The sequence below is a fragment of the Streptomyces sp. F001 genome (assembly GCF_004187715.1).
Taxonomy (GTDB): Bacteria; Actinomycetota; Actinomycetes; order Streptomycetales; family Streptomycetaceae; genus Streptomyces; species Streptomyces flavusporus.
In genome coordinates, this window is sequence record NZ_QZWF01000001.1 from 225,658 (window position 1) to 283,328 (window position 57,671).

The following is a 57,671-nucleotide window of genomic DNA, read 5'->3' on the forward strand; positions in this document are numbered from 1 at the left end:
CGTCCAGCACCCTGCGCATCCGGTGCGCCGCGAGGCCCGCCTCGTCCGACGCCGGCGTCCACGCGAAGGACCGGCCGACCCGCTCCCGGGTCACCGCGCCCTTGGCCAGCAGCCGGGTCAGGATCGTGATCACCGTCGTATAGGCGAGATCCCCGCCCAGCCGCTCCTGCACCCAGCCGGCCGTCGCCGGCCCGTCCGCCTCCCCCAACGCCGACAGGACCAGCACCTCCAGCTCACCCTGCCCCGACGCCGGGAACGCTGCCGGTGATCCGTCACGTCCTGTCTCCCTTCCGCTGCCGCCCGTTGTCCGACCGGACATCGTATAGACGCCCGACGTCCGCCCGCCGCACCGCGGACCATCATCACGTCATCTACAAAAGTGTAGAAGATAGGCTGCCCGGACATACAGTTCCGCGCCACACCGATGGCAACGACACAAGGAGAGCAGGAGACATGGGCGTCATCGCATGGCTGGTACTGGGCCTTCTCGCCGGAGCGATCGCCAAGGCCATCCTGCCCGGACGCGACCCGGGCGGACTCATCGGCACGACAGCCATCGGCATCGCGGGCGCCTTCATCGGAGGCTGGCTGTCGACGAAGTTCCTCGACCGACCGGTGGAGCGGGAGTTCTTCGACGCCGCCACGTGGGCTCGCCATCGCGGGCGCCCTGGTTCTGCTGATCGGCTACCGCATCCTCTTCGGAAACTCCCGCGACTGACCCGAGCCACCAGGCCATCACTTCTACAGTGTTGTAGATTTTCATCGAGCCCCTCCGGGCCCTGACCTGACGCACGAGAAGGATACGCAGTGGAGTTCCCTGTCCAAAGGCGGCAACGTCTCGCTCAGCAAGGAGGCGCCCGGCCTGACCGCCGTCGTGGTCGGACTGGCTGGGACGTACGCACCACCACCGGCACCGACTACGACCTCGACGCCACGGCCCTGCTGCTCGACGCCTCCGGCAAGGTCCTGTCCGACCAGCACTTCGTCTTCTACAACAACCTCACCAGCCCGGACGGCTCGGTCGAGCACACCGGCGACAACCTCACCGGCGAGGGCGAGGGGACGACGAAGCCATCAAGGTGAACCTCGCGCCGTACCCACCGACGTCGACCGGATCGTGTTCCCGGTCTCCATCCACGATGCCGAGGAACCGCGGCCAGAGCTTCGGCCAGGTCCGCAACGCCTTCATCCGCATCGTCAACCAGGCAGGCGGCGCCGAGCTCGCCCGCTACGACCTGTCCGAGGACGCCTCGACCGAGACGGCCATGGTCTTCGGCGAGCTCTACCGGAACGGCGCCGAGTGGAAGTTCCGCGCGGTCGGCCAGGGCTACGCCTCCGGCCTGGCCGGCATCGCCGCCGACTTCGGCGTAGGCGTCTGAGCAGGCCGCCCACCCCGCCGGGTTCGCCCTCGAAAGGCGGGCCCGGTCGGCCGGTCCCAGACCCGTCCCTGCCGAAGCGCCTCTACCCGTCAGGAGAACACGTGGTCGCCCCGTCCCCCCTCCGCCCCGAGGACCGGCCGGACTTCGAGGCCGTACTGCACCTGGCGCTGAACACCCCGGACATCCGTAACACCCTGCGCTCCGATCCGACCACAACCGGCCCAACCGCCGCACGCCTGCGCACAAGGGCACTCGCGAACGCCGACGAGAGCACGGCCGCAGCACAACGTGAATACCGCACGTATCTCACCCTGCACACGTCTGCGCAGCCGGGCACATCGCGCGGCCATGCCGACGGCAGCCTGTTGCCTGCGGTTGCCGTACTCACGCCTCCAGGGGCCGCATCGTCCGCCGCGATCCTCCTCATGCTCGGTTATGTGTTCCAGCTGGCCGACATCCAAGGCACATTGCCAGGATCGCTGGTCACCGCCGGCTGGGTTCTGGCGCTTGTCGCGGCCACGAGCACGCTCGCAGCTCTCACTGCGCTGCTCACCACGGCGATGCGTGGGCGCGGCGGCTCGGTGCAGCCCGCCCGCCTCGAACAGGCACGGCTGGACTGGCAGCGAGCCCTCCTGACCCACGGCATGCTGCCCTACCTGCGCCGCTGCATAGGCGAGGAGCCATCCGTCGGCCCTGCCGCACCGACGACACAGCCGCCTGCCGACCCACCGCCGAATCCAACGGCAGTCCCGCGCAAGCCGACTAGCAAGCAGCTACGCACCAGCCCGAACCATGAAACCGGCTGATCGGCAGCCCCACACCTTCCCTACGAAGCCGAGAGCGAGAACCCCCTCATGACGATCAACCTGAGCAAAGGCCAGCAGATCAGCCTGAGCAAGGCCGATGGCAACGCCCTCACCTCCGTCCGAATGGGCCTGGGCTGGCAGGCCGCACCACGCAAAGGCTTCCTCGCCAAGCTCACCGGCGGAGGAAACGACATCGACCTGGACGCCTCGGCCGTACTCATCGCCGAGGGCCGGCCGATGGATGTCGTCTTCTTCCAGCACCTGGTCAGTGACGACGGCTCGGTACGGCACACGGGCGACAACCTCACCGGTGGCGCCGGCGCCGGAGGAGACGACGAGGCCATCCTCGTCGACCTGACCCGCGTCCCCGCCCACGTCGACCAGATCGTTTTCAACGTCAACTCGTTCACCGGCCAGACCTTCGCCGAGGTGCAGAACGCCTTCTGCCGCCTGGTCGACGAGACCACGGGTACCGAACTGGCCCGCTACACCCTCACCGGTGGCGGCAACAAACACCGCGCAGATCATGGCGAAGGTTCACCGGAGCGGCGGTGGCTGGCAGATGAAGGCCATCGGCGAACCTGCCACCGGCCGCACTTTCCAGGACCTGCTGCCCTCCATCACGCCGCATCTGTAGGGCGGGGTGCTGCCGCACGCCCAGGGATCGTTTCTCAGCCGTCGGCAGGCAACCGCAGACCGAGACGGCGATATCGCTGTCCCCGCCACACCAGTACGTTCGGCAGCACCCAGCCCGGGTCAAGGAGGAGACATGATCCCCATGTTCGGACTGAGAGAACTCGCGATCATCCTCATCGGCGTCATACTCCTCCTCGGGGCCAAGAGACTTCCCAACCTGGTCCGTTCCGTCACTCGTCCCATCGGCAAACCAGTGCGCCCTCGATGTGCTGCGCCCCCGCCAGGACGAAGCAACGCGGAGTGTCCGGCGCTGCCACTGCGGTACGCCGCTGCCCACGGGAGAATTCTGGGAGAAGATCTTCTCCCAGACCCTCGAAGCCCATCCCACACCAACGAAGACCACTCCCATGACCTGCGCAGATGCCGATCCTGGCAGCTGCAGCGTGGGTGCCCTTCGCTCAGGAGGAAGAGGTCGAGAGTTCAGAACTCGCAGCATCGATTGCAGCCGGGCTCGAAGGGCCTCACGCCGGACCGTCACGCACCCAGTAGTAGTCGGGACCCCCGGGATCCTTCCCGAAAACGCCGGAAGATTCACTGACGGCCGGTCAGACCATCACGTAAGAGCAGGTCAGAGGCATAGCAGACGCGCCCTCGCCAGGCGCCTTCTAAGCGCCCGCTCTATCGCGACAGCTCACCGCGTACGCCATACTGGGGCCCGAACGACATCCTGATCTACCGCAACGCCACCAGAATTTTCCGCCACGCCCCCTGCGCCCTACTTGGACGAAAATCCAAGTGCCCGAATTCCCGGGGATTACAAACGTGGATTGATCACCGAGCAGGACGAACTCACACTCATTCGTGCATCGTGGCAATCAAATCGCTGGCTGCGGTGAATGAATTCATACGGCAAGAGCAGGTCAAAACCGCCGACGGGGCTATGAGCATCAGCCGTCGAAGAGACCCGCCCGCCAGTGAACCTCACGCTCCTGCTGCCTAGTCTCCGTGGCCATGGTCAATTGGTGGGACCTGTTGACGGACCACGAGCGGGAGCAATGTGCAGGTAGTCACCGCCACGACACCCCGGCGGCACCTGTACAAGATCCCGTTGATGATCCTTCGATTGGCTCTCCCAACGCCCGTCTCGCAGACCGGCGTTCGCGAAGGCTCACAACACCGCGGCCACCATCCCGACCAGCCTCATCGCCTGCCGCAGGTAGTCCCGCCCGGCGTCGGGCTCCGGCGGTGGCGGGCGGTGCTCGCGGGCGACCGCGACCGCCTCGAAGACGGTTGCGCCTTCCTCCGGGTCCAACTCGGCTGCGAGGACGGCGTCCGCGCCCGTCTCCCGTCCGCCCGATGCCAGGTGCAGGTAGCGGCACGCCGTTACGGACAGATGCTGTGCCACATAGGCCGTACGCAGCGTGTCCGCGGGCGGGATGGGCGAGCCGGTGAGCCTGTCCCACAGCGTGTCGGCCGCCTGGCGGCACCACGCGCGGCCTTCGGCTGCCAGGGCGGCCTGGGTTGGCCAGGCGATCTCCGGCAGTCGGCCGAGCACTACCCGCGCCTCGGCCGACAGGCGGCACGCCGCCAGCCCGAGGGCGCGTCGACGACGTGTACGCGGAGTGCGGTCAGGTCCCGCCGCAACGCCCGGACCACGTCCGCCCATTCGTCCGGCGCCGCGGGGCTGATGACCGTGACGTCCACCAAACTGAACTGGTCCGCGCTGAGGGCGTGAGGACGCTTCCGGTCAGCGCGACCGCCTCCGGGCGCAGTTCTCGCCCGGTGAACCAGGCGCCAGCCAGGCCGCCACGTCGTCGGCCAGCAGGTCGAGGCCGACCTCGGCTGCGGGGGGTTAGTGGGCTGTCCGTCGGACGCAGGCCAGTGGGCCCTTGTGCTGAACGAACCGCACCTCGTGTCCAGGCCGAGTGCGGCTCGCAACGGGCGCGCGGCCCGCTCCCGGTTCACCGGAGTCAGCGGTGCGTCGGCGCTGTAGTCCATGCGGACGCGGCCCGGTCCTCGGCGCTGAGCGCGAGACGTGTCACCGGCAGTGCGCCAGCGTCTCCAGGAAGCGGCTCAGCTCCACCGGCTGCCCTGACGTGGTGAGCAGATGCCGAGGGGAGCGGGTGCTCGTCAGCTCCAGCCGCGGCCCCGGGTGGAGGCAGCCGCAGTCGGCGGGCAGCCAGCGTGCCCGGTCTCCGGTGCGATACCGCAGCAGCGGCATGGCCTGTTGGCCAACGGCGTCAGGACCAACTCGTCGTCGACGATCTCGCCGTGCACGCTCTCCCGGCTCCAGGTGTAGCCACGTCCGGGCACTCCGATCCGGCGATGCCGACCTCCGCCAGCGTGTACAGGCTGCTCACCGGGCAATGCAGGCCGGCGCCGATGCCCGCGCGTGCCCGCGCGTCCAGCGTCTCGCCGGACACGATCACACCGGCCGGTGCGGCGTCCGCCCGGGCGGCCAGCAGGTCCAGGACGGTGGGCTTGCCGGTCAACACCTTCCGTCCAGCCATCGCACCGCCCCCCGAAACTCCGGGTCGGGGCATTGCCAGACCCGGGCCAGATTCCACTTGGTGAGCGTCCGTCCGTCGCCCCACGGCGCCGCCATCGCCTGCGAGGGGCCGGGGCGTGGAGTGTCAAGTGCACGATCCCGCGCCCTGCGGCAGACCAAGGCGGTCCGCGTGCCGGGTGAGCAGCTTGAACTCCAGCTCCTGCGGTGGGTGGTTGAAGACGACCGTCAGCGGTTCGCCGGTGGTGCCGGAGGTATGGGTCGCGCGCCAACCCTGCGTCGAGCCGTTGCGAGCGTGCAGGCGGTGGCCTGCCCTGCGTACCGTCTCCCTGTCCAACGGTGCGAGAGTTGCGAGCACACGGTACGGGTCGTCGCCGATGGGGATACGACCGGCGTAGAACGGCACGTGCTCGCGGGCGTGCGCGAGCACCGCGGCCAGCCGCTCAGGTGTCGACGAGGGTGATGAGATCAATGTGGATCTGCCTGATGACTTCGTCGAACGCCGCTTGCTCAAGACCGTTGGCGGCCCAGAATCCGGCCAGGCTCTCCTCGGCCTCGTCCATTCCCCGCTTGCTGTACAGCGCCTGGGCGCGTACATCGAGCACTGCCAGGATCGACGCGAGATACCGCGGGTCGAGCTCGTCGTCCGGCCAGACGGCCCGCAGTCGAGCGGCCAGCGATCGATCCGGGCTCGGGACTCCGTGCCCCATCGGAAGTGGAATGCCAGCGCCTTCTCGTATCGCTTCAGCAGCCGCAGGACCGTACTCGGCAGCCCGGGATCGTCCCGATAGTTGACCGGGTTGAAGCCGGGTGTCCAAGTCGGTCCCACCGCTCGCCTCCGCCTGCGCAACAGCATCCTGGGCCTCCCCCATCCGTCAGTTGCCAGCTCTGATGATCCCGCTCGAATCATCCGTCGGTCGCCCGCTCGAACCTCCTGATCATCGATGCCGCCAGTTCGGTGACTTTGTCGTCGTGGCCGGATCCCGCCAGTACCTCTCGGGCCAGCTCCAGCGCGCGGCCGCGGTCGCCGCCGGAGTAGACGATCTCGGCGTAGGCCAGGTTCGCCCGGGGCAGACCTGCGGTGTAGCGCTCAGCGGTCATACCCCGGACCGCCCGCTCTATGCGTTCTCTTGCCGCAGCCGTCCGGCCGCCCGCAGATCCAGCATCGCCAGGTTCACCAGGGAGTCCCAGGAGTACTTGGACCTGGCAGGGCACGGTCGATAGCCGTGTGGAACGCCTCGCTCGCAAGCTCGACCCGGCCCAACGCCTGGTAGGTATGACCGAGTTGTTTGTACACCGTGGCCAGCAGAGCGGGGTCGCCGAGCGCCTCGGCCTGGTCGCGGGCGCGTTCGAAGGCCACCTTCGCCGCCTGTGCGACCGCGGGTCAGCGCGAAGAGGCCATGCTGTGTGGCCAGCCGGATCCGGGCGACGCCCTCGCCCTCGCCCACCTGCGAGACCACCGTCTCCACCAGCGCCGCGGCCTCCTCCTGCTCTCCCAGCTGAGTGAGTTTGCGGCCCAGCCTCAGCCGCAGCTCAAGCGCCAGGTCCTCGTCCGCCCGTCGGCCGCGCGGATGCCGACCCTCAGGAGCGTCAGATACGCAATCAGTGCCCCTGCCGATTCAGCGTGTCAAGGACCGATCGGTCGCACAGCTTCAGAATCTGCGCCCATCCCTCCAACTCACTCAAGTTGTGAGCCACGGCGGCCAGAACTTGGCCCGCTGCGGCCAGGTCGGTGTCTGCTGCCACCTGTGCGCAAACCTGGGCGAGGAGTGTGTCAGTCACCCGCTCATACAGCCCGTCGGCTCCGGTCCGCCGAGGCCGCTGAGCCCGGCGACCACCAGGGCGGGTAGCTCGACTGTGGGCTGCACCTGGTCGATCAGAGCCCGCCGCAGCAGCGCGTCCAGCTCGTCCCGCACCCGGGCGGCCCTCGGAGGAGGCGAGCTCGGTGAGGCCGCAGCCCCGGAACAGGGCGGCCAGCAACAGCGCTTGCCGTGTCGGAACGTCAAGGGCGGTCATCGCGTGCGCGACCACTTGTGCATCGGAGGCGGGTCGGTCGGCAGCAGTTCAATCGGGCGATTCCTGAGGTAGCCGAGGTGATGGCGAGGGAACGGGGGGAGCTGCGGATCTCGTCGGGCAGCCGGTCAAACAGGTCGTCCAGGTCGATTTCGAGGCCCAGTTCGACCGCGAGGGTCCGGGCGAATTCGCGGTATTCGTTCGGAGTCAGCTCTGGCACGTGCACTCCCTCCGCCGGCAGCCGCGCCGTCGGTGCCTCGTCGGAGGCGGCCAGCACGCGGACCCCTTCCACCCCGTCCAGCGCTTCCAGGAGGTCCCGCCGGGTGTCGGGCGCGGCCCGGTGCAGGCCGTCGATCAGCACAAGTACGCCGAGCCCGCGTAGCTCCACGGCAAGCCGACGCAGCAGCGTCGCCCTCGGCGACTGTTCGAGGACCGCCAAGTCCAATTCCCGACCGAACCCGGCCAGGAATCCGTTCAGTTGCAACGCCACAGACCCCGAGTCGTCCTCCGCCCGGTAGCCTTCGAGGGTTAGAGCGACGCCGTATTTGATCTCGCCGATCAGTTCACGAGCCGCCTGCGCGACGATCGTGGTCTTGCCCGCGCCTGGTAAGCCGTAGACGACGGTGGCCCGCGTGCCGGAGCGAACCCGCCACGCCACAGTGGCCACCAGCGTCTCCCGTCGCCACGATCCGGCCCACGGTCGATCAGCAGCACGGCATCCGCGAGACCTCGTCCCCGCGTATCGGTCCGGCGTGCGCGGCTCGGATCGTCAAGATAGGTCAGCTGGACCCAAGCCAGCACGACTGCGAGGAACCCCGTGCCCGCCAGAACCGGCCACGGCCGGGCCGCGATCCAGGCCAGCGGCCCGGGAAGACGGGCGCTCGTGGCGATGTTCAGAACCGTCGGCAGCACGATCAAGGTCACGACCAGCCCGGCGCCGACGACCAGGGCCCGCACAGCCCGATGAGATGTCATGCCCCCTCCTGTACGGCTGCACTCAGGTAAGCACCTGGACGCATGCCGGAACAAGATGGTTGCGGGGCTGCGTGCACCGGACATCCGCAGTGCTCACCCCTCCGACGTCACCACCCGCACCCGCTCCGCCAGCTCCTCGCAGCGCCGTACCGCTCGGCCATGTCCGCGCCCGTGGTGATCAGCTGGCCGATGCGGTCCCAGTTCTCGGTCATCGGGTTGACGCGGTCGCCGGCGCGGACCGGGGGTGGTTCACCGGGCCAGCTACCCGAATCTGAGGCATGATGGTGCTCCCCCAGCACGGTAACGGTTCGGAGGCACGGACAGCACGTCCCAAAACCCCGAGGTGCTCCCGGCCAACGCGGGGGTGGTTCGCTCTTCGTCCTCAACCGGATCGGCGGATTCGTTCGGGCCAGACCGTCGATCCACGGTCACCGGCCCACACCGCACCCGCACGCCTGCATAGAGCCGAAAGAGAGGCTCCTGCCAGTGAGAGTTCTCTGGGACTTTCCTGGCACTTCCGGCTACATCAGCCGGTAAGAGCGCGAAACGGCTGAAAGGGCATTCGTACAGATCAACGACCTGCGACGGCCGGACGCGGCAGGCCACGGCGTCGGCTGGTCTCTTCCGGGACATCTGATCAGCCGGAACCAGCGGCTCTGCGCTCACCGCCTGCCTGGGCGCCCCATCGAAACTCGCCGCCTCGACAGGACCTGACCTGCCTAACAGGGCGCCTGACACGCCATCAGAACGGGCGTCAAATGAGCGTCACGGGCGTCATTTCAGCGTCAAGATATCGCCCGTAACGCCCACACCGCACATAATGCGCACGCACAAAACCGCAGCTCAGGAGCTCTTTGCAGCCGGTTCGAGGATCGCGACGCACTCCACGTGGTGCGTCATCGGAAACAGGTCGACGAGGCAGTCCAGCTCCCCAAGACCATGGGCGGCCTCGATGACACTCGGTCGCCTTGCTACCCCGATGCACTATCCGACCGTCTCGCCGAACGCGCCGCAGCACCCTGGCCCTGTGGCCTCTGGGGCCAAGATCCGGACCAGCAATGGACCAAGTCACCACACAAGAAGTGATCGCGCCAGACTACGCAGGTCAGAAGGGTCTACGTCTGTGTACCACCAGCAGACCAAGAACCTGCTGGGCCGACCGCGCACCGCGCTCACTCCGACGCCCCGTCCCCGAAGAAGCCACGAGCAGGACAGACCGCTTGGCCTTTGGATCGAGTCGCTGTTGCAGCGCAACTCGGGACCGATCCGCCCGTCATGCCCGAGTTCTACAGAGCGTAGTCAGCACCAAGTCAGCACGGGAGAGACGAACGCGGGTGATGACGTGGGACTTTAGTCAGCACCGAACCAGCACGGGAGCCGGCACGCCACCGTCAAATCACCCCCAACTACACTTCCCCGACAGCGCTCATTTCGCTCCTCTCCAAGCCTCTCAGCTGCCGCTGCACGAGCGGACATGGCGGCCCGACGCATAGCCACGCCCCGAACTATGGTGTCCCACCACATGTGCCCCTGACCTGCACGTTTCTACGGTGTGCGAACACGTACCCGTCCCACCGCACACGAGGAAGTGGCGCACATGGCCTCCGCAGCATCCGCTCCCCCAACGCCCGGCAACCTCAAGCGCATCGTCGCCGCCAGCCTCATCGGCACCACCATCGAGTGGTACGACTTCTTCCTGTACGGATCTGCCGCCGCGCTCGTTTTCAACCAGCTGTTCTTCCCCGACTCCGACCCGCTCGTCGGCACACTGCTCTCGTTCCTGACATACGCGGTCGGCTTCGCCGCCAGGCCGCTGGGTGCCCTGGTCTTCGGGCACTACGGCGACCGGCTCGGGCGCAAGAAGCTGCTGGTGCTGAGCCTGCTGCTGATGGGCGGGGCGACCTTCGCGATCGGGCTGCTGCCCACCCACGCGACGATCGGCACGGCGGCGCCGGTGCTGCTCACCGTGCTGCGTCTCGTGCAGGGCTTCGCGCTCGGCGGTGAGTGGGGCGGCGCCGTGCTGCTCGTGTCGGAGCACGGGGATGCGCGACGGCGCGGCTTCTGGGCCTCGTGGCCACAGACCGGCGCGCCGGCCGGACAGCTCCTGGCGACCGGTGTGCTGTCCTGCTGACCGCTCTGCTCTCCGACAGCGCCTTCGTCAGCTGGGGCTGGCGGATTCCGTTCCTGCTCTCCGGTGTGCTGGTGATCGTCGGCCTGTGGATCCGGCTGTCCGTCGACGAGTCGCCCGTGTTCAAGCAGGCTCTGGCGCAGGCCGAGGCGCGCAAGGCGGACAGCACCGCTGCCGCCGAGAAGCTCCCGCTGGTCGCGGTGCTGCGCCACCACTGGCGTGACGTCCTGGTGGCGATGGGTGCACGGATGGCCGAGAACATCAGCTACTACGTCATCACCGCGTTCATCCTCGTCTACGCCACCACCTCCGCCGGGGTCTCCAAGCAGACGGCGCTCAACGCGGTGCTCATCGCGTCCGCCGTGCACTTCGCGGTCATCCCGCTGTGGGCGCGCTGTCGGACCGGATCGGCCGCCGTCCTGTCTATCTGCTGGGTGCGGTCGGCGTCGGCCTGTGGATGTTCCCGTTCTTCTCGCTCATCGACACCGGCGGCTTCGGCAACCTGATCCTCGCCGTCACCGTGGGTCTGGTGATGCACGGTGCGATGTACGCGCCGCAGGCCGCGTTCTTCTCCGAGATGTTCGCGACCCGGATGCGCTACTCCGGTGCCTCCATCGGCGCCCAGTTCGCCTCGGTCGCGGCCGGTGCGCCCGCCCCGCTGATCGCCACCGCGCTGCTGTCCAGCTACGACAGCTCGACGCCCATCTCCCTGTACGTGATCGCCGCGGCGCTCCTGACCGTCGTCGCCGTGGCGGCGGCGAAGGAGACCCGCAACCGGGACCTGGCCGACGTCGAATCCGTTGGCGGACGACGGAGTCCACCGGCCGACCGGACACCGGACGCACACCGGGTCTGATCCAGTCGGCCACTGACCCCCGTACGCCCGTGCGTACGGGGTCAGTGGCTTTCGGGGCGACCGCCAACAGTGCAGCGAGGGCGAGCTGGATCTCCAGGGCACGGGCGGGGCTCTGCCAGTCGTCCCCCAGCAGGTGGCCGACCCGCTCCAGGCGCTGGGCGACGGTGTTGACGTGGACGTGCAGTTCGTCCTTGGTGCGGCGGGGCTCATCCCGCAGGCGAAGTACGCGTCGAGGGTGCGCACCAGCTCGGTGCCGCGGCGTTCGTCGTAGGCGACGACCTGGCCGATGGTGCGGGTCACGAAGCCCGCGATGTCCCGGTCACCGGCCAGCAGCAGTCCCAGGAAGCCGAAGTCCTCGGCGGCGGCACCGTCTCCGGCGCGGCCGAGGAGGTGCAGGGCTTCGAGGCAGCGGCGGCCCTCCTCATAGGCGGCGGGGACGGAGTCCCTGCGGGCGGCGAGGTCCTCGATCGGTGCGGACGCGCCGACCGTGACCGCCTCGTGGACGGCGGTGCCCAGGTGCCGGGCGGTGCGGCGGGCCAGGTCGGTGGCCGTGTCGCCGGGGTCGAGGGGCAGCAGCAGGACGGTGCCGCCGTCGCGTGCGGCGGCCAGTCCGTGCCGGGTGGCGGCGAGATGGGACGCGGCGGACCACAGGCGTCGACGGGCGTCCGCCTCCTGGTCGGCGTCGGCCGCCGGGCCGTCGATGCGTGCCGCGAGCACGACATGGGTGGCGTCGAGGTCGGCATGCAGCCGCGCGGCGCGTTCCCGCAGCAGGCGCGGGTCACGGTCGCGGGCGTCGAGCAGGTCGTCGAGGAGTTCGCCGCGGACACGCTGTTCGGCCTCGGCGGCGGACCGTCGGGCGAGCAGCAGCAGCGAGGTCACCATCGCGGCCCGCTCCAGGGTGCGCAGGTCGACGGGGTCGATCCCGGGCTGTCCGCGCAGCACGAGCGCGCCGAGCAGTTCACCGCCCGCGGCGACCGCGGCGATCCAGTCGTCCTCGTGCCGTACCGCATGTCCTTCCGTACGGAAGGCCTCCAGGGCCTGCGCCGGTGCGGCGGTGGCGTCGGTGAACTCGACCGTCCCGCCGAGTACCTCGGAGACGGCGGCGGCCACGTCGTGGACTCCGCCTCCGCGCAGCACCAGCTCGGCGAGGCGGTCGTGCACGTCGGAGGCGCGTTCGATGACGGCGCTGCGGTCCCGGATGATCTCGTTGGCGTGCTCCAGGCCGGCGAGGGCCGAGCGGGTCTCGGTGAGCAGGTTGGCGGTGTCGATGGCGGCCGCGGCCAGCGCCGCGAAGGAGCCGAGCAGCGCGATCTGCGCCCGCTCGAAGACCCGGCGCGCCGGTCCGCCGCGAAGAGCACCCCGATCACATGGTGCCCGAGCATCAGGGGCACCCCGAGAATGGCCACCAGGCCCTCGTCCCGCACGCCCGCGTCGATGGTGGCGGTGTGCTGGAAGCGGTCGTCCTTGAAGTAGTCGTCGGTGACATACGGGCGGGCCGTCTGGGCGACGAGGCCGCCGAGCCCTTCGCCCATCCCGAGCCGCAGCTGCTGGAAGCGGGCCGCGACCGAGCCCTCGGTCACCCGCATGTAGGTGTCGCCCCGGGGGGTCGTTCAGGCTGAGGTAGGCGACGTCGGTGCCGAGCAGCGACCGGGCACGCTGCACGATCGCCTGGAGCACGGCGTCCAGATCGCGCAGTCCGGCCAGGTCGTGGGCGGTCTCGAAGAGCGCCGACAGCTCGGCCTCCCGGCGGCGGCGCCCCTCCAGCTCCGACCGGACGCGCAGCGCGAGCAACTTGGCGTGTTCGAGCGCCGCGAGCCGGTCGGCCGGCCGGCCCTCGGTGCGGGCGTGCAGCAGCGGCTCCTCGAAGGCGTCGGCGGACGCACCGCGGGCCAGCAGCTCCAGGAACGGCGCCTCGGCGCTGCTCTCGGGCACTGTGGTGGCGCCACTCGCCGAGGCCGCGGAACTGTTCGGTGGCGGGTCGGCGTCGGCACGCTCGGGGAGTGCACGTGATCGCGGGACATGCTCACAGGATTCCTCATTGCCCGGGCGCCCCGTCAGCCCTGTGGAAAACTCCGGGCGCGCGGGCGCCGGATCGCTCAGTGCGCGGTCCAGCCGCCGTCGAGTCAGTGCGCGGTCCAGCCGCCGTCGAGGACGAGCGAGGTCCCGGTCATGAAGGACGCCTGCGGGCTGCACAGGTAGGCGACCGCCTCGGCGACCTCCTCCGGTTCGATGAGCCGTTTGAGTGCGCTGTCCTGCAGCAGCACCTCGGACAGGACCCGGTCCTCGGGCAGGCCGTGCGCCCGGCCCTGGTCCGCGAGTTGTTTCTCGACCAGGGGGTGCGCACATAGGCGGGGTTCACACAGTTGGAGGTGACGCCGTGAGGTGCGCCTTCCAGGGCGCGGTCTTGGACAGCCCCTCCAGGCCGTGCTTGGCGGCCACGTAGGCCGCCTTGTAAGGCGAGGCACGCAGTCCGTGGACGGAGGAGATGTTCACGATGCGGCCCAGCCCTGCCCGTACATATGGGGCAGGGCGCCGCGGATGAGCCGGAACGGCGCCTCGAGCATCACGGTGAGCACGGTGTGGAACACGTCGGCGGGAACTCCTCGATGGGCCGGACCAGTTGCAGCCCGGCGTTGTTGACGAGGACGTCGGTGCCGCGGCCGCCTGTTCGGCGGCGTCCAGGTCGGTGAGGTCGAGGACGTGCGGTTCGACGCTGCCGCAGGCGCCCGCCTGCCTCCCGGACAGCCTCGGCGCCCTAGGCCGCGCGGCGGTGCGGCCGTGACAGAGGCGACTCCAGCCCCGTGTCGTCCCGGTCGACCGCTCTGACCTTGGCCCCGGCGGCCGCGAGCCGCAGCACACAGGCGCGGCGATGCCACCGCGGCTCCGGTGACCAGGGCCGTGCGGCCGCCGAGATCGAGCGAGGGGGCGTGGGGGCCGGGGAGGCTGTTGGGCAGGCTCATGGCTCGACCCTAGCAGTTCGCGCACCCCCGCCATGTGTCAAAGCCCATACTTCATTCGAAACTCGTGGAGTCGAACCATGTGGTTGGTCCGACAGGGCCTGCTTGATCCGCAACTGCCCGAACTCGTTGAGCTGCGGCAGGGCGTCGATGTCGAACCAGCCGACGTCCAGCGACTCGTCGTCGTTGACCCGCGCTTCGCCGCCGACGGCACGGCAGCGGAACGTGATGTCCATGTACTGGCACGTGTCGCCGTTGGTGTAGGTGACGGGCTTCAGCGCCTGCACCAGCACCACCCGCTCGGGCACGCAGTGCACGGCAGTCTCCTCGTGGACCTCCCGCACAGCGCAGGCCGCGGGCTGCTCCCCCGGGTCCGGGATGCCGCCGATCAGCGACCACATGCCGGTGTCGGAGCGGCGGCCCAGCAGCACTCTGCCGTCGTCGTCGAAGACGACGGCGGTGACACCGGGGAGCCACAACAGCTGATGCCCGGCGGAAGCCCGCAGACTGCGAATGAAGTCAGGAGTAGCCATGGGCCGACCCTAACGGGAAGATCCTCCGCTCCTGGGCCGCTTACCGGGGCGTACGGGGGCGTACGGCTACCCGTCACCTCCGCCGCCACGCACACCGGCGGCGACGGCCCAGCCCAGGCCGCCGCCGCGACGAGCACCAGGGCGATCTCCGGCAGGATGCCGAGCCGGGTTGCGGACGTCTGGGAGGAGCGCAGCGGTACCTCCTGGACCAGCGAGTCCGCGACGAACATCCCGCTCTTCTGGGTGATCGTCCCGTCCGGCAGGATGATCGCGCTGACGCCGCTGGTGACCGGCACCGTGACGGTGCGGCTGTGCTCGACGGCGCGATGCGCGACATGGCGAGCTGCTGGTAGGTCATCTCACTGCGGTCGAAGGTGGCGTTGTTGCTCGGCACGGAGATCAACTGCGCGCCGTCGGTGACGGTGTCGCGCACGGCCCAGTCGAAGGCCGCCTCGTAGCAGGTGGCGAGGCGACCCTGACGCCGTCCAGCGTGAAGAGGCCCGGGTCGCTGCCGCGGCTGAAGTCCTGGCGGACCATGCTGGTCCAGTTCTTGTTGATCGCGTCCAGCAGCGAGCGCAGCGGGAGGTACTCCCGAACGGCTGGATCTGCCGTTTGTCGTAGGTGAGCGGCCCCTTGTCCGGGTCCCACAGGATCTGCTCGTTGAGGAGCTTGCCGTCGCGCTCGACGACACCGCCGACCGAGATGGGCGCGCCGATCGCCTTGGCGGCGCTGTCGATGACGGCGTACGCGTCGGGGTTGGCGAAGGGGTCGATGTCGGAGGAGTTCTCCGGCCAGAGCACGAAGTCGGGCCGTGCCACCTTGCCCGCCTCGACCTCGGCGGCCAGGCGTTCGGTCTCGCGGGCGTGATAGTCGAGCACCGCCCGCCGCTGGGAGTTGAAGTCGAGCCCCGCGCGGGGCACGTTGCCCTGGATCACGGCGACGGTCGCGGTGCCGTCCTCGGCCTGGTCGCTGACCAGCGGCCGGGCGGCGAGAGCGCCCACCACCGGCACGGCCACGCCGAGCAGCGCGACGGTCGCGGCTCCCGTCGTACCGCGCCCGTGCGCCGGCCCTCCGCCACCAGGCGGACGACGTCGCACAGACCGAAACCGCACAGGACGACCGCAAAGCCGAGTACCGGTGTGCCGCCGACCGCGGCGAGCGGCAGGAAGACACCGTCCGCCTGCCGAAGGCGATCTTGCCCAGGGAAGCCCTCGAACGGCGCACGCGCGCGTGCCGCCTCACCGGCGATCCACACCGCGGCCGCCCACACCGGCCAACCGGGCAGCCTCGACACCGCTGCGATGCCGACGCCGACCAGGGCGACGAAGACTGCCTCGATCGCGGCCAGGGCGAGCCAGGGGCCCGGGCCGACCTCCACGCCGGTCCATACCAGCAGCGGCAGCAGGAAGCCGAGTCCGAAGAGGTAGCCGAGGCCGAGCGCCGCCTTCCAGCTCCGGCCGCGCAGTACCCAGCCGAAGACGGCGAAGGCCGGCAGGGCCAGCCACCACAGGGTGCGCGGCGGGAAACTGACGTAGAGCAGCACTCCGGAGAGCGCCGCGGCGGCGGCCGGACGAGGCGGCGCAGCAGGCGCGCGCCGCGTGCCTTGGCGCGGTCCGCGGTTGTACGCCGTCCGACTCGTCCACGGAGGTTGCGGTGACGGTCACTCCGGGAGTGTACGGCGGCCGACTTCGAAGCCGAGAACGCGGTGGCCCGGCCTACGACGGCCTCCTCCTGCGCCATTGCCGCATCGTTCCTGCACAACTCGGTACCAGTCATCCACAAACCGCCCATCAGCCGTTACCGTGTGCCCGGGCCCCGGGTCGTGAGACGGGACGGCTGGGGTCCGTCAGGTCGGGGGCGGCCGGGTTCGGGGGACGTGTGGGGTCCACGGGGATGGCGTCTGTGGCCGGTCCGGATGCGGACGGCGGTAGACGGAACGTATCTGACGCGGTGGGCGTGGTCGTGCTGGGGGCCTGCGCCGTCTGGTCGCTGATCACGGCAGCCGTGCACGACGGCCGCCCGGAAGGCCGTGCTCCTCGCCGTACTGGCCGTCGCCGCCGGTTATGCCGCAGGACGCATCTGCGGGGCGCTCGCACCGGTCGCCGCTCCCTGCACCGGGGCACTGGCCGGACTCGGACTGACCTCACCGTTCCGCACCTCGCTCCGGGGCCACAGCCCGGCGCGCCACTCGGCAACGCGGGCGCCACCGCCGCGCTGCTGGCCCTGTCCGCCGGCGCCGCCTGCTGTGCCGCCTGGTCCACCGCCGTACCGGCGATGCGGCTGGCCCTGCGGCTGCTGGCCGCCGGGATCGCGCTGACCGCGGCCGCGCTCGGTTCGGTCATCGGCGTCGTGGCGTGTTCGGCGGTGCTGCTGTGCTCCTTCGCGGCGGGCCGGATGAACCACCGCGGCCTCGGCATCGCCGGCCTGGCCCTGGCGACGGCGCTGGTGACCGCCGGGAGCTGGGCGGTCGCCGCAAACGTGTTCCCCGAAGGACTCGCCGCATCCGTGGAGGGCCCGCTGACCCGGCACCGGGTCGAGCTGTGGCAGGACGCGCTGGCCATGGCCCGTGGGGACGTCCTGGGGGTCGGCCCAGGACGCTTCGGAAACTCAGCCCCACCGTCATCGGGTCGCCGCTGTCCGACGGCAAACCGCATTCCGCGCCCCTTCAGCAGGCCGCCGAACAGGGAGTCGTCGGGGTGGTTCTGCTGGCCGCGGCGTTCTGCTGGGTGCTGTACACCCTGTGGCGCACCGCGCGGCCCACGCCGGTCGCCCTCACCGCCGGCGCGGCGCTGACGGCACTCGCGGCCGTCGCCGCGGTCGGCAACGCGCTGAGCTTCACCGCGGTGTCGGCCGGGGCGGGACTGCTCGCGGGCCTGGCCACAGCACGCCCGCTGGCCGAGGAGTCGCCACGCCGGGAGAGCGTCGCGCGGGGGACCGTCCGGCGCCGTGACTCAGTGGGCCGGGCCGGGTGTGCCGGCCCGCAGGCGCGACTTGATGACCCGTACGGCCGCCTCCGCGTTGTCCACGGTGATCGTGAATGTATGGCCGTCCAGAGCCGCAGCACCACGCCCTCCCCGCACCGTACGACGACCGCCGTACCCTTCTCGGGGCGCCAGCGATAGCCCAGCGCCCCACTGGCGGGGGTGACGTACGGGGCGAACTCGGCGCCGACGACCTGTGACAGGGGGATGCGGCGGCGTGGCACACCGATGTGGCCGCACCGCACTTCGAGGGACTCCTTGTCGACCTTCAGCGCGACGTGCACGAACGCGAGAGTGCCGAACAGCACCAGCAGTCCGGCCGCGATGCAGCCGACGACCGCCATGACGAGCGGGGCGATGCCGTCGGTCCACGTGGAGTCGACGGCGAGCTCGATACCCAGTGCCAGGCAGGCGGCGCCGCCCAGCGCCAGCAGCCACTGGACCCGGTTGGTGGCCCGGCAGGTCCAGACGTCGGGGTGCGAGCCGTGCTCGTGGTCCCTCATACCTACGAGGTTACTCAGGTTTCGCTGCGCGGGAGGGTGTTGCGCAGAGTGACTGGCCGGCGGGCGGCCCGGCGGACCGAGGGATTCCGGTCAGTGACCGTGGGTCACCGGACGGGGCTGACCGCCGACAGGAGCCGGCCTTCCGCGTAGGCCAGGGCGGATGCGGGCAGCGGGCCCTCACGACCGCTCAGCAGCACCGTCACAGTGCCGCCGGACTCGGCCGCGGGCTCCGGCGCGACCCGATCCGGCGCAGTGCCTGAGCGGCCACGGCCCCCGCGGAACCGTGCAGAACGAGGGCCGGGGCGCCGGGGCGCTGCACGGCGGCACGGATGCGCTCGGCGACCAGCTCGTAGTGGGTGCAGCCCAGGACGACGGTGGTGACCTCGGCCGGGGTCAGCTCGGCGGCCGCGGCGACGGCGGCGTCGATGGCGGCCTCGTCCGCGCGCTCGACCGCTTCCGCGAGTCCCCAGCACGGCACTTCGGCGACCTCCACCCCGTCGGCGAAGTCCCGGATGAGTCCGCGCTGGTAGGGGCTGCCGGTGGTGGCGGGCGTGGCCCAGATCGCGACCGGGCCTCCGCCGGCCGCGGCCGGCTTGATCGCCGGGACCGTCCCGATGACCGGCAGCGCCGGTTCGAGGCGGGCGCGCAGGGCGGTCAGGGCGTGCACGGTGGCGGTGTTGCAGCCGACGATGAGGGCGTCGGGCCGGTGCGCGGCGGCCGCCTCGGCGACGGCCAGGGCGCGCGGTGAGATCCTCCGGGGTGCGCGGTCCCCAGGGCATGCCCTCGGGGTCCAGGGAGAGCACGAGATCGGCGTCGGGGCGCAGGCGCCGTACCGCGACGGTGGCCGCCAGCAGGCCGATTCCGGAGTCCATGAGCGCGATCTTCACCCGGCCACGATAGACGATGGGCCCCTCCGGGCCGGTCGGTGGGGCAGACTGCGCGGGTGAGCGCCATCGCGTGGACTGCTGCCGGATCACTCGTCGCCTGGCTGTGGCTGCTGCTCGGTCAGGGCTTCTTCTGGCGTACGGATGTCCGGCTGCCGCCCCGGACCGAACCCGCCGTGTGGCCGGACGTCTGTGTCGTCGTACCGGCGCGCGACGAGGCGGAGGTGCTGCCCGCCAGTCTGCCGTCGCTGCTCGCGCAGGACTATCCGGGCGGGCGGAGGTCGTCCTGGTGGACGACGGCAGCACGGACGGCACCGGTGAGCTGGCCCGCGCACTGGCACAACGGCACGGCGGGCTGCCGCTGACCGTGGGCTCGCCGGGTGAGCCGCCCGCGGGCTGGACCGGCAAGCTGTGGGCGGTGCGGCACGGCATCGGCCTGGCACGCGCGCGTGGCCCCGAGTACCTGCTGCTGACGGACGCCGACATCGCCCACGCGCCGGACAGTCTGCGGGCACTGGTCGCGGCGGCCCGCACCGGAGGCTTCGACGTCGTCTCGCAGATGGCCCGGCTGCGGTGGAGAGCCGGTGGGAACGGCTCGTGGTGCCGGCCTTCGTCTACTTCTTCGCGCAGCTGTACCCTTCCGCCGGATCGGCAGGAAGGGTGCACGGACCTCCGCAGCGGCCGGCGGCTGCGTGTTGCTGCGCACCGAGGCCGCCGAGCGGGCGCGCATTCCGGACGCCATCCGGCACGCCGTCATCGACGACGTGGCGCTTGCGCGGGCCGTCCGGGCATCGGCGGCCACCTGTGGCTGGGGCTCGCCGAACGGGTGGACAGCGTGCGCCCCTATCCGCGCCTGCACGATCTGTGGCGGATGGTCGCGCGCAGTGCCTACGCCCAGCTGAGGCACAGTCCGCTGCTGCTGGCCGGGACCGTGGCGGGACTGGCGGTGATGTATCTGGTGCCGCCCGCTGCGCTGGTCGTCGGTGCGGCCGGCGGGGGTGCGGCCGCGGCGGTGCTGGGCGGCTCGGCCTGGCTGGTGATGACGGGCACGTACGTCCCGATGCTCCGCTATTACCGCCAGCCGCTGTGGCTCGCTCCCCTGTTGCCGTTCACCGCGTTCGTGTACCTCCTCATGACGGTCGACTCCGCGGTGCAGCACTACAGGGGGCGCGGTGCGGCCTGGAAGGGCCGCACCTACGCCCGTCCCGGCGCCGTCCCCGACGAGGGATGAGCGCCGGTGTCCCGCGGGCTCACTTCCGGCCCGGGGTCCAGTTCATGCCCCATCCGTAGGCGTAGTCGACGGTCCGCTGCGGGCTGACGCCGCGCTCCGGCACCAGATAGCGGGCCTCGCGCTGGACGACCAGGTCCTGGCCGGTGTTGGTGATGAGCGCGAGGGCGCACACCGGGGACGGACGGTGCACTCGTCCAGGGAGAAGTCGATCGGGCGCCGTGCTGCGGCTGCAGGGTGACCGTGGCATGCAGGTCGGCGAAGGAGCGGGCGCCTTCGTAGATGGTGACGAAGACGAGGATGCGCCGGAACTTGTGCTTGTGGTCGAGGTTGACGGTGAGGTTCTCACCGCTCGCCACGGCTCCGGTGCGGTCGTCGCCGTCGAGGTGGATGTACGGCGGCTGGTGCAGCGCGCCGAAGGCGTTGCCGAGGGCCTGGACGACGCCCTTGCTGCCGTCGGTGAGTTCGTACAGGGCACACAGGTCGAGGTCCAGGTCGGAGTGCATCGCGACCGCCCGCCCGCGCTTGCTGCCCCACCCCGAGAACTGTTTGCGCACCTGCCAGTTGAGGTTCACGCGCAGGGCACCCGACGTTCCGCCTGCTTGGTCAGCGACACGGACGGGGCTGCCTTGGTGAGCGTGACCTTGGTGAGCTGGACCGGCGGCGCGGCCGGCGCGGTGACGGGCGGCGCGGACGGCGCAGGCGTGGGTGCAGTGACCGGAGGCGCGGTGGGTGCCGTGTGCTGCGGCTCGTCCACCGTGATCCCGAAGTCCGTGGCCAGGCCCTCCAGGCCGCTGCTGTAGCCCTGTCCCACCGCACGGAACTTCCAGGCGCCCTGGCGGCGGTAGAACTCGCCGAGCACGAAGGCCGTCTCGACCGTGGCTCCCTCGCTGTCGAACCGCGCCACCACTGTGCCCCGAGCGGCGTCCTTGACCTCGATGTACAGGCTGGGCACCTGGCCGAACGCGCGCCGTCCGCGGAGGCGGCGACCACCACGGTCTCGATCGCGGGCTCCATGCGCGCGAGGTCGACGAGGAGGGTGTCGGTCACCCCTCCGCCGGCCTCCCGCTTGCCCTCGTGCCGGAGCGCTCCGGAGGTGTGCTGCGGCTGGTTGTAGAACACGAAGTCCGCGTCGGAGCGCACCTTGCCACCGGCCAGCAGCAGGGCCGAGGCGTCGGTGTCGGGCACGCCCGGTCCGGAACGCCACCCGAGTTCCACCCGCAGTGCCGTCGTCGGCACCGGAACATTCGATCCCTTCGGCATTGACATGTCCGCCCCATCACGTGTCACCGCGCCAAGGTTGCACCCCGGCAGCCATCGCTTTTCTCTGTGCGCCACAACCTATTGCCACCGCCGACGAACGCCCATGCGCGCGCACGGAAAGACAAGTGGTCAACCGCCGGTAACCCCTGGGAACTGAGCCTTTACACGATCCGAGCGCTGCTCGGTGCCCCTTTTTCCCAAGTTCGCTCGCATTGGGGATCCCACGTCACCGCGGACACGGAAAACAACCCTCTTATCGGTCTCCCCAACCAGCACATCGTGGGCTTAACTTATGTGCCATGACCTCCCCCCGCTCCACCTATGGCGGCGGCTACTACTCCGCCTCCTTCCCGGACACTCCGATCTACGACTCGCTCGTGGCCGAGCGGGGCACCCGCAGATCGCTCCGATCCGGGTCCCCGCCGCGTACGACACGCCGGGCAGCCACCTGCCCGCCCTGCCGTCGGCGCTGCCCGCCTGCCGGCGGCCCCGTCCCAGCCCGCCTATGGCTACCCGCAGGCGCCGCAGCCCACGCCGCTGCAGCAGGCGCCCACGGCGTACATCCGCAACAGGCCGCTGCGCCGCGCGGGTACCCCGGCCCGCAGCACCAGCAGCCGCGCCCCGCGGCGCCCGGCGGCACGGGTTACGAGGCGATGCGCCCCGCGGCCCCCGGCCCCCCGGCTCAGTACCAGGACCCGTACAACAACCAGCAGTACCGCGGCTACTGAGCCCATCCCCGGGCTGTCGGTGTCGCCTGGCACGATGGCCCCATGGGGAACGTGGTGCTGCAGTCGATTCATGTCCATCCGGTCAAGGCGTTCCGGGGTCTTGCGCCCCGGCAGGCCGTCGTGGAGCCCTGGGGGCTGGCCGGAGACCGACGCTGGGTGCTGATCGACGACGGGGGAAAGGTCGTCACGCAACGCCAGCAACCGCGCCTCGCGCTGGCCGCCGCCGAGCTCGTGCCCGGCGGCATCCGGCTGTCCGCACCCGGACTGGACCCGCTGACCGTGGCCGTCCCGAGCCGGTCGGCACGCTCACGCTGCAGGTCTTCCGCGACAAGGTGGAGGGCGTCCTCGCCGACGCCGCGGCGCACGCCTGGTGCAGTGAGTTCGTCGGTGCCGACGTCCGCCTCGTCCACATGGACGACCCCGCCGTACGCCGGCCCGTCGATCCGGACCACGCGCTGCCCGGCGAGACGGTCACGTTCGCCGACGGCTACCCGCTGCTCCTCACCTCTGCAGCCTCCCTCGACGCCCTCAACTCGCTGATCGCGCAGAACGGACTCGCCGACGAGGGCCCACTGCCGATGAACCGGTTCCGGCCGAACGTGGTCGTCGAGGGCGCCGCGCCCTGGGCGGAGGACGCCTGGCGGCACATCGCCATCGGCGAGGTGACCTTCCGCGTCGCCAAGATGTGCGGGCGGTGCGTCGTCACCACGACCGACCAGTCCACCGCCGAGCGCGGCCGGGAGCCCCTGCACACCCTCGGACGGCACCGCCGCATCGGCGGCAAGCTGGTCTTCGGACAGAACCTCGTACCCCAGTCCGTGGGCACGATCAGGGTCGGGGACCCGGTCCGCATCATCGAATGAGTGACATGCGCCGGGACCCGCTGCCGGGCGGGAACCCCGGGCCGGACCTACGCGTTGAGCCGTCGTGAGAAGTTCATGAGAGGCCCGGGCCCAGGTAATGTCGCTCTCTCTTTGCCCGGGCCCGCGGTGAACGGCTCCATCGGGGGGTTATCACGGAGCGGGAAGGGGTGCGGGACGTGCGAGCTATCGGCGGCCTCTGGCGCTGGCGGCACAATCCGCTGCGCCGCACGACCGATCTGGTCGAGGCCTGGGTGGCCCTGGGCGCCCTGCTGGCCATCCTCCTCGTCGCACCGTGATCGGCTCCCTCGTCGGCTCCGTCGCGCAGGACTCCATGCAGCGGTCCGTCCGGGAGCAGCGCCAGTCCCGTCATCTCGTGACGGCCACCGTCGTCCGCGAGTTGGAGCGCCCCCTGGACCTCGACGCCGAGACCGCCTCGCGGGAGACCCGCACCGCGTGCTCGCGCACTGGACCGCACCGGACGGCACCGACCACCGGGCACCGGTCATGACGCACCTCGGCACCCCCGAGCCCGGTGAACACTTCACGATATGGACCGACGGGCACGGTCGTACCGCGACCCGCCCGCTGGACCCGGCCACGGCGACGACACACGCCGTCCTCGCCGGGTTCGGCGCGCTGTGCTCACTGCGGCCTCGTCGAGGGTGTCAGACGGATGATCGTCTGGCACATGGTCCGTCGCCGGTACGCCCGTTGGACCAGGCCTGGGACCGGCGGCCCGGACTGGGGCAGGACCGGCACCGGCAGCTGACGGCCTTCCGGCTCCGGTCAACCCACCGTCCGTGCGCACGCTACGGTGGACCGGCCGAACTTCGGCATCAACCCGCGTGCGAGCGAGCCGTAGGGGCTGTGACGCCTCGCAGGCGAACGAGCCATCAGTACGACCGAGGGGGGCACAGCAACGCATGGCACAGGGCACGGTCCAGGTGACGCACACCGGCACATCGCGGTGGCGGCGCCGCACGGGTGAGTACGCATCGCTCGCCGCCGCCCTGGAGGCCGCGGCCGACGGTGACGTGCTCACCATCGCCCCGGGACTACCGGGAGAACCTCGTCGTGCAGCGGGCGGTGACCCTGCGCGGACCGAGGGCTCGCCCGGCTCCGTGCGCATCGCGCCGTCGACGGGTGCGCTGACCGTGCGCGCGCCGTGGTGCAGGACCTGCACGTGGAGGGGCAGGACGCGGCCGCGCCGCGCTGCTCGTCGAGGAGGGCACGCCGCAGCTGACCGACGTGCGGGTCGTCACCCGGTCCGCCGCCGGGATCGAGGTGCGCGCAGCGCACGCCCGACGTGCGGCGGTGCACCGTCGACAATCCGGCAGGCATCGGCATCGCCGTCGTCGACGGCGGGGCGGGGTGTTCGAGGACTGCGAGGTCGTCGCGGCCGGACAGGCCGGCGTCGCGGTGCGCGGCGGCGCCCGTCCGCGCCTGGAGCGCTGCCGGGTGCACCACGCCGCGGGTTCGGGTCTGACCGCGACCGGTGAGAACTCCGGGCTGGAGGCGGTGGGTTGCGAGGTGTACGAGGTCCGTGGCAGCGGCGTGCAGATCACCGGCCGGGCCACCGCGCACCTCACCGAATGCGATGTGCACCGCACCACCGCGGACGGCGTCACCCTCGACACCGACGCCGTGCTCACCCTCGCCGACTGCCGAATCCACGACATCCCCGAGAACGCGGTCGACCTGCGCTCCCGCTCCGTCCTCACGATGGCCCGCACCAGCGTGCGGCAGTTCGGCCGCAACGGCCTGTCGGTGTGGGACCCCGGCACACGCGTCGACGCCAACCAGTGCGAGATCTTCGACACACCGGCGACTACCCGGCCGTGTGGGTCAGCGACGGTGCGACGGTGGTGCTCGACTCCTGCCGGGTGCACGACGTGCCGGACGCGCTGTTCGTGCTCGACCGCGGCTCCCGTGCGGACGTCGTCGACAGCGACCTGTCCCAGTGCGCAACACGGCGGTGTCCGTCAGCGACGGAGCGACGGCACAGCTCGACGACTGCCGCATCAAGGACGCCGCGACCGGCGCATGGTTCCGTGACCACGGCAGCGGCGGCACCCTCAGCAACTGCACGGTGGCCGGCACCCAGACCGGCGTGATCGTGACCAAGGGCGCCGACCCCACCATCGAGCGGTGCACGGTCGACTCCCCGCGGAAGCTGGCTTCTATGTGTCGGCGGGCGGCCGCGGCAGCTTCCTGAACTGCCGGGTGCGGGGCAGCGGTGGCTACGGCTTCCATGTGATCGACGGGTGCCGTACGACGCTCAGGAAGTGCCGTACGGAGCGCTGCGCACGCGGGTTACGAGTTCGCGGATCCCGGTCCCGACGCGGGGTCCGGTGCGGGACCGGTCGTGGAGGACTGCACCAGCGACGAGAGCGCGAGCCTGCGCACGCCCGCCGCCCCAGGACCCCTCGTCCAGACGGCGAGTGAGCCGACGCCCTCCTCGGCGCGATCCCGGGCAGCGCACACCGAGCAGGAGCCGCTCGTGGCGGCCACCGGCCGGAGCAGTCGGCCCGGACCTCGAAGGCCGTGCTCGGTGAACTCGACGCGCTGGTGGGCCTGGAGAGCGTCAAGCGCGAGGTGCGGGCCTCACCGACATGATCGAGGTGGGCCGGCGCCGGCAGCAGGCGGGCCTCAAGGCGGCGTCGGTCAAGCGGCACCTGGTCTTCACGGGTTCCCCGGCACCGGCAAGACCACGGTCGCGCGGCTGTACGGCGAGATCCTCGCCTCGCTCGGCGTCCTGGACAAGGGCCACCTGGTCGAGGTGTCCCGCGTGGACCTGGTGGGCGAGCACATCGGCTCACCGCCATCCGCACGCAGGAGGCGTTCGAACGGGCCCGTGGCGGCGTGCTGTTCATCGACGAGGCGTACGCGCTGTCGCCGGAGGACGCGGGCCGTGACTTCGGCAAGGAGGCCATCGACACGCTCGTGAAGCTGATGGAGGACCACCGGGACGCGGTGGTGGTGATCGTCGCGGGCTACACGGCCGAGATGGAACGGTTCCTGTCCGTCAACCCCGGTGTCGCGTCCCGCTTCTCACGCACCATCACCTTCAGCGACTACGCCCCGACGAGCTGCTGCGGATCGTGGCAGCAGGCGGACGAGCATGAGTACCGGCTGGCGCCGGGTGCGGCGGAGGCCGTACTGAAGTACTTCACCGCGATCCCGAAGGGCCCCGCCTTCGGCAACGGCCGCACCGCCCGGCAGACCTCGAGGCGATGGTGGAGCGCCATGCGAGCCGGGTCGCCCAGCTCGACGAACCGAGCAGGACGACCTGACCCTGCTGTACGGAGGATCTGCCGGAACTGCTTTGACTGCTCCCCCTCGTGAACAAGGGGATTCCTGGCTCAGGCCGCCTCCTGGAGCAGCGCTCCAGGGGGTCTTACGCCTCGACACCAGCCGGTTTCAGACCAGCCGGACGAGCATCACGCGGGCGGAGTTCTTGTCCCTGGGGACACGGCTCCGCACGCGGTGCAGGTGTAGGTGCGTTCCGACAGCGGAAGTGCGTGCTTGGTTCTCGCTCCGCACGATGCGCAGTCATGGTGGTGTGCGCGGGGTGCACCAGGCGGACGTCCCGCCCGTGCTTGCCCATCTCCATCAGGGCCCGCTTGGTGGCGCCGATCGCGGCGTCCGCCGCCTTGCGCGCCGTCGACGTCCTGGCCAGGAACTTCGGCCGGAAGTCCTCGACCGCGATGGCGTCGTGGTCGTCACGACCTTCCTGCCCACTTGCGGCCGGTGTCCTGCCGTTGCCGGGCGATCTTCTGGTACGTCTTCGCCCGCATTCTTCGCCTCGCGGTAGCCCTGGAGGCCGCCTGCCCCTTGGCGGGTTTGCGGCGGGCCATCATCCGGTCGTAGCGGGTCAGCTTCGCCCGGGCCTTCTTTCCGTACTCGGCGTGCGGGAGGTCGTGGGCGTCCGAGGTGGTGGTCGCGGTTTCCTTCATGCCCCAGTCGATCCGATCACGCGGCCGGTCTCCGGCAGTGGCTGGACTTCGGCGGGCACGACGAACGACAAGTGCCAGTCCCCAGGACGTCCTGGTACACGCGCACACTCGACGGGTCGCGCGGGCCCGCGACCAGACACGGTCAGCACGATTTCCCGGCCAGTGCAGGCGGACCGTTCTTGAGCCGGAAGCCGCGCCGGGTGTAGTTCAGCGTGGCAGTGCCTCGCGCTTCTCTTACTGGGCTCCGGCCCGGCGGTGCACGGCAGGCGTTCTTGATGTCCTTCAGCGCCTTCCGCGGACTGCCGAAGTCCCGGATGATCTGCTGCTCGCACGAGGAGCCCTTGGCCAGCCACGGCGTGATGGCGCGGCCTCGTCAGCATCTTGTCCAGGCTTGCGGGGCCGCACTCTTTTCTCGGCGTGGGCCTTCATTCGACCGGCCACGCACTCGTTCCAGATCCAACGGCAGCGGTCCCACTCCGCCAGGAGGGCGGTGCGGGCGGTCGACGACACGCGAACCGTACGTGTACCGGGCATGCCCGCCTCCCCGGCCTCCTTCACCACCGACATGCCATCACCCCCTTCCCACGCCCCGCCCGCTCACCCCGGCTTCCGCGACGAGACCGTACGTGCGACATGCGCACACCCGTGCCCTCATCACGACAAAGTCACCACAACCGGCGAACGCGGGCACGCGCGTTCGCTTTCTTCGGCTCCGTCGGCGGCCTTGCGGGCGCTTCGCGACCCCGGAGGCCGGACACGGCGACGCTCCGCGTCGCCGTCACGGGATGCGATTCCTCCCTCACCCGAATCACCAGCGGAAACTTCCGGCTCACCAGCCGCCTGGTCGCCCAGATCGAGCGCGTGATGGACATCAACCAGCTGACGACGTCACCGCCGAAGTCGTGGAGGCGCCCGCGAATCCCTCGTCGTCGGAGTCCTGTAATGGCCGCCCGCCTCATCGGCTACGGACTCGCCACCCTGCGCGACCCCGCCCGACGAGGCCGCTGCCCTCCTGGGCGCTGGCTGCCATGCCGTCTTCCTCGACATCACGCACCGCTCATCGGCCCCAGGCCGGCCCGGACGCGGCCTTCCAGTACGTCCGCCCCGGCGACTGCGTGGTCATCGTGCGGCTCTCCAGATTCGCCGCCGGCCTGCGCAACCTGCACGACTGCTCCACCAGCTCGACCACGCACGCGTCGGGCTGCGCTCCCTGGAAGAGCCGATGACACCACCGCGCCGACGGCGATCTCGTTATCCGCGCCGTCGACGCCACCCTGCAACTCCAAGCCGCGTAGATTGCCGAAGTCACGACCGAGGGACAAACTGCTGCCATGCTCGCGGACAACGTCTTGGGTCCCCTCCCAAGCTCACCCACGAACAGGCCGATCTCGCACGCCAGATGCACGCTGCGGCCACCCCGCCCAGCATCGCCGCCATGCTCAAGGTCGCAACATCGACCATCTACCGCCTCGTACGGCAGCCCCCGGACGCCGTCGAGGACGACGAGGACTGACGGCTGGCACACCACCCCCTTCGAGCACAGGCTCAAGCGGTGACCGGGGACCGCAGGCCGAGCCACTGCTCGGCGTCCCATGCCTCGAACCGCTCCACCTCGGTGAACCCAGCTTTGCCGCGAGGCGCATCGAGGCGACGTTGGCGGTCTGGGTGGCGAGCACCACCGGCTCGCCGGAAGGACGCCGTCGAACCAGTCGAGTGCCGCGCGCACGCCTCGGCGGCGTACCCGAATCCCACGCCCGCGGCAGGAACAGGTAGCCGAGATCGACCTTCCCCGCGGCAGCCGGGCGACGGTGCTCCGGTGCTCTCCTGAGCAGGATCTGGCCGATCATCGCCCCGTCCAGATCGACGACGAAACTCCCGGGCCACCGCCCGGGCACCCGGGCATCTCGCGCTCAAGCTCGTCACGCGGCCGAGGGCCGCCGAGGTAGGTGTGCACCTCTGGCGACGCCAGCAGCTCGATGAACGCCGCACGGTCCCGGGCCTCGGACTCGCGGAGCACGAGCCGTTCGGTCCTTATCGGGGCAGGTGGCCAGGCGACGGGGCCGAGTCCAGACATGGCGGGCAACCTATCGCACGCCCGCAAACGCGCTTTCACAACTCCCGAACAAAGCCACGGCTTCGGCGTCAGATACCGCTGAAGATTCGGGGCCATGAAGCTCTGCAGGTCACAGGTGACGGATCAATCTACCGCAGATATTGGGGTGTTATTGTGGAAAGACTTAAGACGGATCCGTTCGCCGGCGCTTCGTCAGCCGCCCACCAGGGCCGACGTCGGCTTAGCGCACGATCTGACGCGGATGTTCCTCAACCCCCATATCCCAACGGAGTCGTGCACGCCGGGGCATCCTCGCAAGAATCAGGTGACCACCGGGCACACCACCTAGCGTGATCCTGTTCATGTCAGTTCGAGTTATTATTGACGAGTTTCTTCACGTTGGTCACAACGAGTCGGACTTTGCGAGGACCTCGTCGCGGTCGCGGTCCAGGTGAACGGTTTCGCGTTCTCGTTCCAGGAGTTGATGTAGTCGCGGATTGTTTGACCAGGACGTTGACGCTGGAGAACGTGCCGCGGCGGATGGACTGCCGGGTCAGGACTCCGAACCAGATCTCGATCTGGTTCAGCCACGAGGAGCCGACGGGAGTGAAATGGAAGTGGACGTGCGGGTTCTTCGACAGCCACTCCTTGACTCCGGGGTGGTGTGTGTCGAGAGGTTGTCCAGGAAAACATGGATGTCCTTCCCGGCGTGCGGTTTCACCGCCTTCTTCAAGAAGGCCAGGAAGTCCTTGCCGTTCCGGGTCGGCTTGCACTCGCCGAGCACCTCGCCGGTACTCACGTTCAGGGCGGCGAACAGGTTCGTGGTGCCGTGCCGGATGTAGTCGGCGGTGCGCTTCTCGCTCGCCGCGAAGGCGACCGCAGCACCGGCTGGGTCCGGTCCAGCGCCTGGATTTGCGTCTTCTCATCGATCGAGAGGACCACCGCACCGCCCGGCGGGGCCAGATACAGGCCGATCACATCGGCCACCTTCTCCGCGAACGCAGGGTCCTTGGAAATCTTGAAGGTGCCGGACCGGTGCGGCTTCAAACGCTCCTCCCGCCAGATCCGGGCGATGTAGTGCCAGGACACGGTGATGTTCTCGGTCCGCTCCAGGTACTTTGCCAACTCCCGTGTGGACCAGTGCGAAAGCCCGGTGCCGACCGGCGGTGTCATACGCGTCAGCGCAATCACCCGGGCCCGCACGCGCACCGGCACCTGTTCCGCGCGCCACCCGGACGCTCCCCTTCGAGCCCGGCCAGACCCGCTCGGCATAGCGGCGCTTCCAGCGGTCACGGTCGGCAACGACACCCCGAGCAGTCGGCAATGTCCTTACGTCGACGCCCCTCGCCGACCACAGGATCCGGCCCCGTGGCTATGTCCGCAGGACATCCCTGCTGTTCGCACTCCCGCAACTCGGCGGCCTGTTCCTTGGAAAGTTCCGTGCCAAGCGACCCTGCCACACAAGATCAAGTAACGCTGACGGAATCATGAGACACTAGTAGATCGTCGCTGCTTAGTTTTGCTGTGTCTTTGGGTAGAGGTGACGCAGTCTCAGCGGGCGTCGTCGGTGGTGAAGTGCCAGTCGACCTGGCGTTGGCCGATGTTGGTCTGCTGCTGCCAGGCGGCGAGTTCAGCGTTGAGGACGGCAAGGTCTTCGATGCAGCGGTCCAGGCACTGGCGGTGAGCGCGGACAGCTCGATCTCGGCAATGTTGAGCCAGGACCCGTGTTTGGGGGTGTGGTGGATCTCCAGGCGCTGCGCCAGCGCGAAGGCTTTCGTCGGCTCGAATGCTTCATAGAGCGAGCCGATGGTGTGGGTGTTGAGGTTGTCCATCACAGCACGACCGTGGCGGCGTCGGGATAGTCCACGGTCAGCAGGCGCTCGACCTGGCGTGCCCAGTCGACCTTGGTCCGGCGAGGCTGGGCATCCACGCGTCGCCATCCACGCAGCGGCTCGACCCAGCAGAAGATCGAGCACGTCCCCGCCGGACGTACTCGCCATCCTCGCGGCGATCGCGGCCGGGCCGCGCGGGAATCGGATCGCGGGTGTGGCCGAGCAGCTGGTACGGCTTCTGTCCATGCACACCACCGGATGTGCCGGATCGTAGGGGCGGCGGTAGACCGCCAGGACATCCTCCATCGCCGCGGCGAAGGCCGCGTTTGCCGCGGGCGGGATGACCCAGTACTCCTTCACATGAGGACGAAGTTCCGTTTTTTAACACCCGGCCGATAGTGGAATGGTCCAGGCTCGGAATGTCCTCGATCAGCGCAACGTGCTTCTCCAGCAGGCGCAACGACCCATCGAGCGTGCCCTTCGGCGGCGTCGAGCAGGCCAGCGCGATCAGCCTCGCCTCGACCTCGCCGGTCACGCAGAGGGTACTGGCGGGAACGCACGTTTCTTCCGGCCGACTGTGGCCCACACATCGCCACCGCTGTCCGCGAACCGCTTCGAGACCAGGCGCACCGTCTCGCCACGAGACCCCGATCCGTGCGCGATCACCGCCCGCGGATCGACCTGGCCCGCCGACACATCCAGCGCGAGCAGCACCCGTGCCGCCTGATCATCGACGCGCTGTGAACTCCTGTGGTGTCATCCGCACCAACGCCTGACGGTCCTCGGCACTCAACCCAACGGGTACTTCTTCTGCGACGGCACACAACACTCCTGCCCGTGGAAGGGACACAAAAGGAAGTCTCCCCGACCATCCACACCACGGCAGAACAAGATTTAGCCACGACGATCTACTAGGAGTCGGCCTCCGGGCGCTGCGCCGCACCTCCGGGCGCAGTCGGGCCAGCAGGCGAGCGCGTTCGGCGCCGAAGGCCGGGCCGCTGGTATTCGGAATGGCCGAGGACAGGGGCGGGCAGTGGGTGAAGGTCGGTGCGGCCGTGGGCCAGCGGGTCCTGCAACGGCTCGCGGTCGACCTCGGGTTCGCTGTCGTCGGGCAGCCGGACGGGGCCGCCGATCGGGTCGGTGAGCCGGTACAGGTTGGCCAGCAGTCGACGTCGTGGTGCAGGGCGGTGAGCGCCGGGCCGAAGTGGGCGGGAACCAGCGCCGTACAAGCGCTCCAGCGGAGAGCCGTACGTCAGGCGACCCTCTTGCGCACGGTCGGGGTCAGCTGCCAGGCCGCGGCGCGCGAGACGCTGCCCTGGGAGTGGCCGGAGATCACCAGGCGTCCGCCGGTGGTGCGCCCATGGTGATCCGCCAGGTCAGTCGGCACGGCTCGCTCGGCGTAGCAGGGCGGGGCGAAGGTGCGCGGCGCGCGCCAGAAGGTGCCGACGTCCCAGAGGATGCCGATGGTGCGCCGGGCGGAGGCGTCTTGTAGGCGCGCCGACCCCAGGTGACGAAGAGGATGAAGCCGAGCCGATCAGCCAGGAGCCGAGGCCTGGGCGTCTCCGCGGCACCGTGGACGAAGGGGTGTGTGCTCGGCGGCCCGGCTCGGGGTCTGCTCCTGCCATGGCACCGACCAGAGCCCCGGTGCCCAGAGCAGGCGACAGGAGGTCGCGGCGACGAAGAGGGCCCGCGGTCGGTGAGCTGCATGCGCGGGTGCGTGCGATCCGGCGGTGCGTTCGGGTCCTTGGGCTCGCCGATAGGTGCGTTCCACCACCGCGCTCCGCGCGGGCCAGCCCCAGCGTGCGCCACGCCTGCCAGCCGCACAGGCCGAGCAGACCACCAGCAGCGGCGGGATCACGGACGCCTGCCAGGTCAGCAGGACCGGCGCACCGGGGATGGCCCGGGTGCCGTCCAGCCAGTCGGCACCCCTGGGACACGCCGGACATCACGGCGCCGAGGCGCAGGCCGCATCGCGACGGCGGGCCGGCCAGACCGCGCATCGCGGCACGCCGGTCGGAGCGCTCGGGAGGAGGTGGGCGACACGCCGAGGACGATCACCAGCAGCCCTGTACGAGGCGATGCCGCGAAGCCGCATCGCCCGCAGCGACCGTCGGATTCCCACTCAGGCGCTCCCACCCCGCCGTAGATCAGGCTGAGGGCAACAGGCGAGGCGCCGACGGGAGGTGTCGTACGAGGGACGCATCAGTCCCTGGTCGAGGTGCTGCTCGCTGCGGCCCCGTCGGCAGACCGCCCACACGACGAGGGCCGCGCCGATCACCAGTGCCGCCTCCAGCAGCCGTCCCAGCGTCTCCAGGACGGCCGGTCCGCCGGGTTCGCGGTCGTACCGGGCGGCGGCGCCGGCGACCGCGGCGGCCACCGTGAGCAGACCCGCGGCAGTGTGCGCGCCGCGCAGCCGGGCGACCAGGCGCCGGCCGTACCAGAAGCCGGGGCGGCCCAGTGAGGTGCGGCCGGTGTCCTCCTCGTCCTCGGGGTGCGCGACAGCGGCTGCTCGGACTCGTACGCGGCCCAGGTCCGCAGGGAGAGGTACCACAGCAGGCCGACCAGGGCGGCGGGCACCAGGGACGCCAGGGCGAGCCTGCGGCCCGGCGGGCTCCACCAGCCGCCGTCGGAACCCGTGGGCGACAGGAAGCCCAGCCAGGAATGCCGCTCGGCGCAGGAGTGCGTGCCGCGCACTGCCAGGCGGTCAGGTCCAGGGCGACCTCGCAGGCGGCCGCGACGAGCAGCACCGTCAGGGTCAGTCCCACGAGTCGGACCAGCAGCCCGTAGAGCCGCACCGTCCGGACGCGGCCCCGCGCGGTCGGGCGCATCCAGTGCGCGAGGTTGGCCACCATGAACGGCAGTAACAGCAGCCACAGGGCGCGGGCGCTGTTGCCGGAGGTGAGGTTGGACCAGACGTACGCCTCGGGCACCGGCCGTCCGGCGGCATGGCCGGCCCGTTCGTCCGGGGCCGCGGTGTCGGTGCGGGTCTCGACCTCGACGTCGTCGGCGCGCCGGAAGACGGCCGCGGTGTCGTCGCCGGAGATCCGCACCGTGCGCGGGTCGTCCAGCATGTGCTCGGGTGTGGCACCGCCCACCCCGTGGACCAGCAGTTCCAGGGCGGCCCCGGCATGATCGGGCCGCTCGGCGGGCCCGGCCGCCCCGTCGTTCCACGCACGTTCCTGCGCACGTTCCACTTCTTGCACTTCCCCCGTGACCTGCCGTTGGCATCTGTCGGTGCGGGCTCAAGGATCTCCGCTGGACGCCCCGCCCACACCTCTCCTCACCGAATCTCCCCGATCCGTGTGACAGACAGGCAAAGGATGGCAAAGGATGAAAGGACAAGGCCACGACTGGCATGTTCGCGTCGGGGCAGCCGGTGGCGTGTCCCGGGCCGCCCGTGGGAATATGGGACGCCAACGCACCGGGGCGGGGAGAATGTCCTTGTCGGAGCGGGTGCGAGAGCATGTCGGACGGGCTTGAGGAAAGGACCGGAGCGTACGTGAGTGAGAATCAGAACCTCCTCGCGGAGCAGCGGCGCGCCCTGATCCTGGACGAGGTGCGGGCGCCGCGGCGGCGTCCGCGTCAACGAGCTGACCCGCAAGCTCGGCGTGTCGGACATGACGGTCCGCCGCGATCTCGACGCGCTGGCCGCCAGGGTGTTCTGGAGAAGGTCCACGGCGGCGCGGTCCCGGTGGCGGAGGCGAGCACACACGAGCCGGGCTTCGAGGCCAAGTCGGGTCTGGAGCTCACCGCCAAGGAGGACATCGCCAAGGCGCGGCGCAGCTGGTCGCGCCGGGCTCGGCGATCGCACTGTCGGGCGGTACGACGACGTATGCGCTGGCGCACCACCTGATCGAGGTGGCCGATCTCACCGTCGTCACCAACTCGGTGCGGGTCGCCGACGTCTTCCACGCGGCGCAGCGCTCCTCGGCCAGCGCCAGGGCGCAGCCACGGTGGTGCTGACGGGCGGCGTACGCACCCCGTCCGACTCGCTGGTGGGGCCGGTGGCCGACCAGGCGATCGCGACGCTCCACTTCGATGTGCTGTTCCTCGGAGTGCACGGGATATCGATGGAGGCCGGTCTGTCGACGCCGAACCTCGCGGAGGCGGAGACCAACCGGCGCCTGGTGCAGTCGGCGCGGCGGGTCGTGGTGGTCGCCGACCACACCAAGTGGGGCACGGTGGGCCTGAGTTCCTTCGCCACGCTGGAGCAGGTCGACACGCTGGTCACCGACTCGGGGCTGCCCGCCGATGCCCGGGCCGAGATCTCCGAGCATCTGCGGCACCTGGTGGTGGCGGGCGAGGAGGAGGACGCGGAAGACCTCTGACCGCGTCGGCGGCGCAGACATCTGACGGGCCGCCAGCTATGGTGGGCTGCCTGTCCTGCCTGCGTACAGGGGGTTTCGCATGGCTCGCCGTCTGCGTCCGGTGGAGGTCGACTTCGTCCGGGCCGCGCCGTACGGCTGGTCTTCGCCCGCGAGATCACCGCTCCCCTCAGACGGTCTTCCGTGCGCTCGCCGAGGACGTGCCCGGCTGGACGCAGTGGTTCTCAGCAGTGACGCTGGCCCGGCCCACCGACGACGGCGCCGGACGGGAGATCCGGCTCAAAGGTGGTACGCAGTTCGCGGAGACGATCCTGGTGGCCAAGGAGCCCGAGGTGTACGCGTACCGCGTCGACGAGACCAACACGCCGGGGGCCCGTGCGCTCGTCGAGGAGTGGCGGCTCACGCCGGCCGGTGCCGGCACGCGCGTGCAGTGGACGTTCGCCGCCGACGGGACGCCGGTGTTCCGCCTCGTGCTCGGGCTGGCGCGGGGGCCTGGGCGCGCGTTCAAGGACGCCGTGACGGCGCTGGACGCGGCGGCTCGCACGGTGAGCGCTCAGTCCGGCCAGCGGCCTGTGCGAGCAGTGTCCCGATCGCCGCCGTGTACGGCGTGATGTCCAGTCCCTGCTCGGCGAGCCAGGTGTCCGAGTAGTACTTGTCCAGGTAGCGGTCCCCGGGGTCGCACAGCAAGGTGACCACGCTGCCCGTAGCCCGTCCGCCACCATCTCGGCGACGATCTTCAGGGCGCTCCACAGACCGGTGCCGGTCGAGCCGCCCGCCTTGCGGCCGATGGCCTGTTCCAGGGCGCGCACGGCGGCGATACGGCGCGTCGGGCACCTTCATCATCCGGTCGATGGCGCCGGGCACGAAGCTCGGTTCCATACGTGGACCGATGCCCTCGATGCGGGAGCCGAGTCGCAGGTGACGTCCGGATCGCCGGTGGTCCAGCCCTCGAAGAAGCAGAGTTTTCTCCGGGTCGGCGACGCACACGCGCGTGTCGGACTGCATGTAGTGGACGTAGCGCGCGATGGTCGCGAGGTGCGCCGGTGCCGGCCGTGGCGACGATCCACGCGGGCTGCGGGAACCGCTCCAACTCCAGCTGGCGGAAGATGGATTCGGCGATGTTGTTGTTGCCGCGCCAGTCCGTGGCGCGTTCCGCGTAGGTGAACTGGTCCATGTAGTGGCCGCCCGTGTCGGCCGCGAGGCGGGCGGACTCCTCGTACATCGTGCGCGGGTCGTCCACGAAATGGCACTGCCCGCCGTGGAACTCGATCAGGCGGCACTTCTCGGCGCTCGTCGTGCGGGGCATGACGGCGATGAAGGGCACGCCGATCAGCTTCGCGAAGTACGCCTCGGAGACTGCCGTGGAGCCGCTGGAGGCCTCGATCACCGGGCGGCCGGCCGGATCCAGCACATTGCACAGGCCGTAGAGGAAGAGCGAGCGGCGAGCCGGTGTTCAGGCTGCCGGTGGGATGGGTCGACTCGTCCTTGAGGTACAGGTCGATGCCCCAGTGGTCCGGCAGCGGGAACCGGAGGAGGTGGGTCGGCAGAACGGTTGGCGTCGGCCTGCACCTTGCGGACGGCTCTTTCAGCCAGCCGCGGTAGACGGTGTCGCTGTGGTCGACGTCGAGGGTGGCGCCGGTCCTGGTCTGCTGGGGGGTGTCACGGCGGGGGCTCCTTAGGGCCTGTCCGGCGGGTGGCGCGGCCGGTACACCGATCATAAACAGGCTTCCGCACGCTTCTCACCTGCATAAACGCATCTTGAGCAGCTCAAAGGCGCCCCTGGAGGCGCGGTGGACCGTTGCGCACCACCCCCGGCAAAAGCCCTCGGGGGCGCATTCGCGCGAGTGCTCCGGGTGGCCTATGCCCGGGTGACGTGCGCACTGGTGCGCGACTTCGGTGACGGGCAGACTGCACCGCGCGGGACGAAAACGCCGGACAGGAAGCCACGCGCGAGGAGGGGGCAGGAGGGCATGGCGGAGCCGGAGTTCACGGCCATGGGGGTGCGGATCGGTAAGGGCCTGCGCTCCCTCACCCGGGCCGGGCAGGTCCGGATCAGCGACGGCAGGCTGGAGTTGCTCACCAGTTACGGGAGCGAGATCGACAGCGCACCGGTGCAGGCGGTGCGGGCGTCGAAGCCCTGGTTCGCCTCCGGGGCACGCGCGCTGGCCGACCTCAACGGCAAGCGCTACTCACTGACGTTGGGCGAGCACGACCCCGCACCGGGCGAGCCGGGACCGCCCGCGGCACGCCGCTTCATCGAGGCCGTACGCAGGGCGGCACGCCGTGACGGCTGAGCGCCGCCGGGGCGGGCGGCCCGGCGGGGGTGACGGTGGTGGCCGAGCCGCGGTGGCGCCGGGCGAGCGAGGCGAGGAGGCGCGGGGCGGCCGAGCCGCGGTGGCCCTCGGTGGCCGACCGGCGGCGGTGGGCCGTGGTGGCCCCACGGACGTGGGCCGTGACAGCCATGCCCGCCTGAGTCGTGCAGGCCACGTCGACGTGAGCCGCGCAGCCGCTCGGACGAGCCATGGCCGCCACACAGCCGCGAGTTGCGCGGCTGGACCCCCTGCGTCACTCTGGTCTCACGTCACTCTGGGTTTACCGGCGATAACGCTGCGAACCAGCCGCCGGCCACGACAGCAGGCGGCAGTTCACGCAGGCGCGCTGCTGGATCCGAACTCCGTGTTCTTCCGGACCTCACGTCGGGGAGTCGCAGCCGTGATCAGTCACCCACGCAGGCACTGCACGGTGGAGCTCCAAGCCCTGCCGTCGCGGATCGGCCAGGTCCGCAGAATCGTATCTGCACAGTTGCGCTACTGGCATCTGGATGCCCTGATAGACCGAGCGGCGCTCGGTGTGACCGAACTGCTCTCGAACGTCCACCGGCATGCCCAACCCGACAAGACCTGCACCGTGGAGATCGAGCTGCTGCTCGACCGCCTCATGGTGTCGGTGCGCGACCGCGACCCCCGCCTCCCGGTGGTGGCGGACGCGGATCCGCTGGCCACCTGCGGGCGCGGTCTCGCGATGGTGGCGCGATGAGCGAGAGCTGGGGGGTGCGGCCCGACGGCGACCAGGGCAAGGTCGTCTGGTTCACGCTGCCGACGGCCTCGCCCCCGGTGAAGGCGCCCCCACGCCCGGCCCGCCGCACGGCCTCGGAGCCCGCACCCGGGTTCGCGGAGGCCGAACCCGTCGGCCGTACGCCCGAACACGCTCCCGCCCGGTCGGCCGTTGTCGGCTGACCGGGCGGTGAGAGGGCCTCGGCGAAGTCACCGCAGGACCGAGGCCCGTCGCTCCGCCGCGATGGCGCGCAGCACGTTGACGAGCGTGTCGGAGTCCTGGATGCGGTGCGGCGCCCAGGCGGCGCGGGTGACGACGTAGTCCCCGCGAGTTCGGACTGCCCGTACACCGCGCGGACGGTGAAGGTCTCGCTCCGGCCGTCGGTGAAGGTGAGCCGGGCCGTGTCGCCGAGGATGAGGGCCTGCTTGTCGGCTTCCTCTCGGTGATCGCGATGCCGTCGGCGCCAAGGGCGTCCAGGGAGCCCCGCACGGTGCCGAGTTCGAAGGTGCGCTCCAAGGCGACGGGGTCGGTGACGGTCAGCGCCCGCCCCTGTCCGTACGGCCGAACTGCTCGTCCAGCACGGACAGCCTGCGCCAGTACTCGTCCTCGTCGATCTCGCCGGAAGCGAAGCGGCGGCCGAGGACGGCGATGGGCGAGTCGCCGGTCGGGCGGCTGTGTCCACCCCGCGCCACGGTGCGCGACGGCCGCGCCCGACGGTGCGGCGCAGGACGGTGACGGCGCCGACGATCACTGCCGCCCAGATCAGCGGGAAGAGAAGGATCCACGGGCCGGGGCCGCCGTCCAGTGTGCGAGGGTCTGCATCTCGAGTCATCTCCAAGTCGCGTCATCGGATCTTTCGTCGATGCCTCGAGACTCGCGCCGCAGGGGCTTCCGGGTCGTCGTACGGCCAGCGGCAGTGCGGGTACCTCACGGGAGTAGTACGCAGGGCCGGTTCCGCTGCTCCAGAGGGCTCGGATTTCTGTAACTACTAGTATGTACAGTGACGGCATGAGCACCTCGGACCGACTGATCGAGTCCACCCGGGAACTGCTGTGGGAGCGCGGCTATGGGGCACCAGCCCCAAAGCCATCCTGGAGCGCGCGGGCGCCGGGCAGGCAGCATGTACCACCACTTCAAGGGGAAGCCGGATCTCGCCCTGGCCGCAATCCGGCGGACCGCCGAGGAGATGCGGGCTACCGCCGCGGGAGTACTCGACGGTCGGGGAACGCCGTACGAGCGCATCGAGGCGTATCTGCGGCGCGAGCGCGATGTGCTGCGCGGCTGTCCGATAGGGCGGCTGACGATGGACCCGGACGTCATCGCGAACGACGACCTGCGGGCGCCCGTCGACGAGACGATCGACTGGCTGCGTGAACGGCTCGCCGGGATCGTCGAGGAGAGGCAAGGAGCAGGGCCAGTTCGCGCCCGGGCTCGACGGTGAGTCGATCGCGGCGACGATCGTCGCAACCGTCCAGGGCGGCTACGTCCTCGCCCGCGCGTCCGGTTCGCCCGCCGCCTTCGATGCGGGCGTCCGGGGTCTGCTCTCCTTCTCTCACCGCGCTAGGAAGGCGGCCCGATGCACGCGATGCAGTACGAACTCACTCTGCCCGCCGACTACGACATGAAGATCATCCGCCGGCGCGTCGCGCGCAAGGGGCACCTGCTCGACGAGTGGCAGGGCCTGGGCTTCAAGACGTATCTGATGCGCGAGCGAGGTGTGCACGGATCGCCGGTCAACCAGTACGCGCCGTTCTATCTCTGGAACACCGTGGCGGGCATGAACTCTTCCTCTGGGGAGGCCCTTCCAAGGGATCGCCGACGACTTCGGGCGGCCGTCGGTCCGGCAGTGGACGGGCTGGCGTACGAGGAGGGCGGCGCCGCCCACTCCTCCGCTCGGACAGCGGTGCGGCGGCGCCGACGGGTTCCGACCGACGGACTGTTGAGCGAGGTCATGGCGGAGGCGGTGCGGGAGACCGGCGGCTGGCCGGCAAGGACGGTGCGGTGCTGGCGGCGGCCGCCGTGGACACAGGTCACTGGGAGCTCGTCCACTTCTCTCTGTGGGAACACGACACGCCCAAGACCGAGGGCGATGTGTTCGAGGTACTGCGCATGTCCGCGCCGGGACGCGATCGGCTGGCCCGATCATGTTGATCTCTGACCAAAGGCCACTTTCGGCCATGACGACCGTGCAGAGGATGGGAGGTGACAGGCCGCCATGGTCTGCGGAGGTGACGAAAGGCAAGGACATGGCACTGGAGATGCGCGATCGCTGTGAGCGCTGCGAGACGGCGGCTGCCGCTCGACGCGCCCGCCCGCATCTGCTCGTACGAGTGCACCTTCTGTGTGCCGTGCAGCGAAGCGATGCGGGACGTCTGTCCCAACTGCGGTGGCGAGCTGGTCCCCAGACCTCGCCGTTCCTGACAAGGAGGACCCCCACACATGCCCTTCGTCCGCATCGATGCCTCGGATCCGACCCCGAGCGGCTGGAGGCCCTCGGCCGTGCCGTGCACGACGCCCTGGTGGAGGCCATCGGGATTCCGGCCGACGACCGGTTCCAGGTGCTGGTCGGTCATGACGGCAGCCGAAACACCCTGCGCTACGACGACGGCTATCTCGGCATCCGCCGGGACGACGGCCTCGTGTTCGTCACGATCACGATGCGCTCCGGGCGGACACCCGCGCAGAAGCAGGCGCTGTTCCGGCGGACAGCAGAACTCGCCCACGAGTACGCGGGGACCGAGCCGCGGAACGTGTTCGTCAACCTGCTCGAGAACGAGCCCGTCGACTGGTCGTTCGGCGAGGGGGTCGCGCAGTACGCCGACAGCCGCGCCCGTCGATTCCCCCACCCTCACCGGACCGTCGTCCTAGGCCACGGCAATGTCCACGACGGTCGGAGCTTTGCCGCCGCGCCAGAGCCTCATGCACGGGGTGGTGTCGAAGGCGCTCAACAGGGCGATGTCCGCGGGGAGTTCGGCGGCCGGGTAGGCGATCTGCTCGTACGCCGCCTGGAAGCGCGGGCCCAGCGGCGGGCGCCGAGGCGCGCCGTGCGGGAGCAGTTGCCGACCATGTAGGCCACGTCCCGGGCGTGCATGTAGGGCAACAGTGAGTCGACGGCCTCGATGACGGATTCGTTGACGATCTCCGACCAGGGGTGGCCCCGCTCGGCGAACTCGTCGACCTGGGCCGTCATGGTGGCGACGAACACCCCGGCGGTGAACGGGTCGACGGGCAGCTCCCTTCGGCCCGCCGGGCGTGCGCCCGCTCGCTCACGGCCACATCGGCGAGCCGCCGATCCGGCTCACCCTGCGCGTGCCGAGCCGCTGTTCGGCCAGGATAACGCTGCGCAGCTCGGTGCCGTCGGCGACCTCGTCGTAGATCTCGGCGACGATCTCGCGCGCGGGTCCGTACGCCGCCGTGTACGCGCGGTCGAAGACGTCCCGGCCTACGGCGTCCAGGCCCTCGCGCACCGCCTCAGGCCGGCCCGGGAGATCGTGCGGGCGATCGGGCCGGTGACGTTCTCGCACGAGCGCTCGTACGCCGTCACTTCGTCGTCCCCGGCGAGGCGGTAACGGGCGTACAGGCTCTCGACGATGCCGTGCACGGCGCCGAGCAGGATGGCGCGCTCGCCGACGATGTCCGACAGGTACTCGCTGTCGAGCGTGGTGCGAAGGTGTACGGCGAGCCAGCGCCACCGACCAGCCGAGCGCGAGGTCGACGGCCCGGCCGTCGGGGTCGGCGTGCACGGCGAAACTGCTGTTGATTCCGGCGCCGTTGATATCGGCGCCTGCTCGTAGAGCCTGCGCACGGAGTCACCCATCCCCTTGGGGCACAACGGCGATCACCCCGTGGCCCTGCGGGAACTGGGCGCCTGTCTCCCGCAGGTGGCCGAGCAGGAAGCCGTGCGAGAGGCCGATGACGGCGCCCGGCTTCAGGACGGCGAAGATCTCCGGGTGGTGGGCGGCGAGCGCGGCGTCGGCGATCAGCAGGATCACCAGGTCGCTCTCGGCGGTGACGGCGAGCCAGTCGCCGAGCGTGCCGTCCTCCTCGGTGAAGCCGTGGGCGCGGGCGTCGGCGGCCGAGCGGGAGCCGGGGCGCAGTCCGACGGCCACCGGATGCCGGTGCCGGCGAGGGAGTCGCGCAGGTTGCGGGCCTGGGCGCGGCCCTGTGGGCCCCAGCCGATCACGCCGATGCGGCGGACGCCGGCGAAGGCCTGCGGCAGCAGCGGGAAGAGGTGCGGCCGCCGCAGGATGGTCTCGGTGCCGCCGGGCACGTTCATCGTTTCGAGGGGGAAGACGCGGAGGTGTAGGTGGTGGAGGTCATGGTCGAGTTGTAGGCTCCACGCTGGTGTTGCAGCAAGCGCAACTTATGCAGCGCACCGTTTCGTCACCTGAAACAGCGAGGTCGAAGGGCATGCGCGACGATCACCGGGAGCTGCGCCTCTTCCTCCATCTGGCGCAGACGCTGAACTTCGGGCGGACGAGCCTCGACTGTCATGTGAGTCCCGCGACGCTGACCCGGACCGTGCAGCGGCTGGAGGCGGACCTCGGGCACCGACTGTTCGACCGGGGTCCGCGCGGGTGTCGCTGACGGCGGAGGGGCATCGCTTCCGTGCCTACGCCGTCAGGCACTGGAGTTGTGGCGTTCCTACCGCGAGGAGCATCCGACCCGGCCGAACTCACCGGCCGTCTCACGGTGTTCGCCACGGTGACCGCCTGTCAGGCACTCCTGGCCGACCTGTTGGGGCCGTTTCGCGCCACGCATCCGCAGGTACGGCTGGATCTGCGCACCGGAGACGCGGCGGCCGCGCTGGCCCGGCTGGACGAGGGGAGGTGGACGTGGCGGTCGCGGGATCCGGCGCGGCTGCCGGAGCCGCTGGTGAGCCGGACGGTCGCGGTCACCGAGCTGGTCTTCGTGACCGCCCGGGACCGGCCGGACTCCGGTCTGGAAGGGCCCTTCGTGCTGCCGCACCGGGGCTGGTCCGGGAGGCGGCCGACCGCTGGTTCCGGGGGCGCGGCGGTTCCGAGCTGGCCTGCGAACCGGACGGCCACGAAGGGCTGTTGACGCTGGTCGCCCTCGGCTGCGGCACCGGCGTGGTCCCCGCCTCGTACTGGAGCACAGCTCGATGCACGACCGGCTGTCGGCGGTCCCGCCCCTGGTCCGCCGCCGGAGCCGTTGCCGATCGGGCTGTGCGTCCGGCGGACCGATCTGCGCCGCCCGGCGGTGGCGGCGCTGTGGAGCTGACGGAGCGGACGCCGTAGGCGTCACGCCGTCGCCAGTGCACCCAGCGGATCGTCGCACACGGCTGCCACGCCAACTCCGCGGCGCCGACCAGGCTGTTGTGGTCGAGGGAGCAGGCCAGGATGGGGACGCCGCCGCTGCGGCCCCACAGGCTGCGGTCGGCGACGACCGCGCGCAGCCGGTCGGGGTCGGCGTCCAGGAGGGTGCGGTGCAGGCCGCCGAGGATGATCCGGTCGGGGTTGAGGATGTACCAGGCCGGCGAGTCCGAGGCGAGGCGGTCGATGAGGGCCTCTGCGGCGCAGCGCGTGCGCCCAGGGGCTCGGCTCGGTGCTCTGGCGGATCGGTCGTGTTGCGGCGCGCTGGACAGGGACACCTCGGGGCCCGGCGCTCGCGGCCAGCCGTCGTGAGGAAGGCCAGCGGGTCGGCCTCGACGTCGAGGCAGCCGCGGCTGCCGCAGTGGCAGGGGCGGCCCTCGGGGTTGACGGTGAGGTGGCCGACTTCGAGGGCGAGGCCCGAACTGCCCGAGTGCAGCCGCCGTCGAGCACCACGTGCACCGCCGACCCCGCGGTGCCCGGTGGCCACGCACAGCAGGTCGCGGGAGCCGCGCCCGGCGCCGTGCGGTGCTACGCGAGCGCGGCGAGATTGACGTCGTTGGCCGCGAAGGCCGGTCCGGTGACGCCGGCCGCGGACGCACTCGGCGAATCTCCCGCACGGGCGCGCGCCCGGCCACGCCAGGTGCAGTGGTTCAGCGCCAGGCCCTCCGGCTCCGCGACCGCCGACGGAACCGCGAGACCGGCGCCACGCACCGCCGCCCGGTCTCCCGCAGCAGCTCCGCACCGGCGTCCACGACGGACCGAGCACCTTCGCCGGATCGGCGTCGACGACCTCGCAGCGCGGCGCGGTCGCACGATCCGCCCGCCGAGTCCGACAGTGCCGCCCGGAACCCGTCGGCGTGCACCTGCGCGGCCAGCGCCACGGGCCCGTCCTCGGCGAGCTCCAGCCGGTGCGAGGGCGGCCCTGGGAACCGGCGGCGGCACCCGGCCTGCGCGTCGACCCGGATCAGCCCCAACGCCTCCAGCTCGGCGGCCACCGCGCCGGCCGTGGCCGGGTGACGCCGAGTTCGGCGGTGAGCACGGCCCGGGTCGGGGCCCGCCGGTGTGCACGAGCTCCAACGCGGGCCCGAGCGCGCCGCGCCCCGGTCCAGTCGCGTCCTCGAGGTGGTCCCTTCCCCCGCCGGCCGGGGGTCCGCTTGCCGCTCATGAGGGCGAGTCTCCCATGATCCGCACGTCAGCCGGTGTCCGCCGGGAAGCCGCTGACCCGCAGGGTGATGTTCAGCCGTCCGGCCAGGCCGAGCCAGGGCGGTGCGGTGCCGGCATGCACCCGCGCACCCCGTGGTACGCCATCCGCGACGGCCCGCCGAACACGAACAGATCACCGCTGCGCAGCTCGACGTCCGTGTAGGGCCGGGCCCGGGTCTCGGTGTTGCCGAACCGGAAGACGCAGGTGTCACCGAGGCTCAGGGACACCACCGGCGCGGCGGACTTCTCGTCGCTGTCGCGGTGCATGCCCATGTGGGCGTCGCCGTCGTAGAAGTTGATCAGCGCGATGTCGTACGCGGCTCCCGTGGCCGCCTGTGCGCCGAGCGCGTCGGCCACCGCGCGCCGGCCCAGCTCACCGAGCCACGCCGGGAACGGCTTCACGGGGGCGCCGTCTCCGTCGACGACCGTGCGGGCGTAGGCGTACGGGTACCCGTGCCGGCCAGGGCACTCGGGGTTGTCCCGTACGGCTCGACCGCAGTTCGGGCACCTCCGTACAACGCCCCAGTGCCGGCCCAGGCAGACCTGGCGGGCGTCATCGTGCCGCCGCCGGGCGTGCGGACCGTGCGCAGTCCCGCGGGCGGCGCGCCCATTCCCGGCAGGCGCTCAGCAGCTCGCGCTGACGCTCCGCGTCGAGCCAGTCCGGCACGTGCACCGCACCCGGCGCGATCTCCGTACGGTTCCTGGGGAACAGCTCGGCCTCCATGCCGTCCATCCTCCCGCACCGGCCCTGAGCTGCGGCTCGGTTAGCCTTGACGGCACGATGAACGACCGTATGACGACGCCCTGGGGAGAGCTCGCACTGACTCGCTTTCCCGAGGACCCCGTGACCGCCTGCGTGCCTGGGACGCCTCCGACGAGTACCTGCTGCGACACCTCGCGAGCGAGGGCGTGCCGCTGTCCGGCACGGTCGTGGTGCTCGGCGACCGCTGGGGCGCACTGGTGACCGCGCTGGCGGCGCACAGGCCGGTGCAGATCACGGACTCGTTCCTGACGCAGGAGGCGACCCGCGCGAACCTCGCCCGGGGTGGCGTCGAGCCCGGCACAGTTCGCCTGCTCACCACCCAGGATCCGCCGCCCGACCGGGTGGACGTGCTGCTGGTGCGGGTGCCGAAGAGCCTGGCGCTGCTGGAGGACCAGCTGCTGCGGCTGGCGCCCGCCGTGCACCCGGGCACGGTCGTCGTGGGCGCCGGCATGGTGAAGGAGATCCACACCTCGACGCTGAACCTGTTCGAGCGGATCCTCGGCCCGACCCGTACCTCGCTCGCCGAGAAGAAGGCCCGGCTGATCTTCTGCACGCCGGATCCGTCCCTCGTCCGGCCCGACAACCCGTGGCCGTACAGCTACGTGCTGCCCGGCGGCATCGGTCCGGTGTCCGGGCACACCGCCGTCAACCATGCGGGCGTCTTCTGCGCCGACCGGCTGGACATCGGCACCCGCTTCCTCCTGAACCACCTGCCGGACACGCGCGGCCCGCGGCGGGTCGTGGATCTGGGCTGCGGGAACGGTGTCGTCGGTACGGCGGTGGCGGTGGCGAACCCCGAGGCCGAGGTGCTGTTCGTCGACGAGTCGTTCCAGGCCGCGGCGTCGGCGGAGGCGACGTACAAGGCGAACGGCGTGCCCGGGCACGCCGAGTTCCGGGTCGGGGACGGGCTGGCCGGCGTGCCCTCCGGCAGTGTCGACCTGGTGCTGAACAATCCGCCGTTCCACTCGCACCAGGCGACGACCGATGCGACGGCGTGGCGGATGTTCACCGGCGCGCGGCGCGCCCTGCGGCCGGGCGGCGAGCTGTGGGTGATCGGCAACCGGCACCTCGGGTATCACGTCAAGCTGCGGCGGCTGTTCGGCAACAGCTCGCTGGTCGCCAGTGATCCGAAGTTCGTGGTCCTGAAGGCCGTCAAGCGGTAGTCGGCCGGCGGAGCGTGGTGATGATCCGTGCCACCGCGCGTGCCATCGCCTCCCGGCCCACGCTCAGATAGCTGCGCGAGTCGACCGCCTGGGGGTGGGCGGTGAGAAACTCCCTGATCGCGCCGGTCATGGCGATGTTGAGTGCGGTGCCGACGTTGACCTTGGTGATGCCGCCGGCGACCGCCGCCGTCAGTTCGTCGTCCGGACCCGAGGAGCCGTGCAGGACGAGGGGGACGTCCAAGGTGCCGGAGAGGCGTTTGAGGAGGGCGTGGTCGAGGGTGGCGGTGCGGGTGGTCATGGCGTGCGTGCTGCCGATGGCGACGGCCAGGGCGTCCACGCCGGAGTCGGTGACGAAGGCGCGGGCCTCGGCGGGGTCGGTGCGCGCGCCGGGCGCGTGGGCGTCCAGCGGCGGCCGTCCGTCCTTGCCGCCGACCTCGCCCAACTCGGCCTCGATCCAGAGCCCTTGGGCGTGCGCCCAGTCGGCGGCGGCCCGGGTCGCGGCCAGGTTCTCCTGGTACGGCAGCCGGGACGCGTCGTACATCACGGAACTGAACCCGGCGTCCGGTGCCTGCCGCAGCAGGGCGTCGCTCTGCACATGGTCGAGGTGCAACGCGACGGTACGGCGGCCCGTTCGGCGGCGGCGACGCGCGGGCGAGCGGGAGCAGTCGTCCGTGGCGGAACCTGACCGCGTTCTCGCTGACCTGGAGGACGACGGGTGCGCCGACGGACTCGGCGCCCGCGACGACCGCCTCGAGGTGCTCCAGGTGATGATGTTGAAGGCGGCGACGGCGGCTCGGGCCGCGGCCGCGCGGGTGACGAGTGCACCGGTGGTCACGAGGGGCACGGCTGCTCCTTGCGGGCGGCTCAGAGGATCACCGAGCGGGTGAGGTGGCGGGGCCGGTCCGGGTCCAGGCCTCGGGCTCGGGCCACGGCGACCGCGAGCCGCTGTACGCGGACCAGCTCGGCGAGCGGGTCGAGGCCGCCCGCCATCCATCGGCCACCGGTGGCCCGCACCTGCTCGGGAGCCCTTCCGGCGCCGTACCGAGCATCCAGGTCGCGGTGGAGCGCGTGGTGATGCTGATGGGTCCGTGCCGGTACTCCATCGCCGGGTAGGACTCGGTCCACGCCTGGGCCGCCTCCCGCAGCTTCAGGGCGGCCTCGTGCGCCAGGCCCACGGTCCAGCCGCGGCCGAGGAAGGTGAACTGGCCGCAGTCCACGAGGCTTTCGGGCAGCTCGGCGGCCAGCGCGGTGCGGGCGTCGGCGACGACGGCCTCGGTGTGCAGTCCGAGGCGGGCGCGCAGCAGGGTCAGCGCGGTGGTCGCGAAGCGCGTCTGCACGACGGACCGTTCGTCCGCGAAGTCGAGCACGACGACGTCGTCGGCGGCGTCCGTCACGGGCGTGCTCGGGTCGGCGGTGATCGCGGTCGTCCGGGTGGGGCCGCTCACCTTTCCGAGCAGGTCCAGCACCTCGGTGGTGGTGCCGGAGCGGGTGAGGGCGACGACCCGGTCGTACGGGCGGCCGTACGGGAACTCCGAGGCCGCGAAGGCGTCCGTCTCGCCCTCACCCGCGCCTCGCGCAGGGCCGCCGCGGCCTGCGCCATGAAGTACGACGTGCCGCAGCCGACGATCGCGACCCGCTCCCCCGGTGCGCGCAGCGCGCCCCCGTGCCGCGCCGCCAGGACGCGGCGCGGGTCCAGCACTCCGGTTGGCTGCGCAGCTCGTCCTCGACATGCGTCATGCGACACCCCTCCCTGATGATTGTTCTTGCAAGTTACTCCCCACTTTCGAGCATCAGCAAGCATTTCGCGCACAGTCAGGTGCGCTAGGGTCGCCGCAGAACGAGGAACGGACGGAGGGTGCGGATGTCGCGCGACGCCCGCTGGAAGGCGCTGCTGGAGCTGCTCGTCGAGCGCGGCCGACTGGACGTCGAGGAGGCGGCTGCCGAGCTGGCGGTCTCGGCCGCGACGATCCGCCGTGACTTCGACCAGCTCGCCGAGCAGCAGATGCTGGTCCGCACCCGGGGCGGAGCGGTCGTGCACGGCGTGTCGTACGAGCTTCCCCTGCGCTACAAGACCGCCCGGCACGCCTCCGAGAAGCAGCGCATCGCCAAGGCCGTGGCCGATCTCGTCGCCCCCGGCGAGGCGGTGGGGCTGACCGGCGGCACGACCACCACCGAAGTGGCCCGGGCCCTGGCCGTGCGCAGCGACCTCGCCGCCGGCTCGCCCGCGCTCACCGTGGTCACCAACGCGCTCAACATCGCCAACGAGCTGGCCGTCCGCCCCCAGTTCAAGATCGTGGTGACGGGCGGGGTGGCGCGGGCGCAGTCGTACGAGCTCATCGGTCCGCTCGCCGACGGCGTGCTCAGCCAGATCACCCTCGACGTGGCGGTGCTCGGTGTCGTCGCCCTGGACGTGGTGCACGGCGCGGCGGCGCACGACGAGGCGGAGGCGTCGATCAACCGGCTGCTGTGCGAGCGTGCCGAGCGTGTGGTCGTCGCCGCGGACTCCAGCAAGCTGGGCCGCCGGGCGTTCGCCCGGATCTGCGCCGCGGAGACGGTGGACACCCTGGTCACGGACACGGCGGTGGACGAGCACACAGTGCGGCGGTTCGAGGAGGCGGGGTCGCGGTCCTCGCGGTGTGATCGACCGGACTCCCGATTCGCGCCGTCTGCGTACCGGACCCTCGATTCACGACGCCCCTGTGTTCGATCGCGCCTAAGCTGGAACCGCGCCGGCCGCACCGGGCGAGGGAGGCTGTGATGGCCGAGACACCGAGGGACGAGGGGTTCGGCGCTCACGGTATCTGCCGATCGCCGAACACGGGCTGATCGGCGATCTGCGGAGCGTGGCCCTGGTGGGCACCGACGGCACGATCGACTGGTACTGCTGGGGCCTTCGACGCGCCGAGCGTGTTCGCCTCGATCCTGGACGCGGAGCGGGGCGGCACCTTCGAGCTGGCGGCGAGCGTGCCCGGGCGGACCAAGCAGTTCTACTTCCCCGACACCAACGTCCTGATCACCCGGTTCTTCACCGAGGACGGCGTCGGCGAGGTGCAGGACTTCATGCCGATCAGCGGCGAGTCGACCGAGGCCGAGCGGCACCGGCTGATCCGGCGTGTGATGTGCGTGCGCGGTTCCCTGCCGTTCAAGGCGCGGGTGGCGCCCGGTTCGACTACGGGGCCCGGCCGCACACCCTGCGGATGGTCGGCGACGTGGCCGTCTTCGACTCCGAGGACCTGTCCCTGGCGCTGACCGCCACCGTGCCGCTCGAGGCCGACGGTCCCGACGCGTGGGCGGACTTCAAGCTCGCCGAGGGCGAGTCGGCGGTGTTCGCGCTGGACCGGGTCGGGGGCGATGTGACGCCCCGCCGGTGCCCGCACATGGAGGCGGAGGAGCAGTTCGGCGAGACGGTGGCCTACTGGCGCCGCTGGCTGTCCGCCTCGAAGTACGGGGCCGCTGGCGGGAGATGGTGCACCGCTCCGCGCTCACGCTGAAGCTGCTCACGTACGCGCCCACCGGCGCGATCGTGGCGGCGGCGACGACGAGCCTGCCCGAACAGCTCGGCGGCGAACGCAACTGGGACTACCGGTACGTCTGGGTGCGCGACGCCGCCTTCTGCGTGTACGCGCTGCTGCGGCTGGGCTTCACCAGCGAGGCCGAGGCGTTCATGAAGTTCGTGACCCGGCACATCAGTCCGGGCGCCGGCTGCCACGCCGGCCCGCTGCAGATCATGTACGGCATCGACGGGCGCACCGACCTGCCCGAGCGCGAGCTCGACCATCTGGAAGGTACGGGGCTCCGCGCCGGTGCGGGTCGGCAATGCGCCGCCGAGCAGCTCAGCTCGACATCTACGGCGCGCTCATCGACTCGATACCTGTACGACAAGTGGGCGCAACCCATCTCCAGGACCAGTGGGACGACGTCTGCGCGCTGGTCGACTGGGTGTGCTGCCACTGGACCAGCCGGACGAGGGCATCTGGGAGACCCGCGGCGGCCGCAAGAACTTCCTGTACTCGCGGCTGATGTGCTGGGTGGCGATCGAACGGGCGATCCGGATGGCCAACCGGCGCGGGCTGCCCGCCGATCTTCCCGGTGGCGGCAGTGCCGCGACACGATCTACCGCCAGATCATGCGCCGCGGCTGGTCCGAGCAGCGCCAGGCCTTCGTCCAGCACGAGGACGGCGAGGTACTCGACGCGGCCGTGCTGATGATGCCGCTGTCGAAGTTCATCGCGCCCACGGATCCCAAGTGGCTGGCCACCCTGGACGCCCTCACCAACGAGCTGGTGTCCGACTCCCTGGTCTACCGCTACGACCCGCAGGCCAGCCCCGACGGTATGCGCGGCGACGAGGGGACGTTCTCCATCTGCTCGTTCTGGTACGTGGAGGCGATGGTCCGCGCCGGACGGGTGGACGAGGCGCGGCTGGCGTTCGAGAAGATGCTCACCTACGCCAACCATCTGGGCCTGTACGCCGAGGAGATCAGCCACACGGGCGAGCAACAGGGCAACTTCCCGCAGGCGTTCACTCATCTCGCCCTGATCAGCGCGGCCTTCAACCTGGACAAGGCCCTCGGCTGACCGGCCGGCCGGGCCCCGCGGCCGGCGCCGCGCTGTCACGTCCCGGCCGCCAGGCGTGCCGTCGTCTCCATGAGGGAGACGGTGAAGGGTGTCGGGGCTCGGTGAGCACCCGCGGGGCCGGGCCCTGTTCGACCAGTTCGCCCGCATCCAGGACGGCGATGCGGTGGGCAAGTCGAGCGGTGTCCAGGTCGTGGGTGATGAGGACCAGGGAGAGGTCGTCGCGGTCGCGGAGCAGGCCCGCGAGGACGTCGAGGAGGCCGCGGCGGGTGACCGTGTCGAGGCCGGAGGTGATCTCGTCGCAGAGCAGCACCCGGGGCTGGGCGAGCAGGGCGCGGGCCAGGGCTGCGCGCTGGAGTTCGCCGCCGGAGAGCCGGGCGGGGCGGCGGCTCGCCAGTTCCTCCGGCAGGCCGAGGCGGGTGAGCGTGGCCAGGGCCTCCGCCTCGGCCGTCTCCGCGTCGGCACCGCGCAGGCGTACGGCGGTCCGGGCGACCTGGTCGAGGACGGGCCGGTAGTCGTCGAAGGCGGCGCGGGCGTCCTGGAAGACGTACTGCACGGCCGCCAACTGGTCACGGTCGCGCTGCCGCAGACTGTGCGGGAGCGGGCGGCCGTCGAGCAGAATCTCTCCGCTGTGGTCGCGGTGGAGTCCGGCCAGACAGCGGGCGAGGGTGGTCTTGCCGCTGCCGGAGCGGCCGACGACGGCCAGGCATTCACCGGCCTGCACGGTGAGCTCGGTACGCGCACCGCCACCGTCGTACCGCGGTCGCCGTCTCGGTGACGTGCCGTCATGTCCCGTACGTGCAGGACCGCTTGTGCCGCAATCGGGGGCGGCTCGTGCTGCGGGCCCGGTGCCCGTGCGTCGAGCAGCCGGCGGGTCCACTCGTGCCGGGGCGCGAGCCACAGCCGCTCGGGCGGGCCCGACTCCACCACCTGCCCCGCCCGCATCACCAGGACGTCGTCGGCGAGTGCGCGGACGACGTCGAGGTCGTGGCTGAGCAGAACCACCGCGATGCCCTTCGCCGCGACCGCGGACAGCTGGTCGACGATACGGGACTTGGTCAGTGCGTCCTGGCCCGTGGTGGTTCGTCCGCGACAATGACCCGGGCGCCGAGCAGGAGCGCCTGGGCGAGGACGACACGCTGCTGCTGACCGCCGGACAGCTGATGGGGGAAACGGCGCAACAGGGCTTCGGCGTCGGGGAGTTGGGCGTCGGCCAGGGCCCGGAGCAGGAGTTCGCGGGTGGCTGCCCTGCGCTCGCGGCGCGGCAGGTGACGCACCTGGGTGCGGGCGATGTCGTTCAGGAGGGCGCAGACCCGGCGGGCGGGGTTGAGGACGGCCGCCGGGTGCTGTGGCACGTACCCCACCAGGCCGCCCTCCGGCACCCGCACGTCCCCGGTGACCCGGGCGCCGGACGGGTACTCGCCGAGCAACGCCAGGCCCGTGGTGGTCTTTCCGCTGCCGGACGCGCCGACCAGCGCGGTCACCCTGCCGGGCAGGACCCGCAGGTTCACTCCGTCGACGATCGCCCGGCCGTCGATCTCGACCCGCAGGTTCGCGATCTGCGCGACGGGATCCACTCGGTTCAGCTCCTGGGTCACGGCCGTCGTTCCTTGTCTGTGCTGCGGTGGCTCGACGCGGCTGTTCCGCGCTGGTCCAGTGCGGCGTCGAAGAGCAGGTTGCTGCCGTCGTCAGGGCGATGATCAGCAGGGCGGGCACCACCACGGCCCAGGGCTGCACGGCCAGGCCGATGCGGTTGCGGTCCACCATGACCGCCCAGTCGGCGGCGTCCGGTGCGACGCCGACGCCCAGGAAGGCGGCCGTCGCCACCAGGTAGAGCACGCCGGTGAGCCGGACACCCGCGTCCGCGGCGAGCGTGCGCAGCGTGGCACGGCCGACGTAACCGACCGCCATCCGCCACCAGGTCTCGCCCTGCATGCGCAGCGCCTCGACGGCAGGCCGTGCGGCGGCCTCCGCGGCGGCGGCCGCACGATCCTGGCCGCGTCCGGGATGTTGACCGCCGCGACCAGCAGCGCCAGCCCGACCGCACCCGGCTCGAACACCGACGCCACCAGCAGGATCAACAGCAGCGACGGCACGGCGAGCAGCACGTCCAGGGCCGCATCAGGAGCTCCTCCAGCCACCTCCGGTGTGTGAGCGCGCTGAGCAGACCGAGGGGCAGCGCCACGGCATACGCCAGCGCGGTCGCCGCGAGCGCGGTCACCACCACGGGCCGGCCTCCGTGCAGCACCTGTTGCCACACGTCCCTGCCCACGAAATCGGTGCCCAGCCAGTGGCCGTCCCCGAGCGTGAACGACGTGGCGCGCGGCCCCGGATCGCCGGCGAACAGCGGCCCCAGCAGGGCGAGGACGAGAGGTACGCCGATGACGGCGACGCCGAGCGCGAATCTCCCCGTGAACCTCACGCGGCCACCCCCGCCCGTGGCGCGAACCGGTGGGCGACGAGGTCGGCGCCCAGGTTGAGGACGACGGTCAGGACGCCGAACACCACGGCGAGGCCCTGCACCACGGGCACGTCGCGTTCGGCGACGGCGTTGAGCAGGACGGTGCCGAGTCCGGGGATCACGTAGAGGGCCTCCACGACGATGACGCCGCACAGCAGCCAGTCGATGGTGCGGGCGAGTTGCTGCGCGGCCGGAGCGAGGGCGCCCGGCAGGCGTGCGCGTAGCGGACGCGGATGCCGGCGACGCCGTAGCGGCGGGCGTGCACCGTGTACGGCGCGGCCAGCGCGTCGACCATCCCGGCCCGCACCAGCCGGGCCAGTGAACAGACCGGCCGGGACAGCAGCACGAGCACCGGCAGGACGAGTACGCGGGGTGGGCGAGCAGGTCGGTGCCGTAGCCTACGGCGGTCGGTGGCAGCCAGCCCAGCTGGAGCGCGAGCACGGTCACCAGCAGCACCCCGAGGGCGAATTCGGGATCGCGTACACGGCGAGCGTCACCGAGCTGACGAGCCGGTCGATCAGCCGGCCCGCGTGCCGCGCGGCCAGCACGCCGAGGCCGAAGCCGATCGGCACGAGCAGCACGACGGTGAGCGCGGCCAGCAGCAGGGTCGGGCCGAGGCCGTCACTGATGTACCGGCCGACCGGCCGCCGGAGGCGAGCGAGGTGCCGAAGTCGCCGTGCAGCAGGCCCGCCGCCCAGTCGGCCAGCCGCTCGTGCGCCGGCCGGTCCAGGTCCATGGCCTCCCGGATCGCCTCGATCCGCGCCGGGTCCGGCTGGTCGCCGGCGAGGGCGACCGCGGCGTCGCCCGGCAGCGCCTCGGTGAGCGCGAAGACCAGCAGCACCACGGCCACGGTCTGCAGGGCGCCGAGGAGCAGCCGCCGGGCGACGAAGGAGCGCAGTCCGCTCACGCCAGCCACACCTTGTCGAACCGCGCCCAGTCGAGCGTGTTGGCGGGGCGTTGCGTTCCACCCCCTTGACGGTGCGGGCGGTACCGAGGATCCAGTCGGCGAAGCCCACACCAGGAAGCGCCCTCGGCATGCAGGCGGCGCTGCATGCGCTCGTACACGGCGGCCCGTTCGGTCTTGTCCCGGGTGGACTGGGCCTGCTGGTAGAGCGCGTCGAAGTCCTTGTGCTGCCACTTGGTGGCGTTGGTGGTGGAGTCGGTGAGCAGCCGCTGGGAGATGTGCGCCTCGATGGGCATGGCGCCGGAGCGGTAGCAGGCGAGGGTGCCGGAGTCGAGGATGTCGCTCCAGTACGAGTCCTTGCTGCCCATCCTGACCTCGACGGTGACGCGCCGCCTTCTTCGCCTGGTCGCGGAAGATGCCGGCGGCCTCGGTGAACCCGGCGGCGACGGCCGAGGTGTCGAGGGTGACCTTGAGGTTCTCGGCGCCCGCCTGCTTCAGCAGGGCGCGGGCCCTGTCGAGGTCCTGCTCGCGCTGCGGCAGACCGTCGGCGTAGTACTCGTAGCCCTTGCCGAACAGGTCGTTGCCGACCTCGCCCGCCCCGGACAGGGCGCCGTCGACGAGTTCCTTTCGGTCGGCGATGAGGAAGAACGCCTGCCGCACCCGCTGGTCGTCGAAGGGCGCCCGGTCGGTCTTCATCGTGAAGGCCTGCATGGCGCTGTTGCGCAGGCGCACGATCTCGATCTGACCCTGGTTCTCGTGCGCGCGGGCGGTGGTGGGGTTGAGCTCGTGGGCGTACTCGACCTGGCCACCGAGGAGGGCGTTGACGCGCGCGGACTCCTCGTTGGCGACGAGGAACTCGAGCTCGTCGAGGTAGGGGGCGCCCTCCCAGTGGTCGTCGTAGCGGCGGACGACGGCGGAGCGGCCGGGGTGAAGGACACGAACCGGAAGGGCCGGAGCCGATGGGCTTTCTGTCGAAGTCGGTGGCGTTCTCGGGCACGATGTACGCGCCGAACGCGGCCAGGATGTTGGGGAATTCGGCGGTCGGCCGCTTGAGCACGAACTCGATGCTCCGCTCGCCGGTGGCGCGGCTGGCGTCGAGGTCGATGGGCTCCAGGGACGCCTTGGCGCGGAACGCCTGCTTGGGGTCGGCGATCCGGCGGTAGCTGTAGAGCACGTCCTGGGCGGTGACCGGTTTGCCGTCGTGGAAGGTGGCCTTGCGCAGGGTGACCTGCCAGCGGTCCAGCGTCTTGTTCGACTCCCACTTGGTGGCGAGGCGGGGTTCGGCGGACAGGTCGGCGCCGTAGTCGGCGAGCTTGTCGAACAGCGCCTTGGCGCGGGCCACGTCGACGAAGAGGTTCGCGAGATGCGGATCGAGGGTCTCGCTGGCGCCGCCTCCGGCGAAGGCGGCGCGCAGCCGTCCGCCGCGCCTGGGCTTGCCGTCGCCCTCGCTGGCGCCGGGGCTGTCGGAGGAGCCGCAGCCGGTGAGGGCGAGCGCGCCGAGGGATGCGGCGCCGGTGGCGGCGAGGAAGCCGCGGCGGCGCAGGCCTGGGAAGCGTTCGTCGTGCATGAGGAATTCCTTGGGAGAGACGGGACAGGTCAGTGGGGGTGTTCAGACGCGCGACGACGTGCAGCCGGTCCGCGTCGGTGCTCGCGCCGGGCAACTCGCCCTCGCGCCAGGGGGGTTCGGTACGCGGTCCCGGGCCGTCGTACAGGCCGAGGACCTCGAAGCCGTGGGCGGTCAGGAAGTGGCGCAGCTCCTGCGGGAACAGCAGCCGCCACGCCGAGCGCTGTTCGACGGGCGCGGAGCCGTCGTCGGCCGTCCAGATGCGCGTACGGCGCAGGAGTTGGGCGGTGCGGTCGACCGTGAGCGTGGTGCTGGAGCGGTACTCCGTGCCCCGCCAGGTGAACTGTTGACCCTGGGCCGGTCGAGCAGGTCCGTACGGCCCAGGAAATAGGCGCCGTTGCGCATCTCCGCGACCAGCAGGCCGCCCGGTCCGAGGGCCCGTCGGCAGGAGGCGAGGAAGCCGTCGAGCTGGTCGTTGGTGTGGCAGTACAGCAGCGCGCTGTCCAGGCACACCACCGCATCGAACGTGCCCAGGTCGAAGCCGTGCAGGTCGGCGCGGACGTATGCGGGCCCGGGGTGATGGACACGGGCGTACCGAGCATCGCCTCGGAGAGGTCGGCCCCGGTGACGGTGCGCCCGGTGCTGTGCAGGAACGCCGCATCGCGGCCCGTGCCGCAGCCCATGTCCAGCACGCGCGGGCCGGCGCCGTGCCGGCGCAGGCAGTCCTCGGTCCAGCGGCCGGCCAGGCGGTCCGGGTCGGGAAACGGGCCTCGTACAGCTCGGGGTTGTCGGTGAGGAGGTTGCGCGCAGTTGTCGTAGGGGACATGTCTCTCCTCAGGCCGCGGCGGGTACGGCGGGCTTCGGCGGGGCCGGCAGTGCGTTCAGCCGGTGCAGCCAGGCGACGCCGAGCGCGGAGGCGAGCCCGAACAGGGCGCAGCACACCCAGGGCAGCCATTCGGCGCCGTGCTCCCCGGTGTCCATGGCCCAGCCGACGACGTGTTGCCGAGGGCGGCGGCGATGCCGGAGACGACGTAGAAGATGCCGTAGTAGGTGCCGGTGAGCTCGGGGCGGCCGAAGCCGGGATCAGTTCCATGACGAACGGCGAAGCGATCATGACGCCGACGTAGAGCAGCAGGGTGCCGAGCAGGACCGGTAGCGCGTCGAGGAGCCCGTCGGAGCTGCTGCCGGCGACGAGTGCCGGCGGAGGAACGCCAGCCCCATCAGCAGGAGTCCGGCACTGATCCAACG

At 71.0% G+C, this 57,671-nt stretch carries 27 protein-coding genes and 42 pseudogenes (2 of these 69 only partly in view); 28 read left to right on the plus strand and 41 right to left on the minus strand.

Features of this window, described 5'->3' with window-relative positions:
* Positions 1-276: pseudogene (locus tag StrepF001_RS01055) on the minus strand (BlaI/MecI/CopY family transcriptional regulator) (its annotated part extends 104 nt beyond the left edge of the window); the annotation flags it as partial.
* Positions 277-453: 177 nt separating this feature from the next.
* On the opposite strand from StrepF001_RS01055, the pseudogene StrepF001_RS01060 reads away from it, so the two are divergent.
* The 4 genes and pseudogenes from StrepF001_RS01060 to StrepF001_RS01075 all read left to right on the plus strand — a co-directional run bounded on the left by StrepF001_RS01060 (position 454) and on the right by StrepF001_RS01075 (position 2,822).
* Positions 454-718, plus strand: a pseudogene (locus StrepF001_RS01060) (GlsB/YeaQ/YmgE family stress response membrane protein).
* Between the two features lie 89 nt (positions 719-807).
* Positions 808-1,379 (plus strand): annotated as a pseudogene (locus tag StrepF001_RS01065) (TerD family protein).
* Between the two features lie 101 nt (positions 1,380-1,480).
* Positions 1,481-2,185, plus strand: a complete 705-nt coding sequence (locus tag StrepF001_RS01070) for a hypothetical protein (RefSeq protein ID WP_206306751.1) — start codon at positions 1,481-1,483, stop codon at positions 2,183-2,185.
* Positions 2,186-2,233: 48 nt separating this feature from the next.
* Positions 2,234-2,822, plus strand: a pseudogene (locus StrepF001_RS01075) (TerD family protein).
* 1,167 nt (positions 2,823-3,989) lie between these two features.
* Here StrepF001_RS01075 and StrepF001_RS01085 read toward each other — a convergent pair.
* From StrepF001_RS01085 to StrepF001_RS01120, 9 genes are all read right to left on the minus strand, one after another.
* Positions 3,990-4,376 (minus strand): hypothetical protein, encoded by a 387-nt coding sequence (locus StrepF001_RS01085; protein WP_129796406.1) that lies wholly within the window; start codon positions 4,374-4,376, stop codon positions 3,990-3,992.
* A gap of 483 nt (positions 4,377-4,859) precedes the next feature.
* Positions 4,860-5,042, minus strand: a complete 183-nt coding sequence (locus StrepF001_RS01090) for a hypothetical protein (protein WP_129796407.1) — start codon at positions 5,040-5,042, stop codon at positions 4,860-4,862.
* Between the two features lie 19 nt (positions 5,043-5,061).
* Entirely contained in the window at positions 5,062-5,331 is a 270-nt protein-coding gene (locus tag StrepF001_RS01095) for a hypothetical protein (protein ID WP_129796408.1), read from the minus strand.
* Between the two features lie 123 nt (positions 5,332-5,454).
* A complete protein-coding gene (locus tag StrepF001_RS01100; RefSeq protein WP_129796409.1) occupies positions 5,455-5,799 on the minus strand; it encodes a hypothetical protein in 345 nt (114 codons plus the stop codon).
* Positions 5,771-6,037, minus strand: a complete 267-nt coding sequence (locus StrepF001_RS01105; RefSeq protein ID WP_129796410.1) for a hypothetical protein — start codon at positions 6,035-6,037, stop codon at positions 5,771-5,773. Before StrepF001_RS01105 ends, StrepF001_RS01100 begins: the two co-directional genes overlap by 29 nt.
* 196 nt (positions 6,038-6,233) lie before the next feature.
* Positions 6,234-6,428, minus strand: coding sequence for a hypothetical protein (locus StrepF001_RS01110; protein ID WP_129796411.1), 195 nt, complete (start codon positions 6,426-6,428; stop codon positions 6,234-6,236).
* A 73-nt stretch (positions 6,429-6,501) separates the two neighbouring features.
* Positions 6,502-6,687, minus strand: a complete 186-nt coding sequence (locus StrepF001_RS01115) for a hypothetical protein (RefSeq protein WP_129796412.1) — start codon at positions 6,685-6,687, stop codon at positions 6,502-6,504.
* Positions 6,688-7,105: 418 nt separating this feature from the next.
* A complete protein-coding gene (locus StrepF001_RS45390) occupies positions 7,106-7,243 on the minus strand; it encodes a hypothetical protein (protein WP_165396126.1) in 138 nt (45 codons plus the stop codon).
* Positions 7,244-7,329: 86 nt separating this feature from the next.
* The gene (locus StrepF001_RS01120) at positions 7,330-8,007 is read right to left on the minus strand and encodes an ATP-binding protein (RefSeq protein WP_129796413.1); all 678 of its coding nucleotides are present in this window, start codon (positions 8,005-8,007) and stop codon (positions 7,330-7,332) included.
* 1,905 nt (positions 8,008-9,912) lie between these two features.
* Here StrepF001_RS01120 and StrepF001_RS01125 point away from each other — a divergent pair.
* Positions 9,913-11,299, plus strand: a pseudogene (locus StrepF001_RS01125) (MFS transporter).
* A gap of 130 nt (positions 11,300-11,429) precedes the next feature.
* On the opposite strand, the pseudogene StrepF001_RS49965 reads toward StrepF001_RS01125, so the two are convergent.
* From StrepF001_RS49965 to lnt, 7 genes and pseudogenes are all read right to left on the minus strand, one after another.
* A pseudogene (locus StrepF001_RS49965) lies at positions 11,430-11,516 on the minus strand (hypothetical protein); the annotation flags it as partial.
* A 242-nt stretch (positions 11,517-11,758) separates the two neighbouring features.
* Positions 11,759-12,181, minus strand: a pseudogene (locus StrepF001_RS49970) (diguanylate phosphodiesterase); the annotation flags it as partial.
* Complete coding sequence (locus StrepF001_RS49975; protein WP_346656895.1) at positions 12,175-12,885, minus strand: GAF domain-containing protein; 711 nt, start codon at positions 12,883-12,885, stop codon at positions 12,175-12,177. The pseudogene StrepF001_RS49970 and the gene StrepF001_RS49975, both read right to left, overlap by 7 nt.
* A pseudogene (locus StrepF001_RS49980) lies at positions 12,791-13,492 on the minus strand (hypothetical protein); the annotation flags it as partial. The gene StrepF001_RS49975 and the pseudogene StrepF001_RS49980, both read right to left, overlap by 95 nt.
* Positions 13,423-14,259, minus strand: a pseudogene (locus StrepF001_RS01135) (SDR family oxidoreductase). The pseudogenes StrepF001_RS49980 and StrepF001_RS01135, both read right to left, overlap by 70 nt.
* On the minus strand, positions 14,256-14,789 hold the full coding sequence (locus StrepF001_RS01140; RefSeq protein ID WP_129796414.1) for an NUDIX domain-containing protein: 534 nt from the start codon (positions 14,787-14,789) through the stop codon (positions 14,256-14,258). The pseudogene StrepF001_RS01135 and the gene StrepF001_RS01140 overlap by 4 nt, the downstream one beginning before the upstream one ends.
* Positions 14,790-14,855: 66 nt before the next feature.
* Positions 14,856-16,453 (minus strand): annotated as a pseudogene (gene lnt, locus StrepF001_RS01145) (apolipoprotein N-acyltransferase).
* A gap of 229 nt (positions 16,454-16,682) precedes the next feature.
* On the opposite strand from lnt, the pseudogene StrepF001_RS01150 reads away from it, so the two are divergent.
* A pseudogene (locus StrepF001_RS01150) lies at positions 16,683-17,698 on the plus strand (O-antigen ligase family protein); the annotation flags it as partial.
* A 42-nt stretch (positions 17,699-17,740) separates the two neighbouring features.
* Here the strand turns inward: StrepF001_RS01150 and StrepF001_RS01155 are convergent.
* Both StrepF001_RS01155 and StrepF001_RS01160 read right to left on the minus strand, forming a co-directional pair.
* A pseudogene (locus StrepF001_RS01155) lies at positions 17,741-18,273 on the minus strand (hypothetical protein).
* Positions 18,274-18,377: 104 nt separating this feature from the next.
* A pseudogene (locus StrepF001_RS01160) lies at positions 18,378-19,160 on the minus strand (aspartate/glutamate racemase family protein).
* Positions 19,161-19,216: 56 nt separating this feature from the next.
* On the opposite strand from StrepF001_RS01160, the gene StrepF001_RS47110 reads away from it, so the two are divergent.
* Entirely contained in the window at positions 19,217-19,522 is a 306-nt protein-coding gene (locus StrepF001_RS47110) for a hypothetical protein (protein ID WP_240797247.1), read from the plus strand.
* Positions 19,447-20,388: a glycosyltransferase gene (locus tag StrepF001_RS01165; RefSeq protein ID WP_240797248.1), complete on the plus strand. Its 942-nt coding sequence runs from the start codon at positions 19,447-19,449 to the stop codon at positions 20,386-20,388. The genes StrepF001_RS47110 and StrepF001_RS01165 overlap by 76 nt, the downstream gene beginning before the upstream one ends.
* 19 nt (positions 20,389-20,407) lie before the next feature.
* Here StrepF001_RS01165 and StrepF001_RS01170 read toward each other — a convergent pair.
* Positions 20,408-21,648: pseudogene (locus tag StrepF001_RS01170) on the minus strand (TerD family protein).
* A gap of 299 nt (positions 21,649-21,947) precedes the next feature.
* Here StrepF001_RS01170 and StrepF001_RS01175 point away from each other — a divergent pair.
* The 4 genes and pseudogenes from StrepF001_RS01175 (at position 21,948) to StrepF001_RS49985 (ending at position 26,532) form a co-directional block, all read left to right on the plus strand.
* Positions 21,948-22,376: a DUF6643 family protein gene (locus StrepF001_RS01175; RefSeq protein ID WP_346656896.1), complete on the plus strand. Its 429-nt coding sequence runs from the start codon at positions 21,948-21,950 to the stop codon at positions 22,374-22,376.
* A gap of 42 nt (positions 22,377-22,418) precedes the next feature.
* Positions 22,419-23,239: pseudogene (locus StrepF001_RS01180) on the plus strand (MOSC N-terminal beta barrel domain-containing protein).
* Between the two features lie 176 nt (positions 23,240-23,415).
* Positions 23,416-24,008: pseudogene (locus StrepF001_RS01185) on the plus strand (hypothetical protein).
* 154 nt (positions 24,009-24,162) lie between these two features.
* Positions 24,163-26,532: pseudogene (locus StrepF001_RS49985) on the plus strand (right-handed parallel beta-helix repeat-containing protein).
* A 69-nt stretch (positions 26,533-26,601) separates the two neighbouring features.
* On the opposite strand, the pseudogene StrepF001_RS01195 reads toward StrepF001_RS49985, so the two are convergent.
* A pseudogene (locus StrepF001_RS01195) lies at positions 26,602-27,762 on the minus strand (transposase).
* 461 nt (positions 27,763-28,223) lie between these two features.
* Between StrepF001_RS01195 and StrepF001_RS01200 the strand changes: the two are divergent.
* Positions 28,224-28,421, plus strand: a complete 198-nt coding sequence (locus StrepF001_RS01200; RefSeq protein WP_129796415.1) for a hypothetical protein — start codon at positions 28,224-28,226, stop codon at positions 28,419-28,421.
* Between the two features lie 173 nt (positions 28,422-28,594).
* Entirely contained in the window at positions 28,595-28,708 is a 114-nt protein-coding gene (locus tag StrepF001_RS49365; RefSeq protein ID WP_165396127.1) for a helix-turn-helix domain-containing protein, read from the plus strand.
* Between the two features lie 32 nt (positions 28,709-28,740).
* Here StrepF001_RS49365 and StrepF001_RS47125 read toward each other — a convergent pair.
* The 4 genes and pseudogenes from StrepF001_RS47125 to StrepF001_RS47130 form a co-directional block, all read right to left on the minus strand.
* Positions 28,741-29,269, minus strand: a pseudogene (locus tag StrepF001_RS47125) (GNAT family N-acetyltransferase).
* 780 nt (positions 29,270-30,049) lie between these two features.
* The gene (locus StrepF001_RS01220; RefSeq protein WP_129797468.1) at positions 30,050-30,520 is read right to left on the minus strand and encodes a helix-turn-helix domain-containing protein; all 471 of its coding nucleotides are present in this window, start codon (positions 30,518-30,520) and stop codon (positions 30,050-30,052) included.
* 194 nt (positions 30,521-30,714) lie between these two features.
* Complete coding sequence (locus StrepF001_RS46225; protein ID WP_240797304.1) at positions 30,715-31,080, minus strand: transposase; 366 nt, start codon at positions 31,078-31,080, stop codon at positions 30,715-30,717.
* 940 nt (positions 31,081-32,020) lie between these two features.
* Positions 32,021-34,151: pseudogene (locus StrepF001_RS47130) on the minus strand (hypothetical protein); the annotation flags it as partial.
* Positions 34,152-34,579: 428 nt separating this feature from the next.
* Here StrepF001_RS47130 and StrepF001_RS01240 point away from each other — a divergent pair.
* The 5 genes and pseudogenes from StrepF001_RS01240 to StrepF001_RS01265 all read left to right on the plus strand — a co-directional run bounded on the left by StrepF001_RS01240 (position 34,580) and on the right by StrepF001_RS01265 (position 38,641).
* A pseudogene (locus tag StrepF001_RS01240) lies at positions 34,580-35,408 on the plus strand (DeoR/GlpR family DNA-binding transcription regulator).
* 79 nt (positions 35,409-35,487) lie between these two features.
* Positions 35,488-36,016 (plus strand): annotated as a pseudogene (locus tag StrepF001_RS01245) (SRPBCC family protein).
* 576 nt (positions 36,017-36,592) lie between these two features.
* Positions 36,593-36,832 (plus strand): hypothetical protein, encoded by a 240-nt coding sequence (locus tag StrepF001_RS47135; RefSeq protein ID WP_240797324.1) that lies wholly within the window; start codon positions 36,593-36,595, stop codon positions 36,830-36,832.
* A gap of 543 nt (positions 36,833-37,375) precedes the next feature.
* Positions 37,376-37,699 (plus strand): hypothetical protein, encoded by a 324-nt coding sequence (locus tag StrepF001_RS01255; RefSeq protein ID WP_129796417.1) that lies wholly within the window; start codon positions 37,376-37,378, stop codon positions 37,697-37,699.
* Between the two features lie 418 nt (positions 37,700-38,117).
* Positions 38,118-38,641: pseudogene (locus StrepF001_RS01265) on the plus strand (ATP-binding protein).
* Positions 38,642-38,713: 72 nt separating this feature from the next.
* Here StrepF001_RS01265 and StrepF001_RS47140 read toward each other — a convergent pair.
* Positions 38,714-39,014: pseudogene (locus tag StrepF001_RS47140) on the minus strand (ABC transporter substrate-binding protein); the annotation flags it as partial.
* Positions 38,996-39,281: pseudogene (locus tag StrepF001_RS01275) on the minus strand (SHOCT domain-containing protein). The pseudogenes StrepF001_RS47140 and StrepF001_RS01275, both read right to left, overlap by 19 nt.
* 171 nt (positions 39,282-39,452) lie before the next feature.
* On the opposite strand from StrepF001_RS01275, the pseudogene StrepF001_RS01280 reads away from it, so the two are divergent.
* From StrepF001_RS01280 to StrepF001_RS01295, 4 pseudogenes are all read left to right on the plus strand, one after another.
* Positions 39,453-40,084: pseudogene (locus tag StrepF001_RS01280) on the plus strand (TetR/AcrR family transcriptional regulator).
* A pseudogene (locus StrepF001_RS01285) lies at positions 40,036-40,610 on the plus strand (DUF4865 family protein). The pseudogenes StrepF001_RS01280 and StrepF001_RS01285 overlap by 49 nt, the downstream one beginning before the upstream one ends.
* 95 nt (positions 40,611-40,705) lie before the next feature.
* Positions 40,706-40,880: pseudogene (locus StrepF001_RS01290) on the plus strand (DUF1272 domain-containing protein).
* Between the two features lie 18 nt (positions 40,881-40,898).
* Positions 40,899-41,281: pseudogene (locus tag StrepF001_RS01295) on the plus strand (tautomerase family protein); the annotation flags it as partial.
* Positions 41,282-41,725: 444 nt separating this feature from the next.
* Here StrepF001_RS01295 and StrepF001_RS47145 read toward each other — a convergent pair.
* From StrepF001_RS47145 to StrepF001_RS49375, 4 genes and pseudogenes are all read right to left on the minus strand, one after another.
* Entirely contained in the window at positions 41,726-41,926 is a 201-nt protein-coding gene (locus StrepF001_RS47145) for a hypothetical protein (RefSeq protein WP_240797250.1), read from the minus strand.
* Positions 41,902-42,276 (minus strand): hypothetical protein, encoded by a 375-nt coding sequence (locus StrepF001_RS47150; RefSeq protein WP_240797251.1) that lies wholly within the window; start codon positions 42,274-42,276, stop codon positions 41,902-41,904. The genes StrepF001_RS47145 and StrepF001_RS47150 overlap by 25 nt, the downstream gene beginning before the upstream one ends.
* Entirely contained in the window at positions 42,269-42,568 is a 300-nt protein-coding gene (locus StrepF001_RS49370; RefSeq protein WP_276322794.1) for a hypothetical protein, read from the minus strand. Before StrepF001_RS49370 ends, StrepF001_RS47150 begins: the two co-directional genes overlap by 8 nt.
* 50 nt (positions 42,569-42,618) lie before the next feature.
* Positions 42,619-42,735, minus strand: a pseudogene (locus tag StrepF001_RS49375) (hypothetical protein); the annotation flags it as partial.
* A gap of 134 nt (positions 42,736-42,869) precedes the next feature.
* Here StrepF001_RS49375 and StrepF001_RS47160 point away from each other — a divergent pair.
* Positions 42,870-43,046, plus strand: a complete 177-nt coding sequence (locus StrepF001_RS47160; RefSeq protein WP_240797252.1) for a LysR family transcriptional regulator — start codon at positions 42,870-42,872, stop codon at positions 43,044-43,046.
* 48 nt (positions 43,047-43,094) lie between these two features.
* On the plus strand, positions 43,095-43,520 hold the full coding sequence (locus StrepF001_RS47165) for a LysR substrate-binding domain-containing protein (RefSeq protein WP_240797253.1): 426 nt from the start codon (positions 43,095-43,097) through the stop codon (positions 43,518-43,520).
* Positions 43,521-43,720: 200 nt separating this feature from the next.
* Here the strand turns inward: StrepF001_RS47165 and StrepF001_RS01310 are convergent.
* Positions 43,721-44,988: pseudogene (locus StrepF001_RS01310) on the minus strand (ROK family protein).
* Positions 44,985-45,719, minus strand: a pseudogene (locus tag StrepF001_RS01315) (alpha-ketoglutarate-dependent dioxygenase AlkB). The pseudogenes StrepF001_RS01310 and StrepF001_RS01315 overlap by 4 nt, the downstream one beginning before the upstream one ends.
* A 57-nt stretch (positions 45,720-45,776) precedes the next feature.
* On the opposite strand from StrepF001_RS01315, the pseudogene StrepF001_RS01320 reads away from it, so the two are divergent.
* Positions 45,777-46,921 (plus strand): annotated as a pseudogene (locus StrepF001_RS01320) (methyltransferase).
* On the opposite strand, the gene StrepF001_RS01325 reads toward StrepF001_RS01320, so the two are convergent.
* Positions 46,911-47,765: a class II fructose-bisphosphate aldolase gene (locus tag StrepF001_RS01325; RefSeq protein ID WP_165396129.1), complete on the minus strand. Its 855-nt coding sequence runs from the start codon at positions 47,763-47,765 to the stop codon at positions 46,911-46,913. The pseudogene StrepF001_RS01320 and the gene StrepF001_RS01325 sit on opposite strands and share 11 nt — an antisense overlap.
* A 20-nt stretch (positions 47,766-47,785) precedes the next feature.
* Positions 47,786-48,658 (minus strand): annotated as a pseudogene (locus tag StrepF001_RS45405) (sugar isomerase).
* Between the two features lie 124 nt (positions 48,659-48,782).
* Between StrepF001_RS45405 and StrepF001_RS01335 the strand changes: the two are divergent.
* Both StrepF001_RS01335 and StrepF001_RS01340 read left to right on the plus strand, forming a co-directional pair.
* Positions 48,783-49,547 (plus strand): annotated as a pseudogene (locus tag StrepF001_RS01335) (DeoR/GlpR family DNA-binding transcription regulator); the annotation flags it as partial.
* A 175-nt stretch (positions 49,548-49,722) separates the two neighbouring features.
* Positions 49,723-51,497, plus strand: a pseudogene (locus tag StrepF001_RS01340) (glycoside hydrolase family 15 protein).
* Positions 51,498-51,532: 35 nt separating this feature from the next.
* Here the strand turns inward: StrepF001_RS01340 and StrepF001_RS01345 are convergent.
* From StrepF001_RS01345 to StrepF001_RS01370, 6 pseudogenes are all read right to left on the minus strand, one after another.
* Positions 51,533-53,080: pseudogene (locus StrepF001_RS01345) on the minus strand (ATP-binding cassette domain-containing protein).
* A gap of 8 nt (positions 53,081-53,088) precedes the next feature.
* A pseudogene (locus StrepF001_RS01350) lies at positions 53,089-53,916 on the minus strand (ABC transporter permease subunit).
* A pseudogene (locus tag StrepF001_RS01355) lies at positions 53,913-54,862 on the minus strand (ABC transporter permease). The pseudogenes StrepF001_RS01350 and StrepF001_RS01355 overlap by 4 nt, the downstream one beginning before the upstream one ends.
* A pseudogene (locus StrepF001_RS01360) lies at positions 54,859-56,426 on the minus strand (ABC transporter substrate-binding protein). Before StrepF001_RS01360 ends, StrepF001_RS01355 begins: the two co-directional pseudogenes overlap by 4 nt.
* A gap of 40 nt (positions 56,427-56,466) precedes the next feature.
* Positions 56,467-57,249: pseudogene (locus tag StrepF001_RS01365) on the minus strand (class I SAM-dependent methyltransferase); the annotation flags it as partial.
* A gap of 8 nt (positions 57,250-57,257) precedes the next feature.
* Positions 57,258-57,671: pseudogene (locus tag StrepF001_RS01370) on the minus strand (MFS transporter) (it continues 823 nt past the right edge of the window).

Coding starts and splice junctions, on each gene's coding strand:
- StrepF001_RS01105 (WP_129796410.1), bottom strand. CDS start 6,037: ATGGGGCACGGAGTCCCGAGCCCGGATCGATCGCTGGCCGCTCGACTG.
- StrepF001_RS47150 (WP_240797251.1), bottom strand. CDS start 42,276: ATGGGTGACTCCGTGCGCAGGCTCTACGAGCAGGCGCCGATATCAACG.
- StrepF001_RS49975 (WP_346656895.1), bottom strand. CDS start 12,885: ATGCGGGTGACCGAGGGCTCGGTCGCGGCCCGCTTCCAGCAGCTGCGG.
- StrepF001_RS01200 (WP_129796415.1), top strand. CDS start 28,224: ATGCCGTCTTCCTCGACATCACGCACCGCTCATCGGCCCCAGGCCGGC.
- StrepF001_RS01110 (WP_129796411.1), bottom strand. CDS start 6,428: ATGACCGCTGAGCGCTACACCGCAGGTCTGCCCCGGGCGAACCTGGCC.
- StrepF001_RS49365 (WP_165396127.1), top strand. CDS start 28,595: ATGCACGCTGCGGCCACCCCGCCCAGCATCGCCGCCATGCTCAAGGTC.
- StrepF001_RS47160 (WP_240797252.1), top strand. CDS start 42,870: ATGCGCGACGATCACCGGGAGCTGCGCCTCTTCCTCCATCTGGCGCAG.
- StrepF001_RS01220 (WP_129797468.1), bottom strand. CDS start 30,520: ATGCCGAGCGGGTCTGGCCGGGCTCGAAGGGGAGCGTCCGGGTGGCGC.
- StrepF001_RS46225 (WP_240797304.1), bottom strand. CDS start 31,080: ATGGACAACCTCAACACCCACACCATCGGCTCGCTCTATGAAGCATTC.
- StrepF001_RS01095 (WP_129796408.1), bottom strand. CDS start 5,331: ATGGCTGGACGGAAGGTGTTGACCGGCAAGCCCACCGTCCTGGACCTG.
- StrepF001_RS01175 (WP_346656896.1), top strand. CDS start 21,948: ATGACCTCCCCCCGCTCCACCTATGGCGGCGGCTACTACTCCGCCTCC.
- StrepF001_RS01090 (WP_129796407.1), bottom strand. CDS start 5,042: ATGCCGCTGCTGCGGTATCGCACCGGAGACCGGGCACGCTGGCTGCCC.
- StrepF001_RS01255 (WP_129796417.1), top strand. CDS start 37,376: ATGGCGGAGCCGGAGTTCACGGCCATGGGGGTGCGGATCGGTAAGGGC.
- StrepF001_RS01140 (WP_129796414.1), bottom strand. CDS start 14,789: ATGGCTACTCCTGACTTCATTCGCAGTCTGCGGGCTTCCGCCGGGCAT.